Source organism: bacterium (assembly GCA_035527515.1).
In the GTDB taxonomy this organism is placed as follows: Bacteria; B130-G9; B130-G9; order B130-G9; family B130-G9; genus B130-G9.
Genome location: DATLAJ010000042.1, coordinates 1 through 57,671, shown reverse-complemented (window position 1 = coordinate 57,671; position 57,671 = coordinate 1). Strand labels below are relative to the sequence as shown.

Here is a 57,671-nt window from a genome sequence, read left to right as displayed (position 1 = left end):
GGGCGATGGAATCGAGGTGTCTGTTTTTGAGAAGATACAGCGCCAGCTCAAACCAATAACGGACTGCATCACAGGGGACGAAGTCTTTTCTCTGAACATGCGGATGATGTATTGGGGCAAGGCCTTTGACATAACACAAGATTCGAGGGAGTACAAGCATTTCGGTGCGGCGGACTCTTCTCTCAAAAAGGTTCTCGTTGCCGTTTTCAATTCATCTCTCTACTTCTGGTTCTGGGAGCTGGTGAGTGACGGGTGGCACATCACTCAAAAGGAAATGGTTAATTTCCTTTTTGACCCCGGTTTGCTGACGGCATCAACGCGAGGCCGGCTCGATGAGCTCACCGAAGCTCTAATGAGCGACCTGACGAGGAACAGAAGGCATGTGGGAACGAAGCAGACGGAATATGAGTATTACCATCGATTGTCTAAGCCGATCATCGACGAGATCGATCGCGTGTTAGCGAGGCACTATGGTTTCACGGATGAGGAGTTGGACTTCATAATCAACTACGACATCAAGTATCGGATGGGCTGGGGGGCGGGCGGCGAGCCCGCCCGGAAGGATGAAGGATGAAGGATGAAGGATGAAGGGGGGAAGCTTGAGGATCTGAGGAGCCGGACGAAGAGGTTTGCGCTGCGTGTGATACGTCTCTATTCGTCGCTGCCGAAGACGACTGAGGCGCAGGTCATAGGCAAGCAGTTGTTGAGGTCCGGCACATCAGTCGGGGCTCATTATCGAGAGGCGAGCCGGGCGCGTTCTAATGCCGAGTTTGTCAGCAAGATCGAAGGTGCCCTTCAGGAACTTGATGAGTCGGCGTATTGGATGGAGCTCCTTGTTGAGGGAAGCATTGTGAAGGGCGAGCGCATGAAGGAGCTGATGGATGAGGCGAACGAGCTGACTGCCATACTGACGACATGTGTCAAGAATGTAAAAGAGCGAATGAGATCGCGGAAGGCCTCCAATGGATGATTCATCCTTCATCCTTCCGCCTTCATCCTTTCAGAGCGGTGTAAGGCACGTCGGACGGTAGCGACTGGTTGGCCGAGCACGTTGTGATGGGTATAAGATGCCCTGCGCACCTCCGCTATTGACGGATTATTGTAGTTCGAGTTATAGTCCGGCTAATGATGTTGTGGAATGATCATCCATAACTAAAATCATTGTGCGTTATGGATTGGATTCTGTGGAAGAGGTAGCAGCATGGTCCAGAACCCGGAGACTAGAAGCCGTGGGATGCACGTGATCCGGCTTCTCAAGGCGCTTTCTGAGGCTGGGCGGGTCGTCTTTACGACTTCCGAGGCGAGAGAGCTTGCGGCGGGCGTTGGCGTTCCTGAAGACTACGTGAGAAACCTTCTGCTGAACATGATTAGGGACGGCTGGCTGATAAGGCTGCGTCGTGGGCTCTATGCAGTATCCGGACTCGCGTCCGGGCAGGTTCAGATTCACCCCTTCGCTATTGCCACGCAGTTAGTGATACCGTCGGCGATTAGCCACTGGTCTGCGCTCAGCCACCACGGCCTGACGGAACAGGCGCCTCGCGTGGTAACCGCTTTCACACCGAAGAAGGTCGTGACGCCAAGCATGCGCGGCGGCAAAAGCAGTCGGGGCCGACGGCACGCCTGGGACGTTGCGGGCGTCCGGTATGAGTATGTCAGCGTCCGGCAGGAGCGTTTCTTTGGGATTGAGCAAGTGTGGGTGGATGAGAACTTCCGCGTTCCGATCACTGACCGGGAGCGAACCGTGCTCGAGGTGTTCATCTCGTGCAGAGTCTTCGGCGGAATGGGCGAGGCGCTAGGGATAATCGAGAACCATTTGGGGAGACTGGACGTCGGCAAGTTGGTCGAATACGCGCGCCGCTTTGGCCAGATATCCACCGCCAAGCGACTCGGCTGGGCGTTGGAGCGGGCTGGCGTTTCTGAAGCAGAGTTGAGGCCGCTTCTTGAGATTCCGGCCACTGGCTACCACGCCTTGGATCCGACCCGCAGTCGCCGGGGACCGTGCGATAAGCGATGGATGATCCAGAACAACCTTGCGGCGGAGGCGAATCCATGAGACCCCTGCGGCTTCGCATCCAGGACGCCGCCAAACGACAGGGGATACCGCAGCCGGTCATTGAGAAGGATTATGCCCTCAGCTACATCCTGGCCGGTATCGCCTCACATCCGGCACTAGGCGATGCGTTAGTGTTCAAGGGCGGAACGGCCTTGAAGAAGGTGTTCTTCGGCGATTATCGTTTCTCCGAGGACCTCGACTACTCTGCAATAGATGCGCCGAAAGATGAGCAGCTTGAGGTGGCCATGCGTGAGGCAGCTGAGGAAGCACACCGGCTTCTGTCAGAACAAGGCCCTTTTTCGATACAGCTCGAACGGTATCTCGAACGCGATCCTCATCCACACGGGCAGGAGGCGTTCACAATTCGTGTGCGGTTTCCCTGGCATCCTGAACCGCTCTGCCGGATCAAAGTAGAGATCACTCATGACGAGCCGGTCCTTCTCCATCCTGAAAGGCGCCGTTTGATGCACGGATACAAAGAGTGCCTGCCGTTTGACGTGTGCTGTTATCGTCTTGAGGAAATCGTAGCTGAGAAGTTGCGGACGCTGCTTCAGACCCACCAGAGGCTAGTGATGCGCGGTTGGAACCGCCCTCGGGCTCGTGACTACTACGATCTGTGGCGCATCCTGGAGGCGTTCGGCGACAGGTTGCAGCGCGAGCAGATCATGCCTCTCTTGGTCAAGAAATGTAACCATCGTGGTGTCACATTTGAGAGCTTGGGCGATTTTTTCAGCGATGAACTGGTCTCTGAGGCGCGTCTGCATTGGGGTGCGACTCTGGGGCCATTTGTGAGTGAACTGCCAGGTTGCCAGGAGGTCTTTGACCACTTGCGACTGCTACTACAGGACTTGCTCCCCGATTTGGGCTGAGTCGGTAGATAGGAACTGAGGTATGCAGACGACCTATTTGACACAGAGCCGGGCGGAGTGCCCCAAATCGCTATTGCGGCATCTTGGGGACGATGCGCCAGAGCGGTTGACAGCCATCGGCGACGTCGAGCTGCTGAGTCATAAGAATCTGGCAATTTTCTGCTCGGCCAAATGCCCGGGCAGCATCATCTTGAAGATATACGATTTGGCGCGAGAGCTGCGGGAGCAAGGCACGACGGTCATCGGCGGCTTCCACTCGCCTATTGAGAAAGAGGTCCTGAACGTCTTGCTGCGAGGCGAGGGCTCCATGATCTTATGTCCCGCCAGGGGTATTGAGAAGATGCGCATCCGACGGGAATATAGAGGACCTGTGAACAAGGGGCGTCTCCTGCTGCTATCGGCCTTGCCTGAGAAGGTCCGCCGCCCAACCGCCGCCACCGCCCTGTTCCGAAATCGCCTCGTCGCCGCTCTCGCCGAGAGCATCCTGATCGCCTACGCCGCCCCCGGCAGCAAGACCGAGGCATTTGCTCGCGAGCTCCTCAGCTGGCACAAGCCCCTCTACACTTTCGACGACCCGAACAACGAGAATCTAATCCGTCCTCGTTCTGTGCGCAGGGATGGAACAAAGGAACGTTTCATATCTCTTGCTTCAGGCAGCCTTGGTTCGATATGTGGAGAATCTGGGGCCGGCCTACGACCAATAATGCCAAATGGAGGACTATGATGGACGCAGCTGATACGCCAGAAGAGGGGTTAGTCTTCGATACGCCAGAAGAGGACGAAAGGGAAGAGCTCACTCTCGACAAGACCAAACGAAGAATAAACACCAAATCATCTGATCCTGAGATAGAATCGCTCTACAGCAAGTGGAAGCGCGGCAAGCTGATTCTTCAGCCCGACTTCCAACGGCAATTCGTCTGGGATGAGAAGAAGGCAAGTCGCCTCATCGAGTCGGTCATTATTGCCGTCCCCTTACCGGTGATTTATTTGGCTGAAGAAGAGGACGGCAAGGAATCCGTCATTGACGGGCAGCAGAGGCTAACCTCATTCTTCGCTTACATCGACAATGCATTTCCCACAAAGACAGGGGAGTTTAAGCCATTCAAATTGAATGGCCTTCAAGTCTTCACAGAACTCAATGGAAAGCACTTCAACGAGCTTGATGAACAAGTCCAGGACAGGATCAGGTATCACGAGATCCGGGCGATAACTATCAAGGTGGATAGTGACAGGGAGCTCAAGTTTGAGATCTTCGAGCGGCTGAATACGGGCGCGGTGCCACTGAACGACATGGAGCTTCGGAATTGCGTCTATCGTGGGCGCTATATGGCGTTACTGAAGGAGCTATCTGAGGACAAAGAATTCATTCAACTTCTGGGGATCAAGCAGCCCGACAGGCGCATGAAGGATGTTGAGCTGGTATTGCGCTTCGCAGCGTTTTATCACGCCACCTATCTGAAATACCAGCGCCCGGTGAGGCGTTTCCTGAATCAGGACATGGAGAAATTCCAGAATATATCTCGTACCGATGCGGACGAGCTCAGGCGGGCATTTAAGACCGCCGTGCAGATCAACAGGTCTCTATTTGGCCAGAGGGCCTTCAAACGTCTCTATCGGGGAGATGAATCCAATCCGAGTGGATGCTGGGAGGGTCGGAAGTTCAACGCTTCGCTTTACGATGTGCTGATGGGCGTATTCTGCGACAAAGACAAGAACCAGGTTTATGGTGCATTGGACTGTCTGCGCGAGGGATTGTTGGACCTGATTTCCTCAAATGATGAATTCGTTGATGCGACCGTTCTGGGCACGAGCGATAGGGAGCGAGTGCTGACTCGATTCGAGCTCGGATTCCAGCGTGTGAGGATGATACTAAAGGAGCAACCGAGACAGCCGCGTTGTTTCAGTCGCAAGCTGAAGGAGGAGCTTTACAGAGCGGATCCTACTTGTGCGATATGCGAGCAACGAATTGAGGAGATCGACGACGCTGCTGTGGATCACATAGATCAGTATTGGAGAGGTGGCAAGACAATCCCGGAGAAGGCTCGTCTGACCCACCGATACTGCAATATGGCAAGATCAAGAAACGACTGATGGCTCGACTGACGGGCGCATGTGTCAGTGGAGGGATTTGAGGCGTATATGGATTGGAGGGAATACGAGCAAGCAGCTTTCAACGAGCTGTATTATTCCTACAGGCCACCGCATTTCATAGTCATCCCCGATTACAGGGAAGTCGTAGGGATGATAACAAGGGCTAAGCGTCAGCTTGATGTAGCCATCTTTCTCACCGAAGACGTCTCAAGGCCTTTTATCGCGGTCGAGTGCAAGATGTATTCCCGAAAGCTCAATGTCAAAAATGTGGAGAGTTTCATTGGGATGCTCGGAGATCTGGGTGCTCAGGAGGGAATACTGATTACTCCCCACGGATTCAGTGAGACGGCTTCGCGGAGGGTGGAAGGAATGAACATCGAGCTGGTCGAGTTGCCCGTGGATGAGGCGGCCAGATTGAACTGGAGAGAGCTTATACGGCAAGCCTTCCCTATGGACGAGGCTTTTCATCCCGAGATGGGAGATGCTATAGGGATGTTTCACGCATCGGAAGAATACGAGGATCTGATCACTGCAATGGAGCGTCTCCCTTTTGAGGAATGGCTGACTCTTTTCGGCATTTATCGAAATATGAACTCCCAGAGATGCAAAGAGACACTCGAATTCATAGCTCTACATCATGTCGATTCAGGCTGGATCTTCAACTCGATCAGGTTACTTGATGATTTCGGGTGGCTTAGCCAGGACCTTCTGGATGCCCTTATGCAGACGGATAGGATAGATCCCTATGGCGGTTACAACGTGAGCGAGCATGACATGGATCGCTACCAACAGGAAGAGGGGTCAATTGACTAACTTGTTGAGATCTGACTGATTCCATGAGCTCCGCATCCCCGATCCCACGGATTGCGCCAGACGCCCGCAGAGACGTTTTGACCCTTTGGGGATGTTCTGACACTGCTCCACCGGTCGGAAGCCCCATGAACGCCGTCAAACAATCACGTGGCCTATTGTGGCTATCCGGCAGGGAGTCGTCCGGAGATTAAAAACAGTGATTGTGTGATAGATGTGTCATGATTCCCTGACTCACCAACTCTATAGCCTATGGTCGACGGATTCTGTTGTGACTCTATCAGACGACATACGTGAGGAGTGGCGATTGTGCCATTGTGTCATAGATGTGCCATACTGCGGCGGTAAGGGGAGCACAAAACGGCACTATGGGCCAGTTGTTGGAATTGGGGAGTTTCGTGAATGAAATCGCCGGGAGTGCTGCTAAATGGCTTGGGCGGAACAGGATTCGAACCTGCGACCCCCGGCTTGTAAGGCCGATGCTCTTACCAGCTGAGCTATCCGCCCGGCTGGCTATTGCTTGACCGCTTTTACCACGAGCCTGCGGTTCTTGTAGCGCCCTTGTTCAGTATCGTTGGACGCAACAGGGAAACGCTGGCCGTGCGCGAAGCACTTGACAGAATATATCTGCACGCCCCAGCCCAAGAGCGCATCTCGCACTGCCTCCGCTCGCTTATTTCCGAGCCGGAGATTGTACTCCTGGGTCCCGACATCATCGCCATGTGACTCGATCACGAACGTCAATCCGTGTGAAACCTTCATCCGGCGAGCGAGGCGCCCCAGTCTGGCCATGGCGTCCGGTCGAAGAGTGTATTCGTTGGTCTCGAACAGCGAATCCATTGGTATCGTTTCCTGCCATTCAGCGGGCCCTGCCGCCGTCCTCGCACCTGATCTCTCCAGCGCAAGCTCCCTCTCGAGCGCGAAATTCCTGAGCCGTTGCCTCAAGATGTCGTTGAAGGAATACGAGAGGTCCACTTGCACCTCAATACCCTCTCCCACCGGATTCGTCAGGGCTGCCAAATGGAAGAGCCCCTTCGCTAGGTCTGGCTTCCCAGCAAGGAGGTAGGTCTTGCCCAAGTAGTAGTAGGACGATGCAACGCGCGTATGCCTATCGAGAGTCGAGAAGCCTGAATAAATGTCTATAACGCGCCAGAAGCACTCGGCCGCCTCGGAGAAACTGCCGTGGTAGAGAAGCTCTATTCCACGATCGTATATCTCCTCGGCAACGCCGATCGTTCCCACTATCTTGCCATAATCAGCGTCGGAGAAAAGCCAATTGAACTCTGCTGGCATCGTGACAACACCAGCAGAACTAGTGTGAGGCATCGAAAAAAGCAAGCACAATCCGATAACGAGCGCTCCGGCGAGAGCGTATCCTTTCTTCACGGTTTCACCTTCCCCTCGAATAAGATGTTCGGTTCACAGTCCTTGGGAAGTCAGCATCATTGATGCGACCTGCTCACGCGACGGAAACCTGAACATTCCAAAACATTTAACCCTCCTCGCGACTCCAAAGAATCGAGAATCAGATTCAGACCAATAGTATCACTTGGCATATGAGGAGCAACTATACAGTTTAGGTGATGCTTTTCAATCTCTTTCTTGTGCTCCTGCGAGACATGCATGCAGACTATTGTGCTTATGTTGGTTGACTTGGAGATGATTTCATAGAGGTCTTTCGGGCCAGATGTGCCGCCTGTCATGTCAACGAAGACCTCACCGGCCCTGCTTTCCTTCGATCCGACAATTATCTTGGGTTCGACTGTTTCCGCGGCATAGCGGCTGTATTCGTCGATCTCAAGTAGCAGGTCGAGGACATCCGCAAGCAGAAGAGGCTTTGCTTCTTTGATTTTGTTGGTCAAGAACTGCGCAACACAGTTATCGGCCGGAGTGTGAATACACATCAGAGGGACGTCCAGCAATCGTGCAACATCGACCGCTCTATTGTGGTTCGCCGCCATGACCGAAGTGGCCACATCTTTGATCCTGCCTGCGAAGACGCTCTCCATCTGTCCGATAGGCGAACCATGCTGCGCCCAAAGGTCTGTCTGAACGGAGATCACGTCCGCCAGGCCGGCCAGGGCCCTTCCCAGAGGATGGTGAGCAATCACCAGGTCGAGATTCTCGCCTCTCGACCTCAGCCTCTCGGCCAGCATAACCTCCGCAGGGCCAATGTCTATCCCCACCAAGGCAGCAGACACCTCTGCCTCCGGATCGCCGTGAAGGATGCGGGTGTCGGCAAAAGGGCTGCTCAGCCGCTCAATGTCGAAGCGCTCCTTCTCCTTGTCCCGAAGCTTGTCATACTTGTCGCGCTCCGCGCCTAGCTTTCTGCCGATCTCCTCTCTAGGCCGCTGGTCTGCCTCAATCCCTGCTTCAACTCCAAGACGATATATCTCCTGTACTGTCAACATTTACACAACCTCCGGAGACAATTAGGCAAATAGAATAGGCCACGTCTAGCATTAAGCCGCTCTAGGTGAAACGCCTGACCTTCCTAACGAGCTTCTTGCGCGCGGCCAACGCCTTGCGCTTGCGCTTTATGCACGGCTTTTCGAAGTAAACGCGTCTTCTGTACTCCGACAGTATCCCAGACTTCTCGCACAGCTTCTTAAAGCGCCTGAGCGCGGAGTCAAAGCCCTCATCATCCTTCACTCTAATCAGAGTCATTCATCATTTCCCCTCCTTTACGGTATAGAGTTCCTGTCCACAGACCCACTTAATATATTACTTATTCTTGCAGAAGTTGCAAGTCAACTAATGGTTATTTCAGCCGTGATCTTCAGCCAAAGCGCCACAAATAGCAACTCGGCATGACCAAGGGCTGATCGCAATCCTACTGAGCCTGCTTGCTGTAAACCGATGTTCGCCCACCCTGGTTCCAATTAACAGTGAGATATCAGGGAGAACGCTTAAGGATAGTCTGACAGGGCAATGTGATGCGCAATTGGCGTTCGTCTCACCTGAAAACAAGAGGAATCTACCACTTGAAAGTTGCCACTCGAAACTTGAAACTCTTGAGGATGGCGCAGAAAAGACCGTTCAAGGAGACCACGCTGGCGAAAACGACGCCGATGATGAAGCAGTATAAGCGGATTCGCGCGCAGTATCCGGACTGCATGATGCTTTTCAGGATGGGCGATTTTTACGAGATGTTTGGCGAGGATGCGGTTCTGGGGTCCAAGCTTCTCGATATTGCGTTGACGTCTCGCAACCGGGGCAAGCCGGGCGAGGTTCCGCTGTGCGGCATTCCCTATCATGCGCTCGAGGTTTACCTCAGCAAACTGATTAGAAAGGGCTACAAGGTGGCGATCTGTGAGCAGGTCGAGGACCCCAAGACCGCGCAGGGCGTTGTCAAGCGCGACGTTGTGCGCGTTGTAACGCCGGGGACGGTGGTCGAGCCAGGCCTACTTTCAGACAAGGAGAGCTCATATATCTGCTCGGTCCACATAGACCGTGACGGAGTCGGCTTTGCCGTCATAGACCTCTCGACAGGGGACTTTCGCGTTACTGAGCTTAGGGGCGTCGATTCTGCGGTGGCGCTCAGAGACGAGCTTTCTCGGTGGGAGCCGAAGGAGTTGGTTGTTCAGGAGCGGCTTGTCGATTCACAGCTTGTGAAGGGCCTATTGGGCGAGGAGCCCAAGATGATGTTGACTAGTCTCGAGGATTGGGTGTTTGAGCACGATTACGGCTACAGGCAAATGATCGAGCATTTCGAGGTTCATTCGCTTGATGGTTTTGGCTGTGAAAACAAGCCGCTGGCGATAGCGGCCGGCGGGGCGCTGCTTCATCAGCTGCACAAGACGCAGAAGAGAGACCTCTCGCACATCACTGCGGTCGAGTTCCACAGCGATTCGGCGTTCATGCAGCTCGACGAGGCAACGCTGCGAAACCTGGAGATAACGAGAATCGCGATCGACGGCAAGCGGAAAGGCTCGCTTCTTTGGCTTATAGACAAAACGGAGACGGCGATGGGCGCGAGGCTTCTGAGGCGCTGGCTTTTGCACCCACTGATCAACGTCGAGGCGATAGACCAGCGTCTCGACTCGGTTGCGGAGCTTAGGGACAATTTCCTGCTGAGAGACGAGATGCGTCAGTTGCTGAGAGAGGTCCGGGACATCGAGCGGCTGATTTCGCGTATCGATCTTGGGACTGCAAATGCAAGGGACCTCGTCTCGCTCAGAGAATCACTCTCCGTTCTTCCGAAGCTCTACAAGACTTTGAGTAAGGCCAGTTCGCCACTTTTGGCCTCACTTTTCGAGAACGCTGACACGCTTGCGGACGTCGCCAACACGCTGGCCGAGGCGGTCGTTTCTGACCCACCTTTCACCGTGCGAGACGGCGGGATGTTCAACGACGGCTGGGACGAGTCGCTCGACGAGCTGCGGTCAATTGCGCGTGACGGCAAGAAGTTCATTGCGGGGCTTGAGGCGCAGGAGCGCAGTCGCACGGGGATTCAGAACCTCAAGATCGGTTACAACCGTGTGTTCGGTTATTACATCGAGGTGAAGAAGAGCGCGTCGGACAGGGTTCCTGTGGATTACATCAGGAAACAGACGCTCTTGGGCGCAGAACGGTTCGCTACGGCGGAGCTGAAGGAGTGGGAGGAGAAAGTTCTGTCAGCTGATGAGAAAATCGCTGAGCTGGAGTATCAGCTCTTCCAGGCGCTTAGGAAGTCAATTGCCCAGGAGACGCTGCGGATTCAGAAGGCCGCGAGGGCGGTCGCCACGATGGACGTTTTGGGCTCGTTTGCTCAGGTCGCCTCGGAGAACCGCTACGCTCGTCCGACCGTCAACGACGGCATGAGCATCGTCGTAAGGGACGGGCGTCATCCCGTGGTGGAGCAGGTGTATCTCGCTCAGGAGTTCGTCCCGAACGACGTTTGTGTGGACTGCGCAAGCAATCAGATTCTAATCATTACCGGGCCGAACATGGCCGGCAAATCGACCTATATACGCCAGGTGGCGCTGATCGTCATCATGGCCCAGACGGGCTGTTTCGTGCCGGCAAGCGAGGCGCAGATCGGCATAGTTGACAAGGTGTTCACGCGGGTGGGTGCGACCGATTTCCTCCTTCGAGGCCAGAGCACCTTCATGGTCGAGATGAACGAGACCGCCAATATCCTGAACAACGCGACGCCGAGAAGCCTCATCGTTCTCGACGAGATCGGCCGTGGGACGAGCACCTACGACGGGCTTTCTATTGCATGGGCGGTCGCCGAGTACTTGCACAACAAAAAAAAGGTCGCCGCGCGCACGCTCTTTGCGACACACTTTCACGAGCTGGCCGAGCTCGCGCTGATGCTCGATCGCGTCAAGAACTTCAACGTCTCAGTCAGGGAGTGGGGAGATAAGATCGTGTTCTTGCGCAAGGTCATACCGGGCAGCGCGGACCGGAGCTATGGCATCCAGGTGGCGCGCCTCGCCGGGCTTCCCAAGGGAGTTATAGCTCGTGCGAAGGAGATACTCAGCAACCTCGAGCGAGATGAGTTTGCAAGCGACTGGACGCCGAGCTTGGCGCGCACTGCACGGCGTAAGAGGCTTGGTGGGGCCCCCCAGCTGCAGCTCTTCGCTGCCCCTGCCCCGCAAAGCCCTGTTCTGAAGGAGCTGGAGTCGCTCGACCCGGACACGATGACGCCGCTGGAGGCACTCTCAAAGCTGACGGAGCTGCGGAGGAAGCTGAGGGAGTCTTGACCATTAGTCTCTTGGCCGGGGGATGTGCTCGGTCGGCTCCCACGTGCCGAACTCGCCTCAGCGGGGGCTCGTCGGTTTATCTGGTATGTGGGTCCGATTCTGCATGGTTCCAGATGGAATCGGACCGGACCGGACGCCGTGCATGAGGGCGCTGTGTATATGTGAATATGTTATAGTTCGGAGCCTTGGGGTGGTGGTATGCCTACACCCCAAGCAGGCTGCGGCAAGCCCCATGAAGCGAAAGCGGCGCCCAGAATCACGCCAAGACAGAATGGGGGAACTCTTCGGCGTTGAATCTGGGAAAGCTTCCCGGTGTTTAGTAGTATATTACGGATGCTTTAAGGGCGTGGAATAAGTGGGGAAAATGGGAGATCAAAAAGACCTTCTAAAAGCGGTTAAGCTCGTGCCGGAGTTAAGACCGAATTATCATCTTTCGGATCCTCAGACGGATGTTTACGTCGGCGACTGCCGTCAGGTGCTCGCGAGCCTGCCGCAGGGGAGCGTCGATCTGATCTTCGCGGACCCGCCGTTCAACTGGAACGTCCCATACACCGACTGGAACGACAACATGAAGCGGCAGGATTATCTCGAGTTCACATACCAGTGGCTCGACGCCTGCATCCGGGTCCTTGCGCCTCGCGGCTCGCTCTGGGTCAACATCCCGGACGATTCAGCCGCCGAGGTCGTCATACACTTACAAGGCCGCGGGCTTCAGATGATCAATTGGTGTATATGGCACTTTCGCTTCGGCCAGTGCAGAGACACGAACTTCATCGTCTCGAAAGCCCACGTCCTCTATTTCGCCCGCGACCGCAAGAACCGCATTTGGAATCCTGATGCGATTCTGGTCTCTTCTGACCGCGCAGCAGTCTATGGTGACGCAAGAACGCGCAGAACGCGGCGGCCAGGGCTTCGCGTCCCGCTGGACGTTTGGTATGGGCCCTATCTCGGCCGGATACAGGGCACCAACAAGGAGCGGCGGCCAGGCCATCACAATCAAATTCCGGAGACATACATGAGGCGAGTGATCTTGGCGTGCTCAAACGAGGGCGACCTGGTCCTCGACCCGTTCCTCGGCAGCGGCACCACGTCCGTAGTTGCCCGATCCTTGAATCGTTGCTCCATTGGCATCGAATTCAGCGAGGGTACGGCCGAATCAGCTTTTGAGCGAATCTTGGCCGGGCCTATCCGCACCGCCAATACTACTGCTACTCTGCGAAGTAGCTTCGCTACGTAGCACGAGTCTGCAAAGGCTACGACCCGTTCTCCGTGCCTACTCCGCCGAAGTGGCTACGAAGGCCGGAAGTACTACGAAGGATGAAAGCACGAGGGCCAAAAGCCTGTATATTGGAAGGACGTCGAGGTGAAGCTCTGCTTTTGACTTGAACGACCGCCCGTTTGTGATAGTTTTAGCAAGCTTGGACTGGACTGAAGCTGCAAGAGGCAGATTCCGCCAGATTGAGCCTATCAATGCACTGTTTAATAGCGATAAGGGGACATGGTGATCTCTAATTTTGAGGTAATGTATCAAAGGGCCAAGGAGCTCGCGGCAGACGTCGGCCCCAAGCGACTCACCGTAGCACAGGCCGCCGATGAACACGTTCTAGAGGCGGTTCATGACGCCTTCCGAGCCGGACTGGTTCGTGCGATACTGACCGGTCGGAAGGAGGAGATACTGCCGCTGATGAGGGCGCTCGCCATGAGTGAAGAGGACTACCGGATTGTGGATACTCCGGACCCCACGCAGGCGGCCAGGGAGGCGGTGCGACTGGTCTCGGCCGGGGAGGCCGACATGATTCTCAAGGGCAAAGCGCAGACCTCCACTGTGCTGCACGCCGTTCTGGACAAAAAGATCGGCCTGCGGGCGAGGCGCCTTCTTTCACACGTTGCGGTTTATGACGTGCCCGGGCATCCCAAGCTTCTGATCATGTCGGACCCCGGGATGAACATCGCACCGACGCTTCAGGATAAGATTCAGATAATTGACAACGCAGTTGTGGTGGCCCATGCGTTGGGTATTGAGAGGCCGAAGGTGGCGATTCTGTCTGCGGCGGACACAGTCAACCCGGCCATGCTGCACGCGGTCGAGGCGGCGGTGCTCTCGAAGATGTCGCAGCGTGGCCAGATACGAGGCTGCATTGTTGATGGTCCCCTGACGCTCGATGCGGCTGTTACGCATGAGGGAGGCGACATACTAGGGTCAAAGAGCGATGTTGCTGGCGACGCAGATATTCTGATAGTCAACTCGATCGAGGAGGGGAACCTTTTGAGCAAGTCGCTGTCGATGTTTGCGCACGCGGGATTCGCAGGACTAATAGTCGGCGCGAGCAGCCCCGTCATGGTCGTCTCGAGGGCCGATTCGCGCAAGAGCAAGCTCGACTCGATTGTGCTGGGCGTTCTACTTTCCGAGCATCTCAAGAAAGTCGCGTTCTCGGTGCCGCCGCTTGAACGCATCCTAACGTCAGAAGTGAAGTTCGATTCATAATCTTCAAGAGGACCACATGAGCAAACTATTCCTCTCTGGTAACGAGGCTATCGCCCGGGGCGCTTGGGAGGCGGGCGTTCACGTCGCCACGGCCTATCCTGGGACCCCCAGCACAGAGATACTAGAAGCAATAAAGCTGTACAAAGAGATCTACTGCGAATGGTCGGTCAATGAGAAGGTCGCGGTCGAGGTCGCCCAGGGCGCCTCGATGGCCGGAGCGAGGTCTTTGGCGGCGATGAAGCACGTTGGTGTGAACGTGGCCATGGACCCGCTGTCAACGTTTTCCTACACTGGCATAAACGGCGGGTTCGTGGTGGTTTCTGCGGATGAACCTGGGATGCACAGTTCCCAGAACGAGCAAGACAATCGCTACCTCGCCAAGTTCATGCTCATCCCTCTCTTAGAGCCATCCAACTCGGACGAGGCAAAGAAGATGACGGTCCTTGCGTTCGAGATCAGCGAGCGCTTCTGCACGCCGGTCATGCTTCGGACTACGACGCGGGTCTCGCACTCTAAGGGCCTTGTCGAGGCGGGCGAGCGAGAGGAGCGCGAGGTCAAAGGTTTTGAACATGACTGGACCAAATGGGTAGTGATCCCTGCTAACGCAAGGAAACGGCGAACTCTCGTGCTGAAGCGACTCAAGCAGCTGGAGCAATACAGCAACGAATGCCCCCTGAACTACATTGACCCTGGACAGGGCGAAGATGGTCGCATCGGCATAATCACGTCCAGCATCACATACTCGTATGCAAAGGACGTCTTCCCAAACGCCTCCTACCTGAAGCTCGGGTTCACGAACCCAATTCCGCTCGAGCTCGTCGCCCAGTTCGCCAAGACGGTCGATCAGCTAGTTGTGCTCGAGGAGTTGGAGCCTTTTTTGCAGGACCAGCTCTTGGCGGCAGGCTTCAAGGTTCTCGGCAAGGAGGTCTTCCCCCGTGAAGGGGAGCTCCTGCCGGGGGTTCTGCTCAACAGCTTGAGGGGCGCAGCCAGAAAAAAACTCATCAAGATAGCAGCCGACCATCCGATCTTCGCCGAGAGCAGGCCCATTGAACCTGCTGGCTTCGACTTGCCAAGACCGCCTACTCTCTGCCCTGGTTGTCCCCACAGGGGCGCGTTCTATGTTCTCAAGAAATACAAACCCATAACGACCGGCGACATCGGCTGCTACACGCTGGGCGTCCTCCCGCCGCTCTCGATGATGGACAGCTGCATCTGCATGGGCGCGTCAATAGGCAACGCGATGGGCGCAAACAAGGCGCTAGCGGGGACTGACAAGATAGAGCCGATCGTGGCGGTCATCGGCGATTCGACATTCATTCACTCCGGCATCACAGGCCTCGTTGACGTCGTGTATAACCGAGGGAACATAACCGTAATCATCATGGACAATGCGATAACGGCGATGACGGGTGGACAGCAACATCCAGCCACGGGAAGGACCATCCGTGACGAACCTACCACGAAGCTGGTCTTGGAGGACTTGTGCAGGTCGATCGGCGTCAGGCGCGTGAGTGTGGTCGATCCTTACGACCTCGCGGCGTTGGACAAGGTAATAGCAGAGGAGATCGAGGCGGACGAGCCGTCGGTGATCATCACGAGGCGCGAGTGCGTGCTCCTAAGGTTTCACCATGGCCCCAAGATCGTGCCCTACGTCGTCGATCAGGAGAATTGCATTGGCTGCAAGAAGTGCCTCGGGATAGGCTGCCCAGCTATTGTGACGGTCGCAGTCGATGGCAATAAAAGAGTTAAGGCAAGAATCGAGGAGTCCATGTGCACTGGATGCTCACTCTGTGCCCAGGTCTGCCCAGTTTCAGCAATTAGTATTAAGGAAGAGAATATATGAACAACGGAAAGAACATTCTGCTTGTAGGTGTGGGCGGTCAGGGGATTCTGCTTGCCTCGGAGGTCCTCTCTCAGGCAGCGATGCTTCAGGGCTTCGACGTCAAGAAGAGCGAGATACACGGAATGTCGCAGCGGGGTGGTATCGTCTCGAGCCATGTCCGCTACGGGGAGCATATTTACTCGCCGCTCATAATCAAAGCCTCTGCGGACGTCCTTCTCTCGTTTGAGAAGGCGGAGAGTTACCGCTGGATCGAGTATCTCAGGCCCGGCGGAGACGTCATCACAAACACGACCGAGATCGTTCCGCCCATTATCTATGTCATGGGCAAGGAGTATCCGCACGACGTGATAGAAAGAATGCACAAGAGGGGAGTAAATGTCCTTGCTGTCGATGCCGCGTCGGTTGCCAAGAGCGTTGGCAACGTGCGGGCGATGAACGTTGTGCTGCTCGGAGTCCTATCTCGGAAGCTCAACTTCCCGAACGAGACGTGGCTGGCCGCGCTCAGCGGACGCGTGCCTAGTAAGCACCTTGAGGTCAACTTAAGGGCATTTGAGGAGGGCCAGAAGCTCGCTGAGTTAAATTGATGGGCCAAAGCTGCTCGACCCGTTCCGTGTCCCCACAGGATGCTGCATTAGGCGACTTATGCTTGCTCGGGGGGCCAAAGCCTGCGGCGAGCTTGCTCCGCGCTGGTGCTTGTGGGCATTATGTACTGAAGGCTTGTATTTTTTAGTGGTGTGCGTTATATCATATAATGTAAAGTAACATCGCATTGCACTATTTAGGCGTGGCACGCGGCAGCTAACCCTAAAGGAGGTGTATGATGTTTAGAAAGTTGTCGATCGCTGTTTGTGTCCTTTGTGCCATTCTGGTGGTGCTTGTGGGGTGTAGCGAGAAACCCTATGGCACGCCTGGGGCTGCGCTTAGGTCCTATGTTAAGGCATATAACGAGAGTAACAAACAGGCGATGGCAAAATGCGGCAACGGCGCTGATATGCACAAGATACTCATGACCACGGAGGAGGACCTTCTCGGTAACCCCGTCCGTGTCTCAGTCAAGGATATCGACTTCGAGGTGCTCAGCGTCAGCCAAAAGCCCCGCACAACAGTCTCTAACTATTACTTGACCGAGGACGCTTGGGTCCAGGCGGAGTTCAGGTCGCACGACGACCCCAAGTTTCACAAAGTCGCAACCGTCAGGCTGGTCAACAGAACTCACAGCTTCTACATGGAGGAGCCGCACTGGCAGCTCGTCCCACTGCGGGGCAAGTGATGCAGGCCCGCGATTGGAACTTTTCGCTGGCTTAAAATGACTTGAAGACCTTCATTGACGAAGTGGAGCGATTTGGCCGCTATCTGAAAACACGCGGCTACTCGTTGCACACGGTGCGGGCCTACTCTGCGGATGTCCAGAGCTTTGTGCGTTACCTGCTCGCAAGAAAGACAGCCCGACCTGCCAGCACGAGTGGGTCTGGACAACAGGGAATCTCAGTAGTCAAAGACTCGCTCGCTGGCCTGAAGCCGGCCCAAATCAGCGACTTCATAGCTGATAGGTTCTACGAAGGCGATGCGAAGAAGACAATCCAAAGGCGCCTCGCCGCGGTAAGGGCTTTTCTGAGGTTTCGCTGCCGCACCGAGGGGGTAGAGGATAACCCCGCGGACCTAGTAACCGGCCCAAAGGCTGAGAAGAAACTTCCGGTGTTCTTGACCGTGGATGAGGCGTTCGCACTGATCGAGGCGGTCGGGGCAGGGCGGGACTTCTTCGCCTATCGGGACAGAGCCATTCTGGAGATGCTTTACAGCACGGGGATTCGTGTTGCGGAGCTGTGTGGTCTTTCACTTTTCGACATTAACCTGGGGGCTCGGGAGATTAGGGTTCTTGGCAAAGGCGCCAAGGAGCGGCTTGTGCCCATGGGCAGGCCGGCGGCAGATGCGTTGCGGGACTATCTTGAGGCCCGCTCGCGCCCTTCGGGCGTCTATAAGGGGCCAATAGACCCGAAAGAGAAGGCGATTTTTCTCAACAGGGCCGGAACGCGGCTTTCCACCAGGTCCGTTAACAAAATCGTGCACAAATACATCGCCCTGTCCGGCAGTTCAAAGTCGATCAGCCCGCACAAACTGCGCCACACATGCGCCACGCACCTTTACGAGGCTGGCATGGACTTGCGACACCTTCAGGAGCTTCTGGGCCACAAGAACATCAGCACGACCTCGGTCTATACTCACACGAATATAGAGCGGCTCAGAAAGGTCTATAACAAATCGCATCCCAGATCGTAGTCCCCCGCTTCTGACCCAGAGTTGCCCCCTTATCGAGAATCTCAACCTGCGCGAGTCGATGGGCAAGGCCGGCCGGGCGAAGACGCTCGAGAAGTATCAATGGGACACGATCGTCCAGCGCTATTACGAGCCGATCTTCTTGTAAAGCGATCTGTGGAGTCAAAACACGTTGTTGCGCACAAAAAACAGCTTGACAATCTCTTTCGCTTTTTCTTACCATTGATAATGGCTGGGGCGCGGCGCAACGAGACTTAGCGTTCCAGGACTCTTTTCATGAAAGGATGTGATGAACTTTGACCAAGAAGAAACTTGCGATTGTTGTGGCTCTTGTGGGACTGGTAGCGCTCATTGCCCTGCTCGTGTTTGCGGCAACGACTGACGAGTGCATCAAGAGGATAGCTACAGGTCCTATGTTGAAGGACCTTCTGGGGACGACCACGTTTACCGTTTACGCATACCACATCATGGCGGAAAACTGCGACTGTAACCACGATCCCGGGACCTTAACGTTGTACTGGAGGTACGACACGGAGATTCCCTGGACAACGGCCGGGACAATGACCGCCGGCCTTTCAGAGTGGTGCGGAGTGCAGGAGTTCAGCAGACAGTTGAGCGTCAGCTCTGGGCATACGATTGACCTGAAGGTCGTTTGCAGCGCACATGCTGACTGTCAGGCAACCCGTTTGGGTTTCGGCGTCCCGTAACCAGTTTCGGTAGTTGACAAGGCCGCGCCCCGGCCTTTTGCTTGTGTTTTCTTTCGTGAATCGTTTGAGGGTGTTTTCAAGGAGGACGAGTTAGGCTATGAAAGCGAATACTTTCCCTATTTGCGTGACACTTCTAGTTTGTTTGGCGGTTTTGGCGCTGATGGTGCTTTCGGTTGGCTTGTGCTTGGCAGGCCAGGAGCATTCGGCGGGCTATTGGGGCGGCCTGGGCGCAAGCGACGTCCCAGATGGAATAAGCGGCCGGATCATTCAAAACAATGACTATGATATCGCTGTGGGCCCGGGCGGGACGCCCCACGTCGTCTGGGCGTCTCCTCTGCAAGACGGCCCCACTGCGACGCCGAGCTCGATTATCAAATACGCGTTCTGGGACGGCTCAAACTGGCGGGGATTGCCGGAGGCAGATGGCCCGACCGACCTTGGTATAGGCGAGAAGTGCTCTATCACGGTTCTGCCCAGCGGCTGGCCGGTGGTGCTTTTTTGCGCCCTCGACGCCCTCACATCCAAGACGGTGCTTCAGGTTTTCTCCTGGAGCGGGTCGGGATGGCAGACCATTTTCTCACCGGAGCTCAATCGCGTTGAGACCGGCGCGTTCAGGGTCGCCGTTGATGGCCTTTCGAGGCTCCACATTCTTTACATTAAGTTGATCACGGACCTTGATGGGAAGACGCACAGATATCTTTACTACTCCATCTTCGATGGGGAGTCTCTTCATGGGCTTGCCGGCAGCGACGAGGGCGAGGGCATGGCCGGCGACTGCGAGAATATTATTGACACCACCCGCTTCGATCTTGCTCTGGACAACCGGGCGTTCCCGCACGTAGTCTGGCAAGGCGATGCCCAGCAGGTCTTCTACAAGTTCTGGGACGGCGAAGCGTGGCAGCAGGTTGATGGGCAGGAGATATTCCCAGAGCTCGATTTCACTACTCAGCCGCGAATAGTGGTTGACAACGAGGGGCACCCACACATTACCGTAATCGGAGGGATCGTTACTGGCCCCGACACTTATACCGAGCACATGTGCTATGCAACTTGGGATGGCAGCTCCTGGAAGACTACCCACACAAGCTCGACGCTGCCATTCCGGGATATGACCACGGACAGCGCTGGCAATTTGAATCTCTGCTGGACGCCCGGCCCGGTCAATAGCATCTACTTCAGGCGCTGGGACGGCGCTGGGTTCAGCACGCTGGCCTGGGGCGACGTCGGTTGGGGCGTCTCGCCGCCGCCGCCGTTTCTCGGTCCTGATGCTAAGCAGTGGTATGAAGCTTCTAGGATCGCTGTCGGCCCGACCGATGAGATATATGTCGCCTATATGGCCATCACGAACATCCCGGTGGCAGGCACGCCTTCCTATGAGGCGTTTGGGAGCTGCCGGGTGTCCAAGTTTATGCAAGAGCCCGCGCCATATCCGCTTCTTCGGATAGAGACAGACAGGTACCGGTACGATCCAGGCGCAACAACAATGACGATCATGCTCGGCGCTGACAACCAGCAGGATCAATGGGTCGATACGAAGCTGTTTCTAGCGGCATACCGTAAGGAAGATGACGAGCTCTACCAGTTCTCGCTGCCTCTGTCGCTTCCGCCTCATTTCTACTTCCCGCTCTCGGCGGTATTCGAGCTGCCGATTGGCGAGGCCGAGCTCTTCCGGCCCTCCGGCAGTTCCTATTTGCTGGGCGCACAGTTCCTTGACGCGACAACCGGCGACGCTCTTGGTCCGCTGCGGTGGAAGAGGATAACGATCAATCTGTGAGGCGGTGTTTCAGAAGTGGTGCGGCGTGCAAAGGTGCACAGCAAAGAGCTGACCGTCAGCTCCGGGCGCCGCGGCCGAGCGGCGGGACAAACAGGAAGTATTTCAGACGGTTGACGACATCTGCGTCAATGAGAAGCAGCTCCTGGCCCTGAGCCGCAATGGCATAGACCACTGCTCCCGAGGGCGAGAGGTGGCCGAAGCGTATCATCCGCGCTGGGCGCTCTTGCCTCGATGGCTCGTCCGACCGAACAGAGATGATGAGGCTTGGGCTCGTCAGGCCGAACTGCGCAAGATCGCCGCCGATCTGATCAAATCGTGCCTTCCTGGTGTATTCTGCGCTGGTGAGGATTGAGATGAGGCGCTCTATCTCGGCTTGGCTGGCGGGAGCTTTCTGCGGGCTTCTGAGCACCCATTTGCCCTCGCGCTTGACCGCATCAAGCGTTACGTCGGGGGTGCGCAGCTCTATTCTTGAGATGTGCTCCGGCGAGAGGCCAGGGAATATGAGCAAGGAGGGAGGGGGCGCTTGAGTCGCTTTGGGCTCGGGCCGCTCAAACAGGAGGTAATATGCTCCGAGCAGGACGGCAATTGAGGGGAGCACGGCTGCTTTTAGAAAACTTCTTCGCATTGGGACCCTCAAGCGCATTTTGTGTAATCAGTCCTCGGACAAGCTCTATCCAGAAAATCTAGCCCAAATGTATTCAATAATCACGCACGCTAAACACATCCGCTCTATTCAGTGCAAAAAGCTATCATGATTGAGCGCCTCGTCAAGTGCGTGCGCGATTTGCACAAGCATCTGCGCAGATGAGAGACGGCAGGAGTTTTCGTATTTCCCTGTGCTCGTTGACCGGGTATGTGGCTATATGGCGGGCTTCAGGGTATGGGAAAGGTGGGATTGAGTTCTGGTGGCTATTGCTTGAGTCCCCTGAAAGGGGGCCACGTGAGTAGCCCCGTGTGGAACGCGGGGTATCTAGCCGACGACACTGTTCCTAGCTCCCCTCTCCATCCGCCAATCGCTTTGAGATTGGCGGATGGAGAGGGGATTTCTTGGTTGTCGCCCATTTCGATCCGCAGGTTGCACCTGCGGCTACTCAAATTATGCCCCGTCAGGGCATTCAGGCATGGCCGTCGAATTCCATCGACGCCGATTCTCAGATTGTTGAGGTTTTGTAGCGCAAGACCCTTAATTCAAGCCCAGACTGCGAGCATCAAAGCGCCGACATCGAGTGATTACGAGAACTCCTCGGGCATAAAAAGCCTGACTTTTTGCTTATCGCAAGTAATATTGGAGTATTGATTCTGGCCTGATCATCTTAATCGTGGAGGAGAACTTAGATGTTGAAGAAGGTGCTGCTTACCGTTTTGCTCTGTCTTGCGGCCTACATTCTATCGATGGCAATCGTGCCTCAAACTACTGAGCCGCCGGTTCTTAGGCTGCGGCTTCTGACTTTTGACCCGGGCGAGCTTGATGCGCTTGGGATACCTGACGAGTTGCTGCTTGCTTCATATCTGCCTGGGACTGAGGGGCTTTACATCGTCCAGTTTTCGGGCCCTGTCGCTTACGAGCAGAGGGAAGCGTTGGTTGATGCTGGCGCAAAGATAGTGGGCTATCTGCCGGATTATGCCTACCTGGCAGTGATGGGGGATAGCAGCTGGGATATGGTGTCGCGTTGGCCTCGTGATGGCACGTTCGGGGCCGTGTGGGCGGGGCTATATCAGCCAGCCTTCAAGGTAAGCCCCAGTCTGTTGGACGCGACCTCTGATGCCGAGGACTTCATCGAGATCACGATTCAGCAGTTCGGTGAGACGCGCGAATCGCTCGACAGTCTTGCCGATGTGGTTGCCTCGAGCGAGGCGCGAGTCGAGGTCGTGGGGGATTCGGTGTTCAAGACCACGCAGCGGCTGAGGGTGAAGGTGTGGTTGGACGATTTATATCAATTCGCAACTGAGGTGGCGAGGCGCCCGAGCGTTATTTGGATCGAGCGATATTGGCAGCCGGTTCTTCTGAACGAGAACTCCTGCTGGATATGCCAGTCCTTCTCGGAAGGTAGCACACCCGTGTGGAACAAAGGTATCCACGGCGAGGGGCAGATAGTCGGCATTTCCGACACGGGGCTTGATGCCGATATGTGTTTTTTCTACGACGCCTCGGAGGGCTTGCCGAGCTCGAGCATCAACAACGGCCAGCGCAAGACGATCGTCTATTACGATCTTGCGGGGAACGGGGACTGGGACGACTACGGGCATGGCACTCACTGTGCGGGCACAATTGCTGGGGACGATTCTGCCACCCCTGGGCATTATGACACAGGGGACGGGATGGCGTTCTGCGCCAAGCTAGTCATTCAGGATGTAGCTAGCGGCGGGTCCCTTGATGGGCTGCCTGGCAACCTGAACACGCTGTTCGGTCAGGCCAGGAACGCGGGAGCTAGGATTCACTCTAACAGTTGGGGCAGTGGCTACAACGGTTACGATTCGTATGCTCAGGACGTCGATGAGTTCATGTGGGACAATCCCTCGTTTCTGATTGTGTTCGCGGCTGGCAACGACGGGCCGAACGAGCACACCGTTGGGACGCCTGCGACTGCCAAGGACCTTGTCTCAGTGGGTGCATCGCAGAACGTTTACACCGCTCAGGACCCTGAGAACGTAGCATCCTTCAGCAGCAACGGCCCGACCGAGGACGGGCGGATGAATCCGACTGTGTGTGCGCCGGGACAGTCGGTTCACTCCGCGGCCTCGGACTACAACGTTTATACGTACAATTGCGGGCTGCGGTATATGCAGGGGACGAGCATGTCTTGCCCAACGACGGCGGGATTGGCGGCCCTTGTTAGGCAGTATTACGTCGATGGCTATTACCCGTCCGGGACGTCTAACGCAGCCGACGGCTTCGTGCCAAGCGCCGCGCTGCTCAAGGCTACTCTCGTAAACTCAGCGAGGGACATGTCTGGCAACTACACGGACGGCCCGATCCCGAGCACGGGCCAGGGCTGGGGGCGCATCCTTCTGGACGATGCGCTCTACTTCGCTGGGGACCAATGCTCACTGGAGGCTAATGACGTGTCCCCGGGGCTTTCAACGGGTCAGAGCGATAGCTACCAGGTGAAGTCGCAGGGCGGGTGCAAGCTCGAGGTAACTCTCGTGTGGACGGACTATCGCTCGTCGCTGTCTGCGAGCACTAATCTCGTCAATGACCTCGATCTCACGGTCGAGTCGCCCGATTCGACCATGTTCAAGGGGAACAACTATGCTGGCGGGAGCTCCAGCTCGGGTGGCACCTACGACAGGCTGAATGTGGTTGAGTGTGTGCAGATCGACAGCCCCGACCCAGGCACATATCAGATTACGGTGTCGGCCTACAACGTGCCGGTCGGGCCTCAGCCATACGCGCTTGTGGTGACGGGGGCCGGCTCGAACGAGGCGCCGGAGCTCTCAAACGGGAGCGTATCACCTGATTCTGGAGATGAGACAGACACGTTTACGTATTCGGTCGATTACTTTGACGTGGACGGTGACGGTGCGCACACGAAGGATGTCTATATCGATGGTGCGCCACACGAGATGTCGCTTTCAACGGGTTCTGAAAGTGACGGGACCTATAGATACGAGACGCTGCTGCCCAGCGGAACGCGCAACTACTACTTCTACTTCGACGATGGGCGGGGTGAGAGCGCCAGGCTGCCGGCGAGTGGGACGTATTCGGGGCCGACAGTGGATGGTGCTCCTCCGGAATCGACGTGCTGGTGCGATGAGTACTCAGGTAGCCCGATAGCGGTCAGTTTCTCTGCTTCGGACACTGGGAGCGGCGTCCTGAGGACCCAGCTCTATTACAAGTATCAGTCGGGTGGGTGGACTGACTCGGGCGATTCGCTCGGCGGCAACGCCGGGACGTTCAACTTCAGCCCGCCGTATGGGGAGGGGGTCTATTACTTCTACACGATAGCGACTGATACGGCTGGCAATCGCGAGGAGCCGCCGGCCGAGGCTGATACACAGACGGTCTATGACGCTACCGCCCCATCGTCGAGCTGCACAGGGCCTGACTGGGCGTCAACGATCATTGAGCTGAACTTCACGGCCAGCGACGGCGGCAGCGGGGTCGCCCTGACCTACCTCTGGTATCGTTACGAGGGCGGTTCATGGCAACAGTTCGGCGAGCCCGCAACAGGTGAGTCCGGCACTTTCTCCTTCACGCCACCCTCGGGGGACGGCGCCTACTCATTCTACACAATCGCTACCGATCTGGCCGGTAACGAGGAATCGGCGCCCGGAAGCGCCGACGTTCAGGTCGAGGTGGAAACCGTGCCTCCGCAATCATCCTGCACAGCCCCGAGGCTCTCTAAGGAGCTCGACATCTCGATCCAATATACCGCCTCGGACGCCAAGTCTGGCATCGACAGCGTGCGGCTCTGGTATAAGTTTGATAGTGGGGCATGGAACGATACCGGACAGGACGAGACGGGGACATCGGGAGCTTTCAATTTTCATCTGAACAGAGGCGACGGCAACTACTATTTCTATACGATAGCGAGGGACGTTGCGGGGAACACAGAGGGGCCACCCCAAGGCTCCGACACATTCACCATATTCGACACAGCAAAGCCCGAGTCGTTCTGCACGGCGCCCGGGTGCAGCCCGTCCGGGTCCATTACTGTTTGGTTTGAGGCGGGCGACCCCGGCACGAACATTGAGAACACGAAGCTCTACGCCAAATTCGAGGATGGGCAATTCGAGGACACTGGCCTTGAGGAAAAGGGCACCGTGGGGCAGTTCGCCTACGTAGCGGACCAGGGCGAGGGCGCGTATTACTTCTACAGCATATCCGAGGACAAGGCGGGCAACGTAGAGGACCCACCCGCTAGCCACGACGCGGTAACCGTGCTCGACCAGTCCGCTCCTAGCTCGACGTGTGCTTCCCCTGCTATCGGCTCGACGACGTTCACGATAACGTTCACCGCCAGCGATGCGGGCTGCGGGGTCAACCATACCACTCTGTTCGCGAGCTTCGAGGGCGGGTCCTACTCGGAGTGGGGTGAGCCCAATGAGGGGGACTCGGGAGCCTTTGAGTTCGGCGCCGTTGCCGGTGATGGGTTATACAGCTTCTACACGAGGGCGCTCGACCTAGCCGGTAACGAGGAGGCCCCTCCAGCAACACCGGACACCGTAACGATCGTCGATAGCGTCCCCGCAAGCTCGTCCTGCACGTCTCCGGCCTACTCCACGGTGGGCACGATAGATGTTGATTTCCTGGCATCCGACCAGAGCTCGCAAATCGCCTCGACAAGACTTTGGTATCGCATCGGCGATGGCGACTTCCAGGATTCGGGCCTTTCATTGGCCGGAACGTCGGGAACGTTTGAGTTTCCCTGCTCATCCGGGGAGGCGCAATATGCGTTTTATACAACGGCGACCGACGCTGCTGGCAATCAGGAGTTGCCCCCAGCCGGCCCCGACGCAACCTGCACATTCGACGCCACGGCGCCTCAATCATTATGCACTTCAGCCGACGTCGCAAACGAGACGCCGGTCGCGGTCGGGTTCGAGGCAGCAGATTCTCTCTCCGGCGTTTCCGAGACCGAACTGCTGTTCAGCTTCAATGCCGGTGATTGGGAGCATTCAGGCCTCTTCACGACGGGAACGTCAGGCAGCTTCTCGTTCTCTCCTCCCTATGGCGCGGGGACATATCGGTTCGTGACGGTCTGTGCGGACCTTGCTGGCAACGTTGAGGAGACCCCTGCGGCCGCCGACTGCTCGACCTATTTCGATGAGGATATGCCCCTTTCGAGCTGCTCCTCCGCGGCGGCTACGACCGAGACGAGTGTTCTTGTGTCATATACTGCAAGCGGCGGCGTGAGCGGGCTGCAACAGGTAGAGCTCTGGTCCGTGTTTGAGGATGGCGACGCACAGGATAGCGGGCTGGTAGCGGACGAGGCGGCAGGAACGTTCGAGTTCGCGGCCGAGCTCGGAGACGGCCATTACGGGTTCTTCACCATCGCCATTAACAACGATGAGACCCGCGAGCAGGAGCCTGCAAGTCCTGACTCGGTAACGCTCGTTGACACGACGTCTCCGAACACAACCTGCGATGCGCCTCAATATGCGACCCTCTCCTCGATCACGGTCGGGTTCTTCTCTAGTGATGCGCACTCGGCGATTGCAGGCGCCTCGCTTTACTACAGAATGGATGGTGGTGCGTGGGTTCTGTTCGAGACCCTCGAGGGGACCCCGTCCGGTGCATTTTCGTTTGACTTTCCGGGGCCGGAAGGGACTTATGCATTCAGCGTCGTGGCGGTTGATGCTTTGGGCAACGCCGAATCGCTGGGCGCAGCTTGCGCAACGACCATCTATGACGTTACTGCACCCGTGTCCACGAGCGACTCGCCGGACTACGTGAGCGAATCAACTATCGCCATTCAATACGAGGCGTCGGATAACATCGCTGGCGTCGCGCTCGTTGAACTTTACTACCAGTTTGGGGACAGCGGCTGGACGTATTCTCAAAGCAAATCCGACCCAATCGGCGCCTTCGAGTTCGGCCTCGCGACCCAGGAGGGAACGTGGGGGTTCGCCGCCGTGGCTCAGGACCCGGCTGGCAACATTGAGCAGATTCCAACCGAGCCTGAGACGCTCACGGTGGTCGATTGGACGGCGCCTGTCGTTACGGTTTCAACCCTCGCATGGGCAAGCGCCGGCACGCTAGATGTCAACTTTGATGCGACGGACTTGGTGTCCGGCTTCGCTGGCGCATCGTTGTGGTATCAATTCGATGAAGGCGACTGGCACGCGACGGAGATCGCTTGCGGGCCGGAGAGCAGCACCCTACAGTTTGATTTTAACTCCGGCGAGGGGGCTTACGATTTCTGGGTCGAGGTCAAAGACCTCGCTAGCAACTCGAACGGCGATCCCACGCATTCCCTTTCGGGCACGACGTTCGACGCGACACCGCCGAGCTCGAGCTGCGTTGCGCCAGAATATGCCACGCAGTCGCAGATCGAGGTCCTGTTTGAGGTGGAAGATGCGCTTTCCAGCCAGGTCTTCACAAAGCTGCAATACAGCCTAGATGGCGGGCAATGGGTGGTTCTGCCCGGCGTCGAGGAGGGGTTTGACGGCAAGTTCAGCTTCAAGACGCCGGCCGATGGCGGTTACGTTTTCAGAACGCTCTCGACTGACGTTGCGGGGAATCACGAGAGCACGGGGGCCTCGGCCACGTGCGGGACGATCGTTGATACCCACGCGCCATCATCAACGTGCACGGCGCCAGAGCTAGTCGTCTCAACTGCGGTAACGATTGCGTTTTCTGCCAGCGACGGGACGAGCGGCGTTCGGAGAACAGAGCTTTGGATGAGCTACGAGAGCGGGGGCTTCGAGGACACTGGCCTTACCGCTGAGGGCGAAACGGGCGAGTTTCATGTCGCGCTTTCAAGTGGCGATGGCGTGTATTCGTTCTACACCATCAGTGAGGACATGGCCGGCAACATGGAGCCGGGGAAAGACGAGGCGGACACGAGTCTGGTTCTCGACACCATTGTCCCAGATTCCACGTGTCAAAGCCCTATGTTCGCAACGAAGGCCTTTATAGTAACGTTCACGGCGAGCGGCGGCGCGTCAGACATAGACAGGGTCTCGCTCTACTACAAGTTCGACGAGGGCCCGTGGGAGGACACGGGGCTTTCCGTCAGCGCGGCCTCGGGCGGATTCACGTTCGAGCCCGAGGATGGCGATGGCTACTACTACTTCGCGACCCGTGCCCGTGACATGGCTGGCAACGAGGAGCCGCTCACTCTAGAGCCCGACTGCCGGACGATCGTTGACACCGCAATGCCCGCCTCGACCGCGAGCTGCGACAACCTCACGAACCAATCTCGGTTCCCCATCGGCTTCACCGCCTCGGACACGCTCAGCGGCATTGCCTCGGTTGACCTCTATTACTCACACGAGCATGGGCTGGTTACGCCGGCAGGATACTCGTCGCAGGAGTCATCCGGCACGTTCGATTTCGAGTCCGAGGATGGCGACGGCTTGTATGAGCTCTACACGATAGCGACCGACAAGGCTGGCAACAGGGAGCTTGCGCCTGTGACGCCGGACTGCTCGATTCTGCTCGATACTTTGGCGCCTGAGACATCATGCGAGTCGCCGGAATCAACTTCGAACCCGTCCGTAGAAGTCAGCTTCACGACGACGGACACCGGAGGCGGCGTCGCTGAGACGAGGCTCCTATATCGGTTGTCTGGTGGATTGGTGTGGATCGACACCGGGCTCGTGTCCCAGGCTGGCTCGGGCACCTTCGTGTTTTCCTTTTCTGCTGGTGTGGGCCTGTATGAGTTCAAGGCAGTTTCGGTGGACCAGGCTGGCAACCAGGAGCTTGTCGGGAACATGCCCTGCTCCACCACGATGTATCAGCCCCAGGCACCGGAGCCCACGCTGTGGGTCTCCGATGAATCTCACGACTTCGGCGCGCTACAGGTCGGCAACGTGGGGACCTTCAAGCTCGTGGTCCGCAACGATGGCAATGCCGACCTAATTGTCGATGCAGTTGAGACCAGCGGCGATCCGTTCTACTTCGTGGGGCCTGGGTCGTTCACGCTCGCGCCCGCCGAGTCGCTCGGCCTGAACGTCTTCTACTTCTCCGGAGTTGATAAGCAGATGCCAGGCCATTTGACGATCGGCTCGAACGATCCCAACACGCCGGACAAGCAGATAGTGCTTTCAGGCTCGGTATCTCAGGACGACACGGCGTTTGTAGCAGTTACGACTGACAGAGCCGAGTACCGGGTAGGTGATACGATTTGGGTTGTTTACACGCTGGGCAATCCTGGCCCTGCGGTTGCGGTCGATGCCTATGCGGCTGTTTATCTGCCGGGCGACGATACCCTTTACTACTTCCCGAGCTTCGGGACCTGGCCGACCCCGATCTCATTGACGCTGACCCAGGGCCTATACATCCCGCCGACCACGCTGCTTACGCTCCCGCTGGCCAGTCCAATCCCTACTGGGCAATACACCCTGTTCGCGGGGTTATGTGTGCAGGGCTCCGATTTCGAGCTGATAGGCGACCTGTCGGTGGCGACCTTCAGCTTCAAATAGGCTGGCGAAAACGCGTTTATGGGGCAAGATGTGTGGAGCCAGTGTGGGGTGTCTCGTTGACATTCGATTGCATTCTGAGCATCGTATTACTAGAGAAACTTATGAAGTTCCCAAATGCTAGCATCCAGCCGCTTCTAATGGAGGCGTAAATTGTGAAAGCGCAGCTGCAGAACCAACAACATACCGGGGTTAAGAAAACCCCGGTCCAAGACGAGGCAACGCGACTAGCCGCTCGTGTGGTTGAGGTTGCAGAGATGTTCCCTACAATCCATGCCGTCTGCTACAAGCTCGAGGGGAACACGTTCTACGTAGACTTCTACGCTCCGAAGATGGCAGCCCAGGAGCATTTCGAGTTTGTGAAAACAATGACGGAGGTCGAGGACGCTCAGGCTTTCGTTCAGGTGGAGTTCCACGCAACTGCCTTGGCGCTCGAAGATTACAGGACCGCCGGTTTCACTGTAGTCGTTTTGGATGGAGATGGTGAAAGGAATTAGGGCTGTCGATCAATCATAGAAGCATATCGGAGCGCAACCTCCACTTCGTGGAAGACGTCAGGAAATCAGATGTCACGAAGCGATACACTGAATGGCAGGCGACAGCAATCTTCTATTCAGTCGTGCACTTAGTGGATCTGTTCGTTTTGCAGTGCGATGGCTTGGAGCTCAAGAGCCACCCGGAGCGGAGTAAGTATATCGAGAATCCAAAGAACCGGCTTGAGCCGATTTGGTTTCAGTATCGAGACTTATCTAAGGTGGCCTACGAGGCACGCTACAAGGGGCGCCAACCCAGCGACAGCGATGTCAACTTCTACTTGAATGAGCATAGGCAGATTGCAGCACATATAGATCCACTCTTGGCTGCAAACAGGTCGGATAAGCCGTGGCACCGTAAGCCCTGAAAGATGATTGCGGCAAGCGCGAGCAAATCCGCTAGTGTAGGCGAACAGATGCCCTGAGCAGCCGTGCGGAGTTGAGCTCAAGCTGGAGGTGATAGGCCTTGTGGCGGGCAGAAAGATGCAGTAGCTCGCGGGCAAGCGGTCGGCTTATGCGTGTCCTTTTGAGCGAGCTAATCGGGCTTAGAATCGCCCTTTTGGCAAATGCCAGCACGCCCGGGCTCAATGCCGTCGGCGAGCTCATCTCGTAGTCGGCCTTGCGCCTTGACCAGCAATCCGAGCAGACCATCCCGCCCGCCTCGACCACGTAACGCGCACGCTTTGCCTCAGCAGCTCGGCCGCAATGGACGCACTGCGACAGCGAGGGTGCCAAGCCCATCGCGTCCAGCATCTTGAGCTCGGCCGCAAGCGCTACCGCGACAGAGCCAACGCAATTGCGCAGGCAGTCCAAAGCCTGAAGCAGAAGGTCATAGAGCTCTGGGCAGGGGCTTTCCTCAGGGACAGCAAGGAGCAGAAACTCGGCCACATAGGAAGCGCAGACAAACCGCACATAGTCAGCTGCAAGCTCGGGGAAAGAGAGTTCTCTCTCGCACTCCTCAAGCCTCAACATACCGGACTTGCCCATGCGCCTGACGTAACAATGGGATATGCTCAGAGCATCTATCGAGCCGCGCAATCCGCTGGGCCGGTTCAGGCGCCTCGCTACGAGGCTGAGGCGGCCAAACCTTCGGGTTAGAACGGTCAATCGTGCGTCGAACTCACTTCCGAGCACGATCCTCAGAATGACGCCATCTATTGAAAACGTGCACATCCTCAGGCTCTCCGCAAGTGAGCAGTTCAGCTGGCTCGACAGACGTCCCAATAGGTTGGCGGGCTGAATGCCGGCCTCGCGCGACTGTCATCTGGACGAGGCTCTTGCCAGATACCGGACGAGTTGGCTTTCACTAAGTCCCCGAGATGAGCTGGCCTTCCTCATCCTTGCTGATTATCCCTTTCTCGGTCAGAAGACGCACAGTTCTCGAGAGAACCCCCCTGATGTGCGACACACGTGTCATCTTATCGATCGAGGTTGGTCCGTCTGAGGAGGTGTGGTTCTCGCACCGCTGCTCCAACTCGTCAATTATGGACTGGAGCACAAACATTATCTCTCCGTAGGTTACGTTGCCGCCTCGACCCGCCGAGAACTCCTCGATCGTGGACATCACTGCGCCCCGGAGATGTGCGAACTCCTCCTCGCTGTCGAAAACGTTTATAGTCTCAACCATCGCTGCCATCCCTTATTCAATCAGATTATCGCTTGAAGTGCGCAACTATCTTATCGACCGCCTCGATGACCGTCTTTACGTCTTCGTCTGCCAGAGAGGGGTAAAGCGGCACGCTGACGAGCCTGTCGCTGGCGTGCTCTGCGTTCGGGAAATCGCCCAGTTTGAAACCGTACTTCTCGCGATAGTACGGGTGCAGATGAAGCGCCCTGAAGTGCACGGCGACGCCGATGTTCTCCGCCTGCATCGCGTTGAGGAACTCATCGCGGCTGCAACTTAGCCGCTCGAGCTCGAGCAACATCGGATATATGTGGTGGGCGTGCTGGACGCTGGCTCTTCTGGCGAGCGGCCGAACCTCGGGCATCTCGCCGAAGGCATCGTCGTACATCGCAACGATCTCGCGCCGGCGCCTCGCAAAGCCCTCGAGCTTGGCGAGCTGGTGCAACAGCATTGCGGCCTGGATATCCATCATGTTGTATTTGAATCCCGGAACAACGCACTCATAGTGGGCGAAGCCGCCTTTGTCGTAACGTTTCCAGGCGTCTTTGGTGAGGCCGTGGAGCCTGAGAACCGCGAGCTTGTCGTGAAGCTCTTCCGACTGAACGCACGCCGCACCACCCTCGCCGCACGTTATGTTCTTGGTCGCGTAGAAGCTGAACGCCCCAACCTCGCCGAACGTACCGCAATGCCGCCCGTCGGTCTTGGCCTCGATCGCGTGGGCGCAGTCCTCGACAATATGAATGCCATGTCCCCTCGCGATCTCCATGATCCTTCCCATCTCGCACGGGTGGCCAGCAAAGTGCACAGGGATCGCGGCCCTGGTACGAGGCGTTATCGCCTCCTCGAGCCGTTTTGGGTCTATCAGAAGCGTGCCAGGCTCAACGTCGACGAAGACCGTCTTGGCTCGCTGGTGCTCGATGACGTTCGCAGTTGAGGGGAACGTGATCGGCGTTGTGATCACCTCGTCTCCCTCCTCGATGCCCAAGACGACTAGGCCCAGGTGCAGCCCCGCTGTGCAGGAGTTCAGACCAACTACGGCCGAGGCGCCGAGATAATCTGCAAACCGCCTCTCGAACTCCGCGGTCTTCGGCCCCGTCGTAAGCCAGCCAGATGCGAAGGACTCGGCTATCTCGTTGACCTCCTCCTTGCCAACACTCGACCGGTGAAAGAAAAGGAAATCGTCCCTGACAGGCTTTCCGCCGTCAATTGCAAGTTTCGACACACTCACCTCGCTGTCGTTTCATCTTTTAAAGGCTGAATCATGGATTATGGCGGTGTAGGGGCGGTTCACGAACCGCCCTTTTTTTGATTTAACCGAACGTATGAAGGGCGGCTCGTGAGCCGCCCCTACATAGGCTTCCTTCATCCTTCCGCCTTCATCCTTGCTTAGCGGCCTCGCCGCATCGCTATATCTCGCCTGAAATACTTACCCTGAAAATCGATCCGGTCAACTGCGTCATAAACCCGCTGGAGCGCATCTTTCTTGGTCGCCCCAGTGGCCGTTACGCCGAGGACTCTGCCACCGGCAGTTAAAGCCCTTCCGTCAGTCGTCTTCGTCCCGGCGTGGAACACGACGACGTTATCGAGCCGCTCGCACTCTGAAAGGCCATGAATCTCACGCCCCTTCTCGTATCTGCCCGGGTAGCCCTTGGAGGCCAGCGTTACGCAGACGCAGTGGCTATCTGCCACGTCGATGCTTATCCCCTCCAGCGAGCCGTCTGCAGCGGCCATAAGAACAGGCACGAGGTCGCCCTTGACCCTGGGCAGCGTGGCCTGCGTCTCGGGGTCCCCGAATCGGCAGTTGAACTCGAGAACGTAAGGGTCGCCATCAACTATCATCAGTCCCGCATAAAGCGCCCCTCGGTAGAGAATCCCCCGGCTCTTGAGCCCGCGAATGGCCGGCAGCATTATCTCGCGCATCACCCGGTCCCGAAGCGCATCGTCAATGACCTCTGTCGGCGAGAATGCCCCCATGCCGCCCGTATTGGGACCTCTGTCGCCGTCCAAGAGCTGCTTATGGTCCTCCGAACAAGGCAGGGGAAGCACGGTCTCGCCATCGGTGATCACCACGACCGACGCCTCTTGACCAACGAGGCAGGCCTCCACCAGAATGCTCTTGCCAGCGTCGCCAAGCCGCTCCTCCACAAGCGTATTCCTAAGTGCCTCGTCAACGTCGTCCTCGGTTCGGCAGACGAAGGCGCCTTTGCCGGCGGCGAGCCCATCCGCCTTAATCACAACCGGCAGGCCCTTCTCATCCACGAACGAGATGGCATTCCTGAAGTCATCAAAGACCCAGTAGCTCGGAGTTGGTATCCCACAGTCGGCCATGAACTGCTTGGCGAAGACCTTGCTCGACTCGATCGCGGCGGCCTCCTTGGTGGGGCCAAACACCGTAAGGCCCTCCGACTGGAGAGCGTCCGAAAGGCCCATGGCGAGCGGCGCCTCAGGCCCAATTATCGTGAGGTCTATGCGATGCTCCTGGGCGAGGGAGACGATGCCTTGGATGTTGGCCGCATCTTCGGGCAGGTTCCGTGCGATGGCCTCTGTCCCGGCGTTTCCGGGCACACAGAAAAGCTCATCCACTAGGGGGCTTTGCCTGACCTTCCAGGCGATCGCATGTTCACGCCCGCCGCCGCCAACGATCATTACCCGCATAAACGACTCCGGAAGGCTGAATTATGCATTATGAAGGATGAGTCATACATTAGAGCACTTTCATCCTTCATCCTTCCGCCTTCATCCTTTGACAACTTCAGTGCAAAAAGTGCCGCATCCCCGTGAAGACCATCGGTATTCCGAGCCGATTACAGGCGTCAATCACCTCCTGATCGCGCTTGGAGCCGCCCGGCTGGATGATCGCCGCAATTCCGGCCTTGTGCGCCTCCTCAACAGAATCGGCAAACGGGAAGAACGCGTCGGACGCAAGCACCGCGCCCTTAGCCTTCTCGCCAGCGTTCCCTATCGCTATCCTCGCCGCGTCCACCCTGTTCGTCTGCCCCGCACCGATCCCGGCCGTCACGCCGTCCTTGGCGACAACTATCGCGTTTGACTTCACATGCTTGCACACGGTCCAGGCGAAGCGAAGGTCGCCCTCTAGCGCCTCGTTTGGTTCAGCCTCCGTAACAGTCTTAAGGCCGGTCTCGTTAAACAAGTCCGCATCAACCGTCTGGATCAGAAAGCCGCCCGGCACGGTCGTGTGAACGAACTTGCACGAACCCCTCCCGAACCCGGCAGGAAACTCAAGAAACCGCCTGTTTTTCTTTTTTATGAGCAGATTGAGCACGCCCTCCTCGTAACCCGGGGCGATGAGTCCCTCCACGAATGTTGTCGAGTGCACAAGCTCGGCCGTCGCCATATCGATAGGTCTGTTACAGGCGATTATTGATCCGTATGCGGAGATGGGGTCCGCTGCAAGAGCGCGCTCGTAGGCCTCGTCAAGGCGCTCTCCAACAGCGGCTCCACAGGGGCTGCGATGTTTAATAATCGCCACGGCTGGCCTGTCAAACTCCACCGCGAGGTTGAGAGCCGCCAGGATGTCAACGATGTTGTTGTATGAAAGCGCCTTGCCCGAGAGCTTCTGTGCACCAAGAACGGCGCTTACATCTTCCAGCGCCCCGTAAAGCGCCGCTTTCTGATGCGGATTCTCGCCGTATCTGAGCGTCGCAAGCTTCCTCAACGAGAGCGAGAGCGACTGCGGGAAATACTCATCTTTGCCCGACGTCAGGAGCTCCAGATACGACGCAACCGCGGCGTCATATTGCGAGGTCTTCTGGAAAACCTCGATCGCCATCCTCGTGCGCATCTCGAGCGAGCAGGCGCCGGCATTGCTCTCGAGCTCCGCGGCAACAGAGTCGTAGAACTTAGGCCCTGGCACGACCAGCACATCCCGAAAACTTTTCGCAGCAGCCCTCGCCATTGCCGGACCACCTATGTCGATGAGCTCCGTCGTCCTCTCGAGGTCGAGGCACTCATCCCTCGCCTGGCCGAAGGGGTAGAAGTCAGCCACAACCATGTCGATGGGGCTTGCGCCCAGCTGCGCAAGCTGCGACAGGTGCTCTGGAACGTCACGCCTGGCCAAGATGCCAGCGTGGATTTTGGGATGGAGCGTCTTGACGCGGCCGTCCAATAGCTCGGCAAACCCGGTTATGTCCTCCACGAGAGTCACCTCAAGCCCAGCGGCATTGAGTCTTGCCGCGGTGCCGCCAGTCGAGATAAGTTTCACACCCAGCCTCGCCAATCGACGGCAGAAATCCACGATCCCATCTTTGTTGAACACGCTGACCAGCGCAACGCTAACATCTCTCATTCCCATTACCTTTGCACCTATTTGTTTGTAACCGAAAGCTCCCCAGACAACATTACGACCGCGATCGCAAGGTCGCCGTCATGGCTCAACGAAACTGCGATGTTATCGGACGCAAACCTGCACGAGGCGCGGCCCGAATCGCGAATTGCGGGCACACCTCCGCCTCCGAGAACAACCTCGAACGAGCTCAGCGGCAGCCCACGGACTCCTGCGGACGAAAACGCCTTGAACGCCGCCTCCTTCGCCGCAAACCTCGCTGCGAGGTGAGGATAAGGATCGCTTTTTGTGAACGAATACTCAACCTCGCCCTTCGAGAAATAGCGGTTCAGGAAACGCTCGCCGCGGCGCTTGGCGATCTCCCGCACCCGTGAGATTCTCACAATATCAACGCCGACTGCGCCCACTCTCCTGAGATCGCCCCTGATTGAAACATCGTTAAGCGGTTCGCGAAGGAACTGGTCAGACACCATCCGCTTCTCCGTAAAACACCTTGCTGGCCGCCTTGTCTTCTTCGCCCGCGAGTTGCGCGTCGTCTCGTGCATAGAAGACCACGCCGACACGTCGGATGTGGTCACGAAGATCGGGATCGCCGATGTTATCGAGAATGGACAGGTCGATCGTGTAGGGCAGGAGCAGGTCATCGAGTTCATCCATGATTCTGTAAAGCACTTTCATTGTCAGACCATCGCCGTAGAGGGTCAGGTCGATGTCCGAGCCGTTCTTGTAGTTTCCCATGGCGCGCGAACCGTACAGAATCGCTTTCCCCACCTGCGGATAGCGAGCGAGGACAGATTGGACTTTCTGGATTGTGCTGTCCTTCAGGCCGTATTTCATACCTGTTCTTCCAGTTTCAATTCCTCTAATGTGGCTTTGAGCGCTTCGAATTCGGCGAAGTAACTTTCGAGAATGGCAGAAACGATCTCGGAGGCTACGGCTTCGTCATAAGTGTGAGAGGTCAGATTGCGACTCTTGATCATGTCCATCCACGCCTCGCCGTTTTCTATCAAGCCGCGCCTAAACGCCAGGCGAAAAACATCGCGGCTGCCATAAATATCGGTTTCACCCTGCGCTTCAAAGAAGTCCTTAAGCGTGTTCCATGCCAATTCGTAGGTATATCCAAAAGCATGGATCAGGCCCTGCTTCTCCAGCTCGTTCAAGTCGCCCTTCTCAATGAACTTTGTCAATTGAGCCATGGCCTTTGAGAAGTTGTTTAAGTGCCGGATCCAGCGGACGTCTTGTGCCGTCATAAGGTATCCTCGTATCTCCTACGTCCCGTCAAATCCTCGGCTTCGTTAAGCGGCGTAACATTGCATACTACACCTTCGGGTCTGAACGACAAGCGCCAGCCCTGGAAGGATGAAGGCGCTTTAATACATGACTCATCCTTCACAATCCAGCCTTCCAGAAATCTACGGCTGCCTCCATTCATGTTCGAGAAAGACAATGCCGTGCGACGTGCCCGTGCCCTGCACCCGGAAGGGGTAATGAGGCGGGTGGAAGTCAAAGGCATCGTAAGGGGTCGTCCCGCCCGGCTTGAAAATGCCCACCGAGACCTTGTAGTTGCCCTCGAGAATCGAAAGCGCTTTGTATCTCATCTCGAACGAGCCGCGTCCCGCCTTGATGGGCCTGGTCGCTTGGTCGTCCCAAAGCGTGTTTGTGCCATAGACATAGACGTTGTCTTCGCGCCATATCGCCACCCCGAAGACCGGGGCCTCGCACGGGACATCGGCCTCGTAATCGACCCGAACCGTCATCGGCTGGCCTATCTTGAACAGCTTCTTACTCCTGCCCTGTCCATCGAGAAACGTTACGCCAACGACCCTGATTTTGAGGTTACCGCGGCGGCCATCGACCTTTTCCTTGACCTGAAAACCCTCCTTCCCGTCGAGCCTGGCCACAAACCCCTCCGCAACGTAGGTGTCGTATTCCCGCAGCACGTTGCGCACGGGACCCTGGGCACGAATCTCGCCCTTGTGCATCCAGATGCACGTATCGCAAAGCCGCTCCACGGCCGCTAAGTTGTGCGATACGAAGAGAATCGTCTTGCCCTCCTTGTTGAACTCCATGATCTTGTTCAGCGACTTATGCTGAAACGCCTCGTCGCCGACCGCGAGCGCCTCGTCAATAATCAGGATGTCTGGCCTGACGTGAACTGCGATGGCGAAGCCCAGGCGCACATACATCCCAGAGGAGTAGGACTTAACGGGCATGTCAATGAACTGCTCGAGCTCGGCGAACTCGACTATTCTGTCGAGGCACTCATGTATCTGTCGGCGCTTGAGGCCCAGGATGGAGCCGTTGAGAAAAACGTTCTCGCGGCCTGTCAGCTCGGGATGAAACCCAGCGCCGAGCTCGAGCAGGGCAGAGACACGGCCCCGGACGACGACCTCACCCATGTCAGGCTCGATGATCCCGGTCGCGAGCTTCAGAAGGGTGCTCTTGCCGGCGCCGTTTTCGCCAATGATGCCCATCACTGAGCCTTTTGGAACGCTCAAACTGAGGTCCTTAAGCGCCCAGAAATCCTCCTTTGCTCCCTCCATACCTCGCCCGAACGAGAGCACGACGGACTTCAGGCTCGCAGCGTGCCCACGCCGTAGCGTGTATTTCTCGGATACGTTCTCAAACTCTATCGCGTTCAAGTCGTCTCGCACCGTGGTGAATTGTTAGGATTTCAACTTGGTCTTGCTGTACCCGATAAATGAGTCTGTAATTGCCCACAATCAGCTCCCTCACAGTATCGCGAGCCACTTCAGGCACGATTCGTCCCAGACGCGGGAATCGCGCCAATTGCTCTGCCGCCTCGAACACATCGGTGGCGAACATTTGAGCATAGTGCGGGGAGTCGCGGGCGATGTAGGCGCAAACCGAATCAAGATCGTCAAGAGCCTGTGCGGTCCACCTTACGTCAGCCATTTCTTCAGGCGTTCCCTCGCTTCTTCATGGGTTACAGTCTCCCCGGCATCCGCTTGCGCAACTCCGCGCTGTATCTTGTAAAGAAGATAGAGCCGCTCCATCGCGTCCTCAAATGAGGCGTCCGAGGGAAGATCCTTGACCGCGTTCAATATCTGTTCCTTTACTCTCATAAACCCTCCATGTTGTAGTCTGACAGGATGATCATCTGCCCTGCTGTTCGCCGGCGTATTCAAAGACGAGCACATCTATTTCCGAGAGGAAGTCAAACTGCGTGCCGGGCGCCACGAGCGCCCCATAGACGTAGTAGCTGCCGAGCGGGATTTGGCCTACTATCGGAAGCTGCAAGAAGCAATAGGGCCCAAACTCGCTGTGCGCTGCGAGCGTCATCGGGATTGGGGACGGGTCGGCTCCGAAGGTTGGGTAGTAAAGGAGCGTGTCTGAGCCCGGAAACGTGGCCGCGATATAAACGTCAACCATCATCTCATCCAGGTCGTTGATAAGCGTGCCGTAGAGCTTGATTGTGTCGCCCAAGTAGTATGTGTCCCGGACGGAGCCGAGCTCTATTATGGGTTTGGACGTTCCGGTTATCTCGATGGTGTGATAGCTTGACCAGTTGGACTGGGCCTCGTGCTCATCCTTAGCCAGGGCACAGATGTCGTACTCTCCAATGCGTTTATATGCGTGAGATGCCGAGGGCGGCCCCCAGCCACTGTCCTCTCCGTCGCCCCAGTCGAAGAGGAATGAGACTTGGTCGCCGTCAGGATCGATAGCGCTCGTCGTGAACGTGTATGTGGTGTTGACAAGCCCGGACGACGGGCCTGACGGCTGTTGTGGTCGAGATGGCGGCGAGTTGGGCTGCTCGATCTTGATCGAGGCGGTCGGTGACCACTGAGATTCTCTCCCCTTATCGTCTCTCGCTTTGGCTCTGACGTTGAAGGTACCCGTCTGCTCGTAAGCCCAGGTCTGAACAGGCTCGCCCCAGTCGCCCTGATTGCCGTCGCCCCACTCGAACGTGAACTCAATCTCGTCCCCATCGGGGTCGTAGCTCGAGGTCGAAAACTCAACACGCTGACCCACCAACGCCGATGCCGGCCCGCGAGGCGTCGTCGGCGACTGGGGCGGCCTGTTGCCAGTTGCTACCCTCACCGTGTGGCCCTCGCTGTAGGCCGACTTTTTGCCCGCATCGTCCCTCGCCCGAACGATTATGCCGTAGGTGCCAAGTGAGGAGTAAGTATGTGACTGCGTAGCCGGCCCCCACTGCGAATCTGAGCCGTCGTCCCAATCGAACTGGTAGGACACGGAACTGCCCTCGGGGTCTGTCGTTACCGTCCAAAACTCCATCCCCGTGTCGGTCGAGCCGGTATCTGGCCCGGCAGGCGTCTGAGGCATCAGCGGTGGCAAGTTCGCGCCGTAGTCGAACCACAACAAGCCGTGTTCACGGGACCCGAAATAGACCTTACTTTCACCCAAAGCGACGGAGGTGATGCAGGCGTTTGAGACCTCGTAATCGTAATCGACGGCCCAGGAGCCATCGAACTGCACGACGCCCGTCCTGAGCCCGAACCAGCGGTAGCCGAAATCATCGACGACGATGGCCCGGACATCTGGGTCGAAGACGAGGCTCGTCCCATCCTCCCACTCGCCGTCGCGATAGACGCACAGTCCGTTGGGTGTCCCGACCCAGACCGCGCCTGATGGGCAGACGCCGATGCTGTTTATGTTGTCGGACATCAGCAGGGAATTGCTGGTGTTGTAAGTGGTCCAGCTGTCGCCGGATAGGACCGAGACGCCAGCATCGCTGGTGCCGACCCACACTGCGCCGTCCTCCTGGACCGTAACGGCGGCGATTCTGTCAGATGCCAGTCCGCTGTTGGACACGCTGAAGTGCTCCCAACTCCCCTGGTCGTAGGAACACAGGCCGCCGGAGTGCGTACCCATCCAGACCACGCCATCAGATGCGACCGCGAGCGCCTCGGTCCAGTTATCGGATAGGCCCGAGTTCTCGGTGGTGAATGTCTGCCAGCCGGAGCCAGACAGGATCGACACGCCAACGTCCGTTCCGATGAAGGCCCGGCCAGAGGAGTCGAACGCCAGGGCCTTGACTCTGTCGCTTACGAGGCCTGAGTTGTCCTTTGTGAAGTGCGTCCAGTCAGAGCCTTGCACCAGCGAAAGCCCCGAATCCTTGGTTCCGATAAGAACCCGGCCGAGGTAATCGACGGCCACAGCCGAGACCTGGTTGCTGGCGATGTCGCTGTTTACCGTTGTGAAGGAACTGAAGCCATCGGCAAAGGCGAATGCTACGAGGCCAATCGCGGCCAAGAACACCATGATCGATAATCGTCTCATGACACTTATCCTCAAATAAGTCGCTTGAAAGTTGACCATAAACACAAACCAAGCCGATTCTATCGAGGCAGACAACGCATATCAAATGGCGATTGTGCTGGGGGGGACTGCATAGCTACGCCGATGCCCCGGGCATTGGCATTTGGAAGCTGCCCAATAAGTCCGTTTTGCCTGTGTAGGGGCGATTCACGAATCGCCCTGGTCTAATCCGATCGGGCACCTTAAGGGCGGTTCGTGAATCGCCCCTACACGACGTCGATGTCGTTTTATAGCCACATTTGGGACACCAGGCCCGGCTGAGCGCGGCACCCCTTGATCTTGACAACCTGTCTGATTTCCTGTATCATTTTTGTGTGGGAGGACAGTAAAATCTCCATCAGCCGACTTATTGGATAGCCTCTTTGAGCCTGCCCCGCCGCCGTGGGCCTCTCGCCAGACGAGAACGTGGGACCAGCGCCGGCTATGATGGCATTCATCGCGGATTAGTCCTTCCCGGAACTCAAGGCAGAGAGACGAGTATCCCGTTCTTGCCGCAGGCATAGCCCGTCTTCGCATCGAGCATGAAGACCGAATAGAGCCACTTGTCCTTGTCGATGAGTATCTTCTTCTGCCATGTTTTACCTCCGTCCGTAGTCCAGAGGAATATCGACTCCTGCCCAACTACGAAGCCCGTCCTCTCGTCAACGAAGCGTACCCCATCGAGCTCGTGCTTCGCGCCGCTTTGCTGCGTGAGCCACGTCTTGCCTCCGTCCGTGGTGTGGATGATGACGCCGTCCATCCCAACTGCCCAGCCGTTGTTCTTGTCAACGAAACAGACGTCCATGAGGACCGTGGATGTCCCCGAATCCTGCAAGTCCCACGTCTCGCCGCCGTCCGCAGTGTGCACGATCGTCCCGCCCAGGCCGACCGCCCAAGCGAGCTTCTCCCCTTGACAAGCTACCCCAAGCAGCAAGTGCGGCGTCCGGCGCTTCGCCTCGACCCAGGTTGCGCCTCCGTTGTGCGTGTAAAGTATCCGCCCCGACAGGCCGACCGCGTATCCGATCTTCTCACCGCAAAACGCCATGTCCTCGAGCTCCGCCTCAAACGCCTGAAGCCTTTTCCATGTCTTGCCGCCGTCGCCTGTCCTATAAAGAGTACCAAAGGTTCCACAGACCAGTCCGTTGTCTCGATCAGGGAACCACACGCCCATCAGCCGAACGTTGCTCGCGATGCCGCTTGGAAGTTCCACCCACGTCTTGCCGCCGTCGTCGGTTCTCCTCATCCGGCCGCCGTCGCCAACCACAAACCCAGTCTTGCTGTCAACGAAGAAGACGTCGTGCCAGCTGTAATCAGCGTCGGCCTTCAATAGCACCTCTTTGGCGCAAGCCCCGCTGCACAAAAGCGCTAGCGCAAGGAATGCCTGCACGATGATCAGAAGACTGCGCATCCTTCTCAACCCTATTTGCTGAAGCCACATTCTGTCCTGCGATGTGCGAGCACTGAAGATACTCCTGCTGCACGATCATGCAAGCGCCCGGCGAGGGCAGGAGTTTCCCCATTCGCATTTGGAGGGCGTCAGGGCCCCCTTTCGTTTGACGGGGCTTGAGAACGGCTCTTCTGACAGCGAAGTTAGGGCATAACCCCGCTGCAAATCCCCGACAGGGGATACCGTGGGTAGCCGTGCGTGCAACGCAACGGGAGGGTTATCATAGGGAGCTCTCCTCTTACCGTCAGGCTGCGCCTGCGGCTACCCGTGGTGTGCCCTGTCGGGCAGAATCTCATGCGCCCCATCCCCGACGCGGCCACGACGTTCCCTTCTTCAATCTGATTATTAAGGAGGCTCAGGGGCATGTTTAATGGGTCGTGTGATGCGTGTGATCCGTTCCCTCCTTATTGAAACGTCCAATCGGCGCTTGCCAGGTTGCTGACGGCGTCCTCGGCGCCCTGGGCAAAGCACATCGCAAACCAGGTGTACATGCCGCCTGGCAGGCCATAGGGCAGCGCCATCTGGAAGAAGACAACATCGGTCATCGAAAAGCCGCGCGGCATCGGCGTCATCGAGTATCCGGCGCTCATCTCGGAGCTAAACTCCGGCCAGAAGAGCAGAGAGCCGTCCGGCAGCATGATTGCTATGTAGAGGTCAACGTCAATATCGCCCGCATTGTTGGTTGCAGAGATTCTGGCGATGTGCGTATCGCCGGCGACGTATTGGTTCTGGCCGGTTGAGAGTGAGAGTTCGATGGGCGGCCCTGGCTCATCTGTGTATTTCAGCAAGCCGTTTCCGAGGAACCCGGTCCAGACCTCATTGGGGCTAAATGGGTCTGCGGCTACATAATTGCAGACGGTGCCGACCATGTTCTCGCAGGACAACCGAGTCCAATCCCGGCCTCCGTCGGGACTCTTGTAAACCCCAGCGAAGATGGAGGTCATTCCAAGCGAACCAGTGGCCACGAACAGGACGTCGGGATTACCAGGGGTAATGCTTACCCTGTTTACCCAGGTGCAGAGAAGCCCTGAGTTCAGCTCCTCAAGAGTATAGCCTCCAATGTCATCCGCACGGGCGACTAAAAGCCCACCATGTCCACCAAGATAGACCGTTTCCGGCTCCACAGGACTTATCGCTATGTCGCTCGCTCTGAAGTCCACGACTGGCTGCCAACTGCCAGCTTCGTCCTGGCTGCGATACACCATACCGCCGGAGCTGTCTGTGATTGCTAGCCACAGAATGGAGGGCATTCGGGGATTCATTGCCAGCGCCCCTGCCTGCATACCGGGAGCACCTACGACGCCACGCATCGCCTCCGCCCAAGTCGCTCCGGCATCCTCGCTCTTCAAAACTTCCCCTGATGCGATCGTCATGTACATTGTCTGCGGATCGGTTGGGTCGATCAGCAGCTGGCAGATCCCAAAAGGAGCGCTGTATAACTCCTCCCAAGTCTCTCCACGGTCACCCGACTTTATGAGCTTGCCTTTCCCCGTTCCTGCGTAAACCGTCGAGGACTCTTGAGGGTCCAGCGCCACAATCATTACATCAGGATACTTCACGGCCATCCCCTCCACAGACAGAAGATGCCAGCTGAGTCCATTGTCTGAACTTCCAAAGAAGCCCTGTTCGGTTGCGGTAAAGATAGTCCCCGGGCGGCTGAGGTCGAAAGCCATGTTGGTCACGGTTACGGCGTTACATCCAAAGCTGGCGCCGCGCCACTTGAACCCACGGTCAACAGTTTTGTAAACACCGAACTGCGTCCCGATATATCCGACGTCCGCCGCGACGGGGGACACAATCAAGGACGAGGCGTGTGTGCCCAGAACCACACCCTCCTCGCGCCGCTGCCAGGTCTCTGCGCCATCCTCCGAGATGTACACACCTTCGTTCGTCGCGCAGTATAGGAAGACATTCGGCTCCGAGTCGAAGATCGCGATGCGATTGACACGAAGCTGAGACAAGCCAGCGTTTTTGGCCGCCCAGCTACTCCCACCGTCAACGCTCTTTATAACGCCAAGGCCTTTAGAACACGCATAGAGAGTCTCCCCGTCCTGACGGTCAAGGGCGAGGTCATCTATCTTAGTGAACTTTAGCTCCTCAGGCACGGCCAGCTCCCAACTGTCTCCAAAATTGTCCGACCGATATATCCCACCGCTAAGACTAAAGACATAGAGCCGTCCCCCCGAAGCATCGCTCAGATCGAATCTCACAGACCTCGGATCGAAGTTCTCGGGCAGGCCATCGTTACGCCAATACCAGTTGTTACCCGACGACCCGGACCAGCAGAGACCCTTGCTTGTACAGACCCAGACGGCCTCTGGGTTTCTCGGATCGATGGCGACGGAGTTGATTCCTGTACCATAGGAGAACGGCAAGTCCTCCACCTTCCGCCAGGTCACGCCGCCATCCAGCGAGAGATAGACATTCCACATAGTGCTAGCGATTACCAGGTCCCGACCGGCCCTGGCAGCCGAGATGCTGTCAGGATAGAAGCTATAACCCTCGCCAACACGCTCCCAGGAATCGGCTCCGTTGAGCGACTTGAAGAACCCGCCATTGACGCCAAGGAACAAAACATTTGGGTCCTCCGGCGCCATAACCAGGTCAAAGATCATCCCAGAATATGGGCCCATCGGGCGCCACATCCCGGCCAAGCCCAAGCTCGCAAAAGCTAAACAACACGTCATAACAGCCAAAACAAACAGACAGTTTCGTCTCATCTACCATCCTCCGTTAAAGTCTTACACGTTTGATCCCTATCGAGGAACTTCTTCTATTAGCCCGGCCCGCGGGTGGGCCAAGCCCGCGCACCAAGGCTCACAAAACCCGCGCTACTGGCAACTGATCAGGAAGCTGCCAGACTGCTTGCAATTGCTAGAATCGGCACTGTCATACACGTCGTAAAACACCGTCACGTTGTTTGGCAGTTCGTACGTCGCCGAATGGAACAGATGAAAGTAGCAGCCGGCCCCACTATCATAACCAGCAGCGAATTGCGTCATCGCGGTATATAACCCGCCGGCCACTCTAAACCACAGCGTGCCTACATCGTGAGCGCAACAGCTCTCGCTCTTGTCCCAATGCTTGACCTCGAACTGGACCTCACACTTGTCCAAAGGCGCGGGCGCACAGTATGAGATACTGACGAGCGCGATGCAGTTGTCCATGTCCAGCGTACCTGGCCCGCCAAGACCATCATCCCGGACTTGAGCTGCATCCGGCGTCGAACGAGCGCTCGACCCCGTGAACGCAGACAGACCAAACGCAATCGAGCCGGCAGCAACTAGCGCAATAGCGACAAGCAGAAGTTTCTTCAACAGATATCGCCTCCCTTCTTTGCGCCCTCGCCGGATGATTCAGCACAAGATTAGCCCGAATCTCGCAATCCGGACCACCGGTTCAGGCGGATTCACCAACCTGAAACTGATATACAATACGCCTTTGGAGTTATCCTCTCACGCCGCCACAAATATGTCAACGCCAAAATTGCCCAAAAAATCAGAGCGACCCCGAGGGGTCGAACAGCCCGTCCAGAGGGCGATGTTCAGCCCTTTCAGGGCTGTTTTCCTTTCCTCCTCTGACCCTGATCCGTGGGTTGCACCCACGGCTATTTACGTTGATCCCCTTGCGGGGATGGGGGGATTCATAGCTGCTGTCAAGCACGCTGAAACAAAAACGGCGCCCAGAAGCACCCCAAGATAGAATGCGAAAACTCCTATCAAAGATGGGTTGACATTCACCAGGCGGATTGGGTAAAATGCTTTGAAGGCACACTTTAGACAAGTGTTTTGCTTAAATGTTAGGTGCAATGGAGGAAAAGGACATGGCCAAGACATTCAGAAGTGCCCGAACCGCTTTGCTGCTTTTGGCGATGCTTTTAGGGCTCGGACTGCTGGCCAGCGCGCAGCAAGCTCCGCAGGTGTTGGACTGCGGTGTAACACCGCCGTTGGCAACCTATGGCGATACCGTGACGTTCTGGGCCAACGTTGCGAGTCCTGAAACCGGTGGTGAGGTCGCCGTTTGGATCATGTATCAGTTCGTCCTGATTCTAGAGCTTGCCGAGACCGATACCACCGAAAGCTACACTACCTTGGAGGGTGATTGGACAGTCCCTAACTTGCCCGGGATAGTGCTTCCGGGAGATTACGAGCTCTTTGCTGTCGCAATCAGCTCCAGCGGTCAGATAAGCGTGCCTGCGCCATTTATTCTGAGCATCACTGACCATGATCCCCGGGTACCTGGCCTCCTAAGCCCGCCCGATGGCGCGGCTATCTACCGGGGCATGCCGATACCGTTCGAGTGGGGCGCCGTCCCCGAGGCGATGGGGTACAACTTCGAGATAGCGTTTCCGGGCGATGCGACCGTCTCTGTCGTCCTGCCGTTTTTCATCACGTCACTCGTGGTCAACCCGGAGCTTGCTGCTCAGCTGCCGGACGGCGAGTATAGATGGCGAGTGCAGGCCACGTTTGAGGATGGGGATGGCGATTGGGCAGATTGGTTCACATTTGATAAGGATAGCCGGCACGGGCCAGCAATGGCCTGCCAGGGGGCAGTGACTTCTGTGGATGTTGATGAAGGTGTGCTGCGGGTGGAAAGCCTTGTCTGGGGGCAAGATACCGATGATCCTGGTTTCTGGGGATGCTGGATGGTTTACGTAACAGATGACACCGTCATAGCTAAGGACGGAGCGGCTATCTCGCTCGCAGACGTGATGCTCGGCAACTACGTTTACGTGGACGGCTGGGCCTCGGAGCTGGGATACGAGGAGCGTTGTGCGGGAATCGTCGCGGACCGGATCGAGGTTACGGATTCCTCAACACCGTCGTTCGTGTCTGGCAGCGTTGACGAGATAATCCCAGAAGAGCGGTCCTTTTGGCTGTCCGAGATGATTTACGAGGCGGAACGCCCATTCGAGCGAGTGCTTGTGCGATTGACAGACGAGGCGCGTCTAACCCGGAGGGGGATGTCGATCGAGTTTGAGGACGTGCGGGTGGACGACTTCGCAGTGGCTTCTGGAAGCTGGCACCGCGCCGTTGATGGAGATGACTACTTTGTAGCGCACAGCGTTGACTTCTCTCTTGGTGATACCGATTGGGTCTATTTCGAGGGCGCAATCGACCGGATCAACTACGACAACAGCACCATCGTCTTGTCAGGGACGAACTCGTGGGGGCCGATGCCCCTACTACTGCAGGGCAGAGTCGTCGTATCGGTCACGCGCAGCACGGTCATCAGTCGCAACGGTCTTGCTGCTAGCTTCAACGACTTGATGGTTAGCGACTGGGCGCTTGTTGAGGGTAGGCTCATGATGCGGGACCAGCAACCGGTGCCAGGCAACGGTGAATTGGGTGCCCAGGTCGAGGCGTCGTCCATAGATTCCTACGCTGCCTATTCTGCCAGGCCAGGTAAGAGCTAGTGCATTCGCGCCATGGAGGGCTGACCAACAGGTTTGTGACTGGCCTTTGTAGGCGTGCCGCTTGCCGCGACTCTTGATGATGTAATCGAAAGCACGAAGACGGGCTCATCCCATTTCATAGCCACGTGCCAGACGCGATGCGGCGAGCACCGCGCCGACGATACCTTGCTTTTCTGGCGGCTCAGCTGCGATGATGTTGGTATCTGACGCAAAAAGTTTAATCTCATCTGGCGAGTCTGTTGCGAGTAGCTTGCCGCAACGAACAGGAAGCGTAAATGAGGGTCGGGTTCTTTCAGTTCTGTCCCGAACGTGGGGCAAAGAGCAGCAATATAGAGAAGGTGCACGGCGCAGTCAGCCGGCTTCAGTGCGACCTGCTTGTCCTTCCTGAGCTTTTCAACACGGGCTACCTCTTCTCGAGCGCGGCTGAGGCGCAGAAGCTCGCTGAGAGAATACCCTCCGGCCCGACCACTCAGGCCTTGCTTCAGATAGCGTCCGAACACCACGTCGCGATCGTCGGCGGACTTGCGGAGGGCGACGGCGACAAGCTTTTTAACTCATCGGTCCTAGCAACACCTGACGGCGAGGTATTTCGCTACCGCAAGCTCCATCTCTTTGGCTACGAGAAGGACGTGTTCTTGCCAGGCGATCGGGCGCCGGAGGTCTTCGAGGTTTCTGGGGTCAAGGTTGGGATGATGATCTGTTTCGACTGGTATTTCCCCGAGACGGCGAGGGTTCTCATGCTCAAGGGGGCGCAGATAATCTGCCATCCGGCGAACCTCGTCTTGCCGTATTGTCAGGGAGCGATGGTGACAAGATGCCTGGAGAATCGCGTTTTTGCTATTACGGCGAACCGCGTCGGGACTGAGACGGTTTCTGGACGTGAAGTTACCTTCACCGGTGGGAGCCTGATCGTCGATCCACTTGGGAACGTGCTGGCAAGGGCGGCAATTGACGGGGAGGAAGCCGGCGTAGTCGATATCGAGCCCAGGATGTCTTGCGAGAAGAGCCTGACGAGCAGGAACGATCTTGTGTCCGACAGGCGTGTTGAGCTCTACGGCCGGCTGCTAAGAAGATAACATTTGTTGAGGGCGAGACGTGGCCAGGACGAAGAAGTCAGCAACCAACCGCAGCGTTGGGGAAGCTAGGGCTGTAACAGTTTATCAGCTGTTCCATCAGCGGGCTTTCAGGGACGCTGTCAGCGTGGTTGTGGTGCTCATCGCAGCGCTGTCTATTGTCAGCATCTGGGGCGGCGATTCTGCCTCCAATCCGGTGGGGACTGTCGGGAGGTGGATATACGGCGCGTTCGCCCTGTTGTTCGGAGTCATTCCGTCCTATCCGCTATTGGTCGCATTACTTGTCTTGGCTTTCGCCACGTTGATTCGGAGAAGGCCGCGGCGCCTTTGGCTGAAGGTCGCTGCCTCGTTCGTTTTCGCAGTCTCTCTCGGAGCGATTTTCGCTCTCATCAAGTGGCCTGTCACGATAGAGGGTGCTTTTTTCGGTTGGCAGCTTGCCAAGTTACTAGTTGATTCTTTCAGCGCATTCTGGGCGATGATCATCACAGCAGGGCTTCTTGTCGTGTCGGCGATGCTAGTTGTCGGCGTCGGCCTCAGCCGTGTTCTCGGGCTGCTTCTTCAGCTGTTTGGTGCAGAAACTGCAAGGGAGCCCGAGGTCTCGTCAGAGTCAGCCTCGGCTGCACCATCCCAGCAAACCACAAAGAAACCGAGAAGGAGGGGCCCGAAGCGAGCGGCGCTGCCCGTCCGGGAGTCTGGGGGCGGGAGCTATCAGTTCCCGGGTATGGACCTTCTGGACCCGACCGGAATAATTGACAATCCTGAGCGGCGGAATGGTCTTATCAGAAAGGGGGAACAGATAGTTGAGAAGCTCGCCGATCACCGGATCGACGGTAAGATCGCTGGCATCTTGACGGGGCCGATCATCACGAGGTTCGAGTTCCGTCCCGCCCGGGGAGTGAAGCTCAGCAGGATAGTTTCACTAGCGGACGATCTCGCCCTTGCCATGAAGGCGAGGTTTGTGCCTCGTATAGCGCCGATTCCGGGTCGGTCAGTTGTAGGAGTTGAGGTCGCTAATGATAATCGCAGAATCATAACGTTTCGCGAGGTCCTGTCTTCAGACCAATTCGCCAAGAACCCTGTAAAGCTCAAGCTCGCGATCGGGACCGACATCGCAGGCCAGCCGCAGGTCATCTCGCTAAACGAGATCACACACATCTTGATTGCTGGCGCAACCGGCACGGGAAAGTCGGTCTGCATCAACTCGATGCTGTGCAGTCTTCTTTACTGCACCACGCCCGAGGAGCTGGAGCTGATTCTCATCGACCCGAAGGTGCTGGAGCTATCGCCATATAATAAGATACCGCATCTCAGGGAGCCTGTTATCAGCGACGTGCAGGACGCGGAATTGGCGTTTAGATGGGCGGTTAGCGAGATGGACAAGAGATACCAGCTTCTCGCCGAGCGGAAGGTCCGCCACGTGGATGAATTCAACGAGCGCGTCTTGCGGGAGCGCAAGGTCCGAGCCAGAGAGCTTGCCGGGGTCAAGCCAGAGGATATGCCGCCGGAGCTTAAGACCATGCCCTATCTCGTTATAGTTGTTGACGAGCTTGCAGACCTGATGCTCTCGGCGAGGCAGGCAATAGAGGTCCCGATAGTCAAGCTCGCTGCCAAGGCGCGCGCTGCTGGCATCCATCTGGTGCTTGCCACGCAGCGTCCATCCGTTGATGTTGTTACGGGTCTTATCAAGACCAACTTCCCCTCGAGGCTGGCCTTTAGGGTTGCTCAGAAGGTCGATTCAAGGATCATTCTTGACCAGAACGGGGCCGAGACCCTTCTTGGCAAGGGGGACATGCTTTTCTTGACGCCGGGCGCGCCGGGCCTCATCCGTCTGCACGGGGCGTTCATCTCTGAGCGCGAGATCGAGAGGATCGTCAGGTACCTCAAGAGCCAGCCTGCGCCGGTGCGTGAGAGCAGCATCTTCGACGAGGTCCAGCTGGAGGAGCCGATCGATTTTGAGGGCACGGACGATCCACATTACAGGACGGCAGTGGAGATAGTTATCCGCTCCAAGTACGCCTCGATCTCGCTATTGCAGCGCAAGCTCAAGATTGGCCACAGCCGTGCCGCCCGCTACATTGATATGATGGAGCAGCAGGGCATAGTGGGACCGTTCAGGGGGAGCAAGCCGCGCGAGGTGCTGAAGGACGAGGTGAACTTCTGAGTGTGGGCGTGTTCACGGAACATCAAGAGGTTCTTGGCTGCCCCAAGCGCTCATAATCGCTGGGGACCTACGCAGCGGTCTTGTAGCGCCGGCCTTACGATTTGGGGCACTACTTGAGCCGAGCTGCTCAAAGCTGATAGGATCGGGGCAGTAATATCTTTTTGGAGGACAGAGTTTGAAAGTTGCTCTTATTTCGCCATATTCAGATGTATTTTCGCCTGGGGTTCGGAGCATCTCGGCCTATTTGCGTGATGGGGATGTTGACACAAGGCTGATCTTCCTCCCGAATCTCTACGTCAAACAGGTGCTTCAGGAGTTCCTTGAGCCGTATAGCCCGGAGCTGCTTGAGGGTGTGGCGGCGCTTTGCCAGGACGTCGATATGGTCGCTGTCTCGCTGATGACGAACCTGTTTAGCCGCGCCGTTCAGTTGACGTCATATCTTAAAGAGCGGCTTTCAGTGCCTATCGTGTGGGGCGGGATTCACCCCACGATACGGCCGGAGGAGTGCATCAGGCACGCGGACATCGTGGTTGTGGGGGAGGGTGAGGAGACGATGCTGGAGCTTGCCCAGCGCATCGCAGGCGGGGAGCCTTACGACGACGTCAAAAACCTCTGCGTCAAGACCGAGGGTGGGATAAGAAAGAACCCAGTCAGGCGGCTGATTCGCGATCTCGACAGCATCCCTCCGCCCGATTTTGATAACCCAGAGTATTTCGTCTTTGACCCCGACGTGCGCAAGTTCGTGGTCCCCGACCTGAAGGTGCTGAAGAGGCTTCACGGCAAAGGACCGCTTCACACAAGGGGCGAGCTCAACTATCAGACGATCACGACGCGAGGCTGCCCTTTCAACTGCGCATTCTGCGGCAACAGTGCGCTGACAAAGCTCTACGGGCGGAAGGGTTATCTTCGGCGACGGAGCGTCGATAGCGTCATCTCTGAACTCGTAGCTGTCAGAAGGCGATACGACTTCATCAATCGGATATGTTTCTTCGATGATTCCTTTCTCGCTGGCACAACGAAAGATATCCAGCAATTCGCCTCGGAGTACAAAGATAAGGTTGCGCTGCCGCTTTTCTGCCTTGCAAGTCCGAGCAACATAACGCCGGAGAAGCTTGAGATGTTGGTTGATGCGGGGCTCAGTGCTCTTCAGGTGGGCATTCAGACGGGAAGCGCTCGTGTCAATGCGCTTTACAATCGGACGGTTAAGAATGAGGAGGTGCTCCGAGCTGCGGAGTTGATTCATACCTACGCAGGTCGGCTTCACCCGCTCTACGACGTGATTGTTGACAACCCATACGAGACGGTGCGGGACGGTATCGACACGGTCAATCTGTTGATGCATCTCAAAAGGCCGTTTACGATACAGATATTCTCACTCACGCTATTCCCTGGCACCGAGCTCTACGAGCGAGCGAGCAGAGATGGCCTGATCAGAGATGAGGCGAAGGAGATCTACAACAAGTTCTACATGCGGCGACAGGGAAGGTATCCGACACTTCTTATGGCGCTGGTCAATCGAGGCGCTCCAAGGTCCCTGATGAGGTTTCTGACCTCCAAGTGGGTGGTGAAGCTCTTGTCTGGCTCTTGGACGAGGCCGTTTTACAGGTTTCTTTACATTCTTAATGAGAAGACGATTCTTGCCAAGAACAGAATCTTGCCCCGAGCTGGCTGAATGGGAGATTGAGCCGCTCATGGCGAGCGACGAGTTACAGCTCGCGGGCCCGGCTCCGAGGATTGCCCTCATCTCTCCTTATGGGGATATATCGTCGGTTGGGCTCAGGCTCGTAGCCTCTTGCCTCAAACGGGCAGGATTCGAGGTGAGAATGATCTTCTTGCCCATCTCAAGCCTTGAGAGTCGAGGAGATGTTCCTTCTGACGCCTATTTCTACCCCAAGCGAGTTCTCGAGCAAGTCGCCCAGCAGTGCATCGGGTCTCTTTTTATCGGCATCTCGTTCATGACCAACTATTACGACAGGACAAGACAGCTGTGCCGTTTCCTGCGGGATAATCTCGGGATACCCGTTGTTCTGGGCGGGGTTCACCCCACGCTCATGCCGCAGGAATGTGCGCCTTTCGCCGACTACCTGTGTATCGGTGAGGGCGAGGAGGCGGCGACAGAGCTAGCACTGCATCTGGCCCAGGATGGGGAATGCGGACAGATCAAAAACATCTGGCCGACGAGCGACGGCCTGCCGGTTCGAGGCCCGCTCAGGCCGCTCGTGCACAACCTAGACCTTCTCCCGTTTCCGGATTACGACCTGCTCGACGATTACGTGCTCCTCGAGGACGAGCTCGTCAGGATGACACCAGACCTCTTGCGGTTCTTTCTCAGAGAAGGTCCCGTTAAGTCCGTTACTGGGACCGCTTACTACATTATGTTGACCAGCCGTGGCTGTAAGTTCAACTGCACCTATTGCTGCAACACGGCGTTGAAGAAGAAATACCCAAATCAGCCGTGGCTGAGGTATCGCTCGCCCGAGAATATCGTGGAAGAGATAACCAAGGCAGGGGAGATAATGCCGTTCATAGGCTCTATCTTCTTCTGTGACGATTCGTTTCTCGACCGCAATGTCTCAGAGCTCGACAGGTTTGCAGCTCTTTACAAGGAACGAGCGAAACTCCCCTTTTTCTGCCTCGGCACGCCCTACGGCATTACGCAGGAGAAGATGGAGATTCTGACTGATGCAGGAATGCGATACATTCAGGTGGGCATTCAGACTGGCAGCCCGCGAACCACGAGGCTTTACAGACGAGACATCTCGAACGACAAGCTGCTCGCCGTAACCGATGTTATTCACAAGTTTTCGGACCGGATACTGCCGCCCCGCTACGACGTCATAGTCGATAATCCGTTTGAAACGAGCAGGGATGTCGCCGAGACTGTGAGGCTGCTCTCGCGGATCAAGAGGCCGTATTTCATTCAGTATTTCTGCCTGACGCTGTTGCCAGAGACGGAGCTTCTGCGTCTGGCGCAAGAGGATGGCTTGATAGCAGACATGATTACTCAGGTCTATCGCAAGCAGCTGTTCTACAAGAGGAAGACCTATCTGAACTGTCTGCTCTATCTTTTCAACACTCCTATTCCTCCTGTTCTGATAAGGTATCTCGCGGCGCGGCCGTTCAGGTTTCTCTTTGACAGACGCTGGTTTGAGCTGACGATGGGCCTGGTTGTTAGAGTTAGGAAACGGATTTTTGGCGCGCCTGGCGAGGGCATTAAGGGGCTGGTTGGCAGTCGGAGTCCTTCGCACTGAGCGTCTGCGCCGGAGATTTTTTGCGATGAAAGTAACTCTTATTTCGCCGTATCTTGACGTTATCGCTTTGGGGATTCGTGGCATCTCGTCCTTCTTGAAGGCGCACGGCGTTGAGTGCGAGCTGGTCTTTTTACCTGACCACGAGTCGCTTCTGAGGGAGGAGCCTCATTTCGAGCACCGCTATCCTGATAGCCTGATGGATGATGTTGTCCAGGCGTGCTCAAGCTCGGACCTGGTTGGCGTTTCTGTGATGAGCAATTACTTCGACCGGGCCGTGCAGATCACGAGCTCTGTCAGGGAAGGGCTTGGTGTGCCGGTCATTTGGGGCGGGATTCATCCCACTGTGATTCCTGAGGATTGCCTCAACTACTGCGATATTGTCTGCGTGGGCGAGGGTGAGTATCCGATGTTGAATCTCGTTCGTGCGATGGAGCGCGGTGAGGAGTTGCGCGACATAAGAGGTCTCTGGTTCAAGGATGATGGCAACGTCATAAAGAACCCACTGGAGCCTTTGATACTCGACCTGGACAGCCTTCCGCTTCAGGATTTCGACTACGAGGACCACTACACGATCGACAAGGGTCGAGAGCACCTTGTGCGGATGGATTACGAGGTCCAGAAGGACCTGTTCGTGAACGGATTGCGGCTGGGCAAGGGTCTTTGTTTCTACCAGACTATGACTACCCGCGGATGCCCCCACGCGTGCTCATACTGCTGCAATTTCGCGTTCAGGAAGCTCTTCCCAGGCCAGGAGATTCTGCGGCGTCGAAGCAACGAGAACGTTATGCAGGAGCTCGAGCGCGTCAAAGAGAACATGCCATACATCGAACTGATAGCGTTCTCGGACGACTCGATGACGGCCGTTCCAGAGAAGGTGATGAGGGACTTTTGTGAGGAATACAAGAGCCGCATAGATATGCCTTTTTTCGCACTTGTGAGCCCGCCGACAGTTTCTGAGATGAAGTGCGAATACCTGGTTGATGCTGGCATGCATGTCGTTGAGATGGGGATACAGTCCGGTAGCGAGCGGACGAACCGGATGTATCGGCGTGCCATCTCGAACGAGCAGGTGGTCTGTGCGGCCAAGATTCTTAACCGGCACAAGGACAGGATGTTTCCGCCAGTTTACGACGTGATTCTGGACAATCCTTATGAGGAGCGTGAGGACGTCCTGAAGACCATCAGGCTGCTGCTGAGGCTGCCGCGTCCATACATTATTCAGTTTTTCTCGTTGACCTTTTATCCCGGCACCGAATTGTGGGATAGGGCGAGAAAAGACGGGCTGATAGAGGATGCAGTTAGGAGTGTCTATCGAAAATACTACCACGAGTTCGAGAAGTCGTTCCTCAACTTCCTTGTCCTTGCGCTACACAATCGCGCCCCCAGGCCGCTAATACGGTTCCTCTGTCAGCCCTGGCTGGCCGCGATACTCGACAGCAAGCTGCTCCGTCCGTTTTGGAGGCTGGCCTACAAGATTCTCGTCAAGTTGAAGCACCTATGCAGCAGACGGCGTCGAACCTACGAGCTGCAGCTGACTTCATAGCGTTCTAACGAAGAGCTTGCCCGGAAGCTCCTTGGCCAGGCCCTTTAACTCCAGGTTGAAGAGGCCCAGGCTTATCTTCGGCTGTGGGAGAGCGGTTGCGAGCGTTATCTCGTCGATGTGTAGCGGCTCCTGTGATAGCGTCTGGTATATCTTGCGCTCGTTGGGGTCGAGGTTGAGCTTTGCCTCAGCTGCTTCCCTGAGCGTTTCCTCGTGCAACATGCCTTTTATCTCTGGCGCTATCTCCTCGACTATGTCTCTGGCAGAAAGAACCGATTTAGCACCCTGGCGAATCAATAGGTTCGTCCCACGGCTCGTCTGAGCGGTGATGTTGCCGGGCACCGCAAAGACCTCTCGCCCCTGGTCAAGCGCAAGCCGCGCAGTGATTAGCGCACCGCTTTTTGGCGGCGCCTCAACCACGACGGTGCCGAGCGCAAGGCCGCTGATGATGCGATTGCGAACGGGGAAGTTTCTTGGAACCGGTGGGACTCCGGCGGGAAGCTCGCTTATCACGGCCCCCGAAGCTGCTATCTTGTCGGCCAGCTCTGCGTGCTCTGGCGGATATATATTGTCAAGTCCGGTGCCAAGTACGGCAATGGTTCTTCCCTTGCCCATGAGCGCACCCCTGTGAGCGTGGCTATCGATCCCCCTCGCCAGCCCGCTCACGACGGTCAGGCCCATCGACGCTAGCTCCATACCGAGGCTCTGAGCAGTCTGTTGGCCGTAGTGAGTGCAATTTCTGGTGCCGACGATCGCGATGGCGAAGCTATCCTTGGCCTCAAGTGTGCCGCGCACGTAGATAAGCCCCGGCGGGTCCGGGATATGCCTGAGATTCTCCGGATAGTCCGGGCTTTTGAGCGGGACGATCTTCAGGCCGAGCCGTGCAATTGTCTCCTTCTCTTTCTGAAGTTCATCGCTCTGAGGCGCTCTCTTGATTGCCGAGGCCAGCTCACGGGTTACACCCTTAACTTGACAAAGCTGTTGCCAGGACGCGCTGAAGATCGAGCCGATGTCGTCGAACGCCGCTACAAGGTTCCTGAAAACCGCTCGTCTCTCGCCAAGCGCAAGAGCCAGGGCAACCCAGAGTAGTTCATCTGTCATTTTGCTTAACCCAGTCTTTCAGATTAGCACTTACTTAATTGTCATCTAGTGTGATGGTCTCGTATTCTTTTTGGCCGAGGCCGAGGCGAGCCGCCTCGTCTATCCCAAGCTGCGGGTCCGGCCTGTGCAGGTCGGCAAGGAGTTTGCCGCCGGGCTTCAGGCCGAGGTCCGAGGCGAGGGAGTCTGGCAAAGGTGTGGCGGCATTGACCATGTCGAGCGCCGCCTGGTCGAGAGCGACAGGATCGTCCCCAATCAAGAC

Annotated in this window: 46 protein-coding genes and 1 tRNA gene (1 of these 47 running past the window's edge); 25 read left to right on the top strand and 22 right to left on the bottom strand. The window is 56.8% G+C overall.

What is annotated here, in order from left to right; genetic code table 11:
- From VM163_02965 to VM163_02935, 7 genes are all read left to right on the top strand, one after another.
- Nucleotides 1–574, top strand: the end of a protein-coding gene (locus VM163_02965) for a DNA methyltransferase (protein ID HUT02835.1). It extends 2,666 nt beyond the left edge of the window; 574 of the gene's 3,240 nt are visible here — the last part of the coding sequence; its start codon lies off the left edge, out of view; the stop codon is at nt 572–574.
- A 3-nt stretch (nt 575–577) separates the two neighbouring features.
- Complete coding sequence (locus VM163_02960) at nt 578–970, top strand: four helix bundle protein (GenBank protein ID HUT02834.1); 393 nt, start codon at nt 578–580, stop codon at nt 968–970.
- A 231-nt stretch (nt 971–1,201) separates the two neighbouring features.
- A complete protein-coding gene (locus VM163_02955) occupies nt 1,202–2,053 on the top strand; it encodes a type IV toxin-antitoxin system AbiEi family antitoxin domain-containing protein (protein HUT02833.1) in 852 nt (283 codons plus the stop codon).
- Entirely contained in the window at nt 2,050–2,922 is an 873-nt protein-coding gene (locus VM163_02950; protein ID HUT02832.1) for a nucleotidyl transferase AbiEii/AbiGii toxin family protein, read from the top strand. Before VM163_02955 ends, VM163_02950 begins: the two co-directional genes overlap by 4 nt.
- A gap of 22 nt (nt 2,923–2,944) precedes the next feature.
- On the top strand, nt 2,945–3,646 hold the full coding sequence (locus VM163_02945) for a DNA-processing protein DprA (protein HUT02831.1): 702 nt from the start codon (nt 2,945–2,947) through the stop codon (nt 3,644–3,646).
- The gene (locus VM163_02940) at nt 3,643–5,013 is read left to right on the top strand and encodes a DUF262 domain-containing protein (protein ID HUT02830.1); all 1,371 of its coding nucleotides are present in this window, start codon (nt 3,643–3,645) and stop codon (nt 5,011–5,013) included. The genes VM163_02945 and VM163_02940 overlap by 4 nt, the downstream gene beginning before the upstream one ends.
- A gap of 48 nt (nt 5,014–5,061) precedes the next feature.
- Nucleotides 5,062–5,826: a restriction endonuclease gene (locus tag VM163_02935; protein ID HUT02829.1), complete on the top strand. Its 765-nt coding sequence runs from the start codon at nt 5,062–5,064 to the stop codon at nt 5,824–5,826.
- A gap of 430 nt (nt 5,827–6,256) precedes the next feature.
- Here the strand turns inward: VM163_02935 and VM163_02930 are convergent.
- The 4 genes from VM163_02930 to rpsU all read right to left on the bottom strand — a co-directional run bounded on the left by VM163_02930 (nt 6,257) and on the right by rpsU (nt 8,490).
- Nucleotides 6,257–6,330: transfer RNA gene (locus VM163_02930), tRNA-Val, on the bottom strand.
- A 6-nt stretch (nt 6,331–6,336) separates the two neighbouring features.
- Nucleotides 6,337–7,209, bottom strand: coding sequence for an OmpA family protein (locus tag VM163_02925; GenBank protein ID HUT02828.1), 873 nt, complete (start codon nt 7,207–7,209; stop codon nt 6,337–6,339).
- Between the two features lie 56 nt (nt 7,210–7,265).
- Nucleotides 7,266–8,234: an NGG1p interacting factor NIF3 gene (locus tag VM163_02920; protein ID HUT02827.1), complete on the bottom strand. Its 969-nt coding sequence runs from the start codon at nt 8,232–8,234 to the stop codon at nt 7,266–7,268.
- 61 nt (nt 8,235–8,295) lie between these two features.
- On the bottom strand, nt 8,296–8,490 hold the full coding sequence (rpsU, locus tag VM163_02915; GenBank protein ID HUT02826.1) for a 30S ribosomal protein S21: 195 nt from the start codon (nt 8,488–8,490) through the stop codon (nt 8,296–8,298).
- Nucleotides 8,491–8,876: 386 nt separating this feature from the next.
- Between rpsU and mutS the strand changes: the two genes are divergently transcribed.
- From mutS to VM163_02870, 9 genes are all read left to right on the top strand, one after another.
- Nucleotides 8,877–11,513 carry a DNA mismatch repair protein MutS gene (gene mutS, locus VM163_02910; GenBank protein HUT02825.1) on the top strand — a complete coding sequence of 879 codons (2,637 nt, stop codon included), beginning with the start codon at nt 8,877–8,879 and terminating at the stop codon, nt 11,511–11,513.
- A 364-nt stretch (nt 11,514–11,877) separates the two neighbouring features.
- Nucleotides 11,878–12,750, top strand: coding sequence for a DNA methyltransferase (locus VM163_02905; GenBank protein HUT02824.1), 873 nt, complete (start codon nt 11,878–11,880; stop codon nt 12,748–12,750).
- A 261-nt stretch (nt 12,751–13,011) separates the two neighbouring features.
- On the top strand, nt 13,012–13,998 hold the full coding sequence (locus tag VM163_02900; GenBank protein ID HUT02823.1) for a bifunctional enoyl-CoA hydratase/phosphate acetyltransferase: 987 nt from the start codon (nt 13,012–13,014) through the stop codon (nt 13,996–13,998).
- 16 nt (nt 13,999–14,014) lie between these two features.
- Nucleotides 14,015–15,841: an indolepyruvate ferredoxin oxidoreductase subunit alpha gene (gene iorA / locus VM163_02895; protein ID HUT02822.1), complete on the top strand. Its 1,827-nt coding sequence runs from the start codon at nt 14,015–14,017 to the stop codon at nt 15,839–15,841.
- Nucleotides 15,838–16,425, top strand: coding sequence for an indolepyruvate oxidoreductase subunit beta (locus tag VM163_02890; GenBank protein ID HUT02821.1), 588 nt, complete (start codon nt 15,838–15,840; stop codon nt 16,423–16,425). Before iorA ends, VM163_02890 begins: the two co-directional genes overlap by 4 nt.
- Before the next feature lie 233 nt (nt 16,426–16,658).
- A complete protein-coding gene (locus tag VM163_02885) occupies nt 16,659–17,111 on the top strand; it encodes a hypothetical protein (GenBank protein HUT02820.1) in 453 nt (150 codons plus the stop codon).
- A 41-nt stretch (nt 17,112–17,152) separates the two neighbouring features.
- Complete coding sequence (xerA, locus tag VM163_02880; protein HUT02819.1) at nt 17,153–18,118, top strand: site-specific tyrosine recombinase/integron integrase; 966 nt, start codon at nt 17,153–17,155, stop codon at nt 18,116–18,118.
- A 293-nt stretch (nt 18,119–18,411) separates the two neighbouring features.
- Entirely contained in the window at nt 18,412–18,822 is a 411-nt protein-coding gene (locus VM163_02875) for a hypothetical protein (GenBank protein ID HUT02818.1), read from the top strand.
- Between the two features lie 97 nt (nt 18,823–18,919).
- Entirely contained in the window at nt 18,920–20,596 is a 1,677-nt protein-coding gene (locus tag VM163_02870) for a hypothetical protein (protein HUT02817.1), read from the top strand.
- A gap of 55 nt (nt 20,597–20,651) precedes the next feature.
- Here the strand turns inward: VM163_02870 and VM163_02865 are convergent, their stop codons facing one another.
- Nucleotides 20,652–21,221, bottom strand: coding sequence for a DUF4340 domain-containing protein (locus tag VM163_02865; protein HUT02816.1), 570 nt, complete (start codon nt 21,219–21,221; stop codon nt 20,652–20,654).
- Nucleotides 21,222–21,931: 710 nt separating this feature from the next.
- On the opposite strand from VM163_02865, the gene VM163_02860 reads away from it, so the two are divergent.
- The 3 genes from VM163_02860 (at nt 21,932) to VM163_02850 (ending at nt 30,584) form a co-directional block, all read left to right on the top strand.
- The gene (locus VM163_02860; GenBank protein HUT02815.1) at nt 21,932–29,686 is read left to right on the top strand and encodes a S8 family serine peptidase; all 7,755 of its coding nucleotides are present in this window, start codon (nt 21,932–21,934) and stop codon (nt 29,684–29,686) included.
- Nucleotides 29,687–29,838: 152 nt separating this feature from the next.
- Nucleotides 29,839–30,180, top strand: a complete 342-nt coding sequence (locus tag VM163_02855) for a hypothetical protein (GenBank protein HUT02814.1) — start codon at nt 29,839–29,841, stop codon at nt 30,178–30,180.
- Between the two features lie 47 nt (nt 30,181–30,227).
- Nucleotides 30,228–30,584 (top strand): hypothetical protein, encoded by a 357-nt coding sequence (locus VM163_02850; protein HUT02813.1) that lies wholly within the window; start codon nt 30,228–30,230, stop codon nt 30,582–30,584.
- Between the two features lie 31 nt (nt 30,585–30,615).
- On the opposite strand, the gene recO is transcribed toward VM163_02850, so the two are convergent.
- The 15 genes from recO to VM163_02775 all read right to left on the bottom strand — a co-directional run bounded on the left by recO (nt 30,616) and on the right by VM163_02775 (nt 46,187).
- A complete protein-coding gene (gene recO, locus VM163_02845) occupies nt 30,616–31,389 on the bottom strand; it encodes a DNA repair protein RecO (protein ID HUT02812.1) in 774 nt (257 codons plus the stop codon).
- Between the two features lie 133 nt (nt 31,390–31,522).
- Nucleotides 31,523–31,843, bottom strand: a complete 321-nt coding sequence (locus tag VM163_02840; GenBank protein ID HUT02811.1) for a hypothetical protein — start codon at nt 31,841–31,843, stop codon at nt 31,523–31,525.
- Between the two features lie 25 nt (nt 31,844–31,868).
- On the bottom strand, nt 31,869–33,062 hold the full coding sequence (locus VM163_02835; protein ID HUT02810.1) for a DegT/DnrJ/EryC1/StrS aminotransferase family protein: 1,194 nt from the start codon (nt 33,060–33,062) through the stop codon (nt 31,869–31,871).
- Nucleotides 33,063–33,226: 164 nt separating this feature from the next.
- On the bottom strand, nt 33,227–34,495 hold the full coding sequence (purD, locus tag VM163_02830) for a phosphoribosylamine--glycine ligase (GenBank protein HUT02809.1): 1,269 nt from the start codon (nt 34,493–34,495) through the stop codon (nt 33,227–33,229).
- 97 nt (nt 34,496–34,592) lie between these two features.
- Nucleotides 34,593–36,146, bottom strand: coding sequence for a bifunctional phosphoribosylaminoimidazolecarboxamide formyltransferase/IMP cyclohydrolase (gene purH, locus VM163_02825; GenBank protein HUT02808.1), 1,554 nt, complete (start codon nt 36,144–36,146; stop codon nt 34,593–34,595).
- Nucleotides 36,147–36,163: 17 nt separating this feature from the next.
- Complete coding sequence (acpS, locus tag VM163_02820; GenBank protein HUT02807.1) at nt 36,164–36,616, bottom strand: holo-ACP synthase; 453 nt, start codon at nt 36,614–36,616, stop codon at nt 36,164–36,166.
- On the bottom strand, nt 36,606–36,980 hold the full coding sequence (locus VM163_02815; protein ID HUT02806.1) for a nucleotidyltransferase domain-containing protein: 375 nt from the start codon (nt 36,978–36,980) through the stop codon (nt 36,606–36,608). The genes acpS and VM163_02815 overlap by 11 nt, the downstream gene beginning before the upstream one ends.
- Nucleotides 36,977–37,393, bottom strand: a complete 417-nt coding sequence (locus VM163_02810) for a nucleotidyltransferase substrate binding protein (GenBank protein HUT02805.1) — start codon at nt 37,391–37,393, stop codon at nt 36,977–36,979. Before VM163_02810 ends, VM163_02815 begins: the two co-directional genes overlap by 4 nt.
- A gap of 162 nt (nt 37,394–37,555) precedes the next feature.
- Nucleotides 37,556–38,785, bottom strand: coding sequence for an ABC transporter ATP-binding protein (locus tag VM163_02805; protein ID HUT02804.1), 1,230 nt, complete (start codon nt 38,783–38,785; stop codon nt 37,556–37,558).
- Nucleotides 38,766–39,059, bottom strand: a complete 294-nt coding sequence (locus VM163_02800; GenBank protein ID HUT02803.1) for a type II toxin-antitoxin system RelE/ParE family toxin — start codon at nt 39,057–39,059, stop codon at nt 38,766–38,768. The genes VM163_02805 and VM163_02800 overlap by 20 nt, the downstream gene beginning before the upstream one ends.
- Nucleotides 39,047–39,229 (bottom strand): hypothetical protein, encoded by a 183-nt coding sequence (locus VM163_02795; GenBank protein HUT02802.1) that lies wholly within the window; start codon nt 39,227–39,229, stop codon nt 39,047–39,049. The genes VM163_02800 and VM163_02795 overlap by 13 nt, the downstream gene beginning before the upstream one ends.
- A gap of 31 nt (nt 39,230–39,260) precedes the next feature.
- Nucleotides 39,261–41,405 (bottom strand): PKD domain-containing protein, encoded by a 2,145-nt coding sequence (locus VM163_02790; GenBank protein HUT02801.1) that lies wholly within the window; start codon nt 41,403–41,405, stop codon nt 39,261–39,263.
- A 499-nt stretch (nt 41,406–41,904) separates the two neighbouring features.
- The gene (locus VM163_02785; GenBank protein HUT02800.1) at nt 41,905–42,831 is read right to left on the bottom strand and encodes a YCF48-related protein; all 927 of its coding nucleotides are present in this window, start codon (nt 42,829–42,831) and stop codon (nt 41,905–41,907) included.
- Between the two features lie 443 nt (nt 42,832–43,274).
- Nucleotides 43,275–45,590, bottom strand: coding sequence for a hypothetical protein (locus VM163_02780; GenBank protein ID HUT02799.1), 2,316 nt, complete (start codon nt 45,588–45,590; stop codon nt 43,275–43,277).
- A 111-nt stretch (nt 45,591–45,701) separates the two neighbouring features.
- Nucleotides 45,702–46,187, bottom strand: coding sequence for a hypothetical protein (locus VM163_02775; GenBank protein ID HUT02798.1), 486 nt, complete (start codon nt 46,185–46,187; stop codon nt 45,702–45,704).
- A 506-nt stretch (nt 46,188–46,693) separates the two neighbouring features.
- Here VM163_02775 and VM163_02770 point away from each other — a divergent pair.
- The 6 genes from VM163_02770 (at nt 46,694) to VM163_02745 (ending at nt 56,314) form a co-directional block, all read left to right on the top strand.
- Complete coding sequence (locus tag VM163_02770; GenBank protein ID HUT02797.1) at nt 46,694–48,286, top strand: hypothetical protein; 1,593 nt, start codon at nt 46,694–46,696, stop codon at nt 48,284–48,286.
- A gap of 275 nt (nt 48,287–48,561) precedes the next feature.
- Nucleotides 48,562–49,362 (top strand): nitrilase-related carbon-nitrogen hydrolase, encoded by an 801-nt coding sequence (locus VM163_02765; GenBank protein HUT02796.1) that lies wholly within the window; start codon nt 48,562–48,564, stop codon nt 49,360–49,362.
- 19 nt (nt 49,363–49,381) lie between these two features.
- Nucleotides 49,382–51,520, top strand: a complete 2,139-nt coding sequence (locus VM163_02760) for a DNA translocase FtsK 4TM domain-containing protein (GenBank protein ID HUT02795.1) — start codon at nt 49,382–49,384, stop codon at nt 51,518–51,520.
- Nucleotides 51,521–51,695: 175 nt separating this feature from the next.
- Nucleotides 51,696–53,192, top strand: coding sequence for a radical SAM protein (locus tag VM163_02755; protein ID HUT02794.1), 1,497 nt, complete (start codon nt 51,696–51,698; stop codon nt 53,190–53,192).
- Nucleotides 53,158–54,771, top strand: a complete 1,614-nt coding sequence (locus VM163_02750) for a radical SAM protein (GenBank protein HUT02793.1) — start codon at nt 53,158–53,160, stop codon at nt 54,769–54,771. Before VM163_02755 ends, VM163_02750 begins: the two co-directional genes overlap by 35 nt.
- 25 nt (nt 54,772–54,796) lie before the next feature.
- On the top strand, nt 54,797–56,314 hold the full coding sequence (locus VM163_02745; GenBank protein HUT02792.1) for a radical SAM protein: 1,518 nt from the start codon (nt 54,797–54,799) through the stop codon (nt 56,312–56,314).
- Here VM163_02745 and dprA read toward each other — a convergent pair.
- Complete coding sequence (gene dprA, locus VM163_02740; GenBank protein HUT02791.1) at nt 56,309–57,412, bottom strand: DNA-processing protein DprA; 1,104 nt, start codon at nt 57,410–57,412, stop codon at nt 56,309–56,311. The two genes, VM163_02745 and dprA, sit on opposite strands and share 6 nt — an antisense overlap.
- 34 nt (nt 57,413–57,446) lie before the next feature.
- Nucleotides 57,447–57,671: 4Fe-4S ferredoxin (locus VM163_02735; protein HUT02790.1), on the bottom strand; the 225-nt coding region annotated here is incomplete at its 5' end.

What these genes read in the sequence shown, in the direction of transcription:
- VM163_02955 (HUT02833.1), top strand. Translation starts at nt 1,202, where the DNA reads ATGGTCCAGAACCCGGAGACTAGAAGCCGTGGGATGCACGTGATCCGG.
- VM163_02860 (HUT02815.1), top strand. Translation starts at nt 21,932, where the DNA reads ATGTTGAAGAAGGTGCTGCTTACCGTTTTGCTCTGTCTTGCGGCCTAC.
- VM163_02945 (HUT02831.1), top strand. Translation starts at nt 2,945, where the DNA reads ATGCAGACGACCTATTTGACACAGAGCCGGGCGGAGTGCCCCAAATCG.
- VM163_02815 (HUT02806.1), bottom strand. Translation starts at nt 36,980, where the DNA reads ATGAAATACGGCCTGAAGGACAGCACAATCCAGAAAGTCCAATCTGTC.
- VM163_02785 (HUT02800.1), bottom strand. Translation starts at nt 42,831, where the DNA reads ATGCGCAGTCTTCTGATCATCGTGCAGGCATTCCTTGCGCTAGCGCTT.
- VM163_02890 (HUT02821.1), top strand. Translation starts at nt 15,838, where the DNA reads ATGAACAACGGAAAGAACATTCTGCTTGTAGGTGTGGGCGGTCAGGGG.
- VM163_02865 (HUT02816.1), bottom strand. Translation starts at nt 21,221, where the DNA reads ATGCGAAGAAGTTTTCTAAAAGCAGCCGTGCTCCCCTCAATTGCCGTC.
- acpS (HUT02807.1), bottom strand. Translation starts at nt 36,616, where the DNA reads ATGGTGTCTGACCAGTTCCTTCGCGAACCGCTTAACGATGTTTCAATC.
- VM163_02790 (HUT02801.1), bottom strand. Translation starts at nt 41,405, where the DNA reads ATGAGACGATTATCGATCATGGTGTTCTTGGCCGCGATTGGCCTCGTA.
- VM163_02840 (HUT02811.1), bottom strand. Translation starts at nt 31,843, where the DNA reads ATGGTTGAGACTATAAACGTTTTCGACAGCGAGGAGGAGTTCGCACAT.
- purH (HUT02808.1), bottom strand. Translation starts at nt 36,146, where the DNA reads ATGAGAGATGTTAGCGTTGCGCTGGTCAGCGTGTTCAACAAAGATGGG.
- VM163_02905 (HUT02824.1), top strand. Translation starts at nt 11,878, where the DNA reads ATGGGAGATCAAAAAGACCTTCTAAAAGCGGTTAAGCTCGTGCCGGAG.
- VM163_02810 (HUT02805.1), bottom strand. Translation starts at nt 37,393, where the DNA reads ATGACGGCACAAGACGTCCGCTGGATCCGGCACTTAAACAACTTCTCA.
- rpsU (HUT02826.1), bottom strand. Translation starts at nt 8,490, where the DNA reads ATGACTCTGATTAGAGTGAAGGATGATGAGGGCTTTGACTCCGCGCTC.
- VM163_02765 (HUT02796.1), top strand. Translation starts at nt 48,562, where the DNA reads ATGAGGGTCGGGTTCTTTCAGTTCTGTCCCGAACGTGGGGCAAAGAGC.
- VM163_02920 (HUT02827.1), bottom strand. Translation starts at nt 8,234, where the DNA reads ATGTTGACAGTACAGGAGATATATCGTCTTGGAGTTGAAGCAGGGATT.
- VM163_02795 (HUT02802.1), bottom strand. Translation starts at nt 39,229, where the DNA reads ATGAGAGTAAAGGAACAGATATTGAACGCGGTCAAGGATCTTCCCTCG.
- purD (HUT02809.1), bottom strand. Translation starts at nt 34,495, where the DNA reads ATGCGGGTAATGATCGTTGGCGGCGGCGGGCGTGAACATGCGATCGCC.
- recO (HUT02812.1), bottom strand. Translation starts at nt 31,389, where the DNA reads ATGTGCACGTTTTCAATAGATGGCGTCATTCTGAGGATCGTGCTCGGA.
- VM163_02950 (HUT02832.1), top strand. Translation starts at nt 2,050, where the DNA reads ATGAGACCCCTGCGGCTTCGCATCCAGGACGCCGCCAAACGACAGGGG.
- VM163_02870 (HUT02817.1), top strand. Translation starts at nt 18,920, where the DNA reads ATGAAAGCGAATACTTTCCCTATTTGCGTGACACTTCTAGTTTGTTTG.
- VM163_02780 (HUT02799.1), bottom strand. Translation starts at nt 45,590, where the DNA reads ATGAGACGAAACTGTCTGTTTGTTTTGGCTGTTATGACGTGTTGTTTA.
- VM163_02960 (HUT02834.1), top strand. Translation starts at nt 578, where the DNA reads ATGAAGGATGAAGGGGGGAAGCTTGAGGATCTGAGGAGCCGGACGAAG.
- VM163_02900 (HUT02823.1), top strand. Translation starts at nt 13,012, where the DNA reads ATGGTGATCTCTAATTTTGAGGTAATGTATCAAAGGGCCAAGGAGCTC.
- dprA (HUT02791.1), bottom strand. Translation starts at nt 57,412, where the DNA reads ATGACAGATGAACTACTCTGGGTTGCCCTGGCTCTTGCGCTTGGCGAG.
- VM163_02770 (HUT02797.1), top strand. Translation starts at nt 46,694, where the DNA reads ATGGCCAAGACATTCAGAAGTGCCCGAACCGCTTTGCTGCTTTTGGCG.
- iorA (HUT02822.1), top strand. Translation starts at nt 14,015, where the DNA reads ATGAGCAAACTATTCCTCTCTGGTAACGAGGCTATCGCCCGGGGCGCT.
- VM163_02885 (HUT02820.1), top strand. Translation starts at nt 16,659, where the DNA reads ATGATGTTTAGAAAGTTGTCGATCGCTGTTTGTGTCCTTTGTGCCATT.
- VM163_02745 (HUT02792.1), top strand. Translation starts at nt 54,797, where the DNA reads ATGAAAGTAACTCTTATTTCGCCGTATCTTGACGTTATCGCTTTGGGG.
- VM163_02940 (HUT02830.1), top strand. Translation starts at nt 3,643, where the DNA reads ATGATGGACGCAGCTGATACGCCAGAAGAGGGGTTAGTCTTCGATACG.
- VM163_02800 (HUT02803.1), bottom strand. Translation starts at nt 39,059, where the DNA reads ATGGCTGACGTAAGGTGGACCGCACAGGCTCTTGACGATCTTGATTCG.
- VM163_02935 (HUT02829.1), top strand. Translation starts at nt 5,062, where the DNA reads ATGGATTGGAGGGAATACGAGCAAGCAGCTTTCAACGAGCTGTATTAT.